The sequence below is a fragment of the Acinetobacter variabilis genome, assembly GCF_000369625.1.
Lineage (GTDB): Bacteria > Pseudomonadota > Gammaproteobacteria > Pseudomonadales > Moraxellaceae > Acinetobacter > Acinetobacter variabilis.
The window spans coordinates 280,326-337,996 of record NZ_KB850112.1; the positions used below are offsets into that span (position 1 = coordinate 280,326).

At 44.5% G+C, this 57,671-nt stretch carries 52 protein-coding genes (1 of these 52 only partly in view); 30 read left to right on the forward strand and 22 right to left on the reverse strand.

The features are described from left to right. Positions 1 to 235: 235 nt before the first annotated feature. From F897_RS03870 to F897_RS03880, 3 genes are all read left to right on the forward strand, one after another. Positions 236 to 1,450, forward strand: a complete 1,215-nt coding sequence (locus tag F897_RS03870) for an MFS transporter (protein WP_005233431.1) — start codon at positions 236 to 238, stop codon at positions 1,448 to 1,450. 143 nt (positions 1,451 to 1,593) lie between these two features. Continuing rightward, entirely contained in the window at positions 1,594 to 3,984 is a 2,391-nt protein-coding gene (locus tag F897_RS03875) for a YgiQ family radical SAM protein (protein ID WP_034169815.1), read from the forward strand. A gap of 399 nt (positions 3,985 to 4,383) precedes the next feature. Continuing rightward, positions 4,384 to 4,932 (forward strand): DUF2726 domain-containing protein, encoded by a 549-nt coding sequence (locus F897_RS03880; protein WP_005233434.1) that lies wholly within the window; start codon positions 4,384 to 4,386, stop codon positions 4,930 to 4,932. A gap of 80 nt (positions 4,933 to 5,012) precedes the next feature. On the opposite strand, the gene F897_RS03885 is transcribed toward F897_RS03880, so the two are convergent. The 5 genes from F897_RS03885 to mdtD form a co-directional block, all read right to left on the reverse strand. Next, a complete protein-coding gene (locus tag F897_RS03885; protein ID WP_005233436.1) occupies positions 5,013 to 5,369 on the reverse strand; it encodes a RidA family protein in 357 nt (118 codons plus the stop codon). A gap of 4 nt (positions 5,370 to 5,373) precedes the next feature. After that, the gene (gene shiA, locus F897_RS03890) at positions 5,374 to 6,669 is read right to left on the reverse strand and encodes a shikimate transporter (RefSeq protein ID WP_005233437.1); all 1,296 of its coding nucleotides are present in this window, start codon (positions 6,667 to 6,669) and stop codon (positions 5,374 to 5,376) included. Between the two features lie 222 nt (positions 6,670 to 6,891). Beyond that, positions 6,892 to 7,947, reverse strand: a complete 1,056-nt coding sequence (dinB, locus tag F897_RS03895; protein WP_004787388.1) for a DNA polymerase IV — start codon at positions 7,945 to 7,947, stop codon at positions 6,892 to 6,894. Positions 7,948 to 8,114: 167 nt separating this feature from the next. Further along, complete coding sequence (locus F897_RS03900) at positions 8,115 to 8,876, reverse strand: glycoside hydrolase family 25 protein (RefSeq protein WP_005233438.1); 762 nt, start codon at positions 8,874 to 8,876, stop codon at positions 8,115 to 8,117. A gap of 51 nt (positions 8,877 to 8,927) precedes the next feature. Then, a complete protein-coding gene (gene mdtD, locus F897_RS03905; RefSeq protein WP_005233439.1) occupies positions 8,928 to 10,319 on the reverse strand; it encodes a multidrug transporter subunit MdtD in 1,392 nt (463 codons plus the stop codon). Between the two features lie 351 nt (positions 10,320 to 10,670). Between mdtD and F897_RS03910 the strand changes: the two genes are divergently transcribed. Continuing rightward, positions 10,671 to 11,636, forward strand: coding sequence for a hypothetical protein (locus F897_RS03910; RefSeq protein ID WP_005233440.1), 966 nt, complete (start codon positions 10,671 to 10,673; stop codon positions 11,634 to 11,636). An 87-nt stretch (positions 11,637 to 11,723) separates the two neighbouring features. Here F897_RS03910 and F897_RS03915 read toward each other — a convergent pair whose 3' ends face one another. Further along, a complete protein-coding gene (locus F897_RS03915; protein WP_004787380.1) occupies positions 11,724 to 12,344 on the reverse strand; it encodes an LOG family protein in 621 nt (206 codons plus the stop codon). A 323-nt stretch (positions 12,345 to 12,667) separates the two neighbouring features. Between F897_RS03915 and F897_RS03920 the strand changes: the two genes are divergently transcribed. From F897_RS03920 to F897_RS03945, 6 genes are all read left to right on the forward strand, one after another. Beyond that, entirely contained in the window at positions 12,668 to 14,248 is a 1,581-nt protein-coding gene (locus F897_RS03920; protein WP_005233441.1) for a TerC family protein, read from the forward strand. Positions 14,249 to 14,323: 75 nt separating this feature from the next. Continuing rightward, positions 14,324 to 14,788 (forward strand): YchJ family protein, encoded by a 465-nt coding sequence (locus tag F897_RS03925; RefSeq protein WP_005233442.1) that lies wholly within the window; start codon positions 14,324 to 14,326, stop codon positions 14,786 to 14,788. A 61-nt stretch (positions 14,789 to 14,849) separates the two neighbouring features. Beyond that, positions 14,850 to 15,494, forward strand: a complete 645-nt coding sequence (locus tag F897_RS03930; RefSeq protein ID WP_005233443.1) for a trimeric intracellular cation channel family protein — start codon at positions 14,850 to 14,852, stop codon at positions 15,492 to 15,494. 131 nt (positions 15,495 to 15,625) lie between these two features. Further along, the gene (gene niaP / locus F897_RS03935; protein ID WP_005233444.1) at positions 15,626 to 16,945 is read left to right on the forward strand and encodes a niacin transporter NiaP; all 1,320 of its coding nucleotides are present in this window, start codon (positions 15,626 to 15,628) and stop codon (positions 16,943 to 16,945) included. Between the two features lie 163 nt (positions 16,946 to 17,108). Beyond that, complete coding sequence (gene parC, locus F897_RS03940) at positions 17,109 to 19,328, forward strand: DNA topoisomerase IV subunit A (protein ID WP_005233445.1); 2,220 nt, start codon at positions 17,109 to 17,111, stop codon at positions 19,326 to 19,328. A 150-nt stretch (positions 19,329 to 19,478) separates the two neighbouring features. Continuing rightward, entirely contained in the window at positions 19,479 to 21,155 is a 1,677-nt protein-coding gene (locus F897_RS03945; protein ID WP_005233446.1) for a long-chain-fatty-acid--CoA ligase, read from the forward strand. 43 nt (positions 21,156 to 21,198) lie between these two features. Here the strand turns inward: F897_RS03945 and F897_RS03950 are convergent, their stop codons facing one another. Continuing rightward, on the reverse strand, positions 21,199 to 21,579 hold the full coding sequence (locus tag F897_RS03950; RefSeq protein WP_005233447.1) for a hypothetical protein: 381 nt from the start codon (positions 21,577 to 21,579) through the stop codon (positions 21,199 to 21,201). Positions 21,580 to 21,679: 100 nt separating this feature from the next. Here F897_RS03950 and F897_RS03955 point away from each other — a divergent pair, with 100 nt between their 5' ends. Further along, positions 21,680 to 22,078, forward strand: a complete 399-nt coding sequence (locus F897_RS03955; protein ID WP_004787362.1) for an MAPEG family protein — start codon at positions 21,680 to 21,682, stop codon at positions 22,076 to 22,078. Between the two features lie 121 nt (positions 22,079 to 22,199). Further along, positions 22,200 to 22,736, forward strand: coding sequence for an inorganic diphosphatase (gene ppa / locus F897_RS03960; RefSeq protein WP_005233448.1), 537 nt, complete (start codon positions 22,200 to 22,202; stop codon positions 22,734 to 22,736). Between the two features lie 100 nt (positions 22,737 to 22,836). Here the strand turns inward: ppa and F897_RS03965 are convergent, their stop codons facing one another. Beyond that, positions 22,837 to 24,183, reverse strand: coding sequence for an OprD family outer membrane porin (locus F897_RS03965; protein WP_005233450.1), 1,347 nt, complete (start codon positions 24,181 to 24,183; stop codon positions 22,837 to 22,839). A gap of 861 nt (positions 24,184 to 25,044) precedes the next feature. On the opposite strand from F897_RS03965, the gene F897_RS03970 reads away from it, so the two are divergent. Continuing rightward, positions 25,045 to 25,779, forward strand: a complete 735-nt coding sequence (locus tag F897_RS03970; protein ID WP_005233452.1) for a TorF family putative porin — start codon at positions 25,045 to 25,047, stop codon at positions 25,777 to 25,779. A gap of 47 nt (positions 25,780 to 25,826) precedes the next feature. Here F897_RS03970 and F897_RS03975 read toward each other — a convergent pair whose 3' ends face one another. Together F897_RS03975 and F897_RS03980 are read right to left on the reverse strand one after the other, a co-directional pair. After that, entirely contained in the window at positions 25,827 to 27,314 is a 1,488-nt protein-coding gene (locus F897_RS03975) for a YifB family Mg chelatase-like AAA ATPase (RefSeq protein ID WP_005233453.1), read from the reverse strand. 65 nt (positions 27,315 to 27,379) lie between these two features. Continuing rightward, positions 27,380 to 27,607 carry an accessory factor UbiK family protein gene (locus tag F897_RS03980; protein WP_034169813.1) on the reverse strand — a complete coding sequence of 76 codons (228 nt, stop codon included), beginning with the start codon at positions 27,605 to 27,607 and terminating at the stop codon, positions 27,380 to 27,382. Positions 27,608 to 27,885: 278 nt separating this feature from the next. On the opposite strand from F897_RS03980, the gene glnK reads away from it, so the two are divergent. From glnK to F897_RS04015, 7 genes are all read left to right on the forward strand, one after another. Next, on the forward strand, positions 27,886 to 28,224 hold the full coding sequence (gene glnK / locus F897_RS03985) for a P-II family nitrogen regulator (protein WP_004650081.1): 339 nt from the start codon (positions 27,886 to 27,888) through the stop codon (positions 28,222 to 28,224). A gap of 60 nt (positions 28,225 to 28,284) precedes the next feature. Then, positions 28,285 to 29,700 (forward strand): ammonium transporter, encoded by a 1,416-nt coding sequence (locus tag F897_RS03990; protein ID WP_005233457.1) that lies wholly within the window; start codon positions 28,285 to 28,287, stop codon positions 29,698 to 29,700. Between the two features lie 139 nt (positions 29,701 to 29,839). Then, positions 29,840 to 30,307: a transcriptional regulator NrdR gene (gene nrdR / locus F897_RS03995; protein WP_004787309.1), complete on the forward strand. Its 468-nt coding sequence runs from the start codon at positions 29,840 to 29,842 to the stop codon at positions 30,305 to 30,307. 2 nt (positions 30,308 to 30,309) lie between these two features. Then, entirely contained in the window at positions 30,310 to 31,398 is a 1,089-nt protein-coding gene (gene ribD, locus F897_RS04000) for a bifunctional diaminohydroxyphosphoribosylaminopyrimidine deaminase/5-amino-6-(5-phosphoribosylamino)uracil reductase RibD (protein ID WP_005233459.1), read from the forward strand. Continuing rightward, on the forward strand, positions 31,395 to 32,687 hold the full coding sequence (locus tag F897_RS04005) for a DNA adenine methylase (protein ID WP_004787305.1): 1,293 nt from the start codon (positions 31,395 to 31,397) through the stop codon (positions 32,685 to 32,687). Before ribD ends, F897_RS04005 begins: the two co-directional genes overlap by 4 nt. A gap of 23 nt (positions 32,688 to 32,710) precedes the next feature. Next, the gene (locus F897_RS04010; protein ID WP_005233461.1) at positions 32,711 to 33,370 is read left to right on the forward strand and encodes a riboflavin synthase; all 660 of its coding nucleotides are present in this window, start codon (positions 32,711 to 32,713) and stop codon (positions 33,368 to 33,370) included. A gap of 109 nt (positions 33,371 to 33,479) precedes the next feature. Next, positions 33,480 to 34,025 carry a VTT domain-containing protein gene (locus tag F897_RS04015; protein WP_005233462.1) on the forward strand — a complete coding sequence of 182 codons (546 nt, stop codon included), beginning with the start codon at positions 33,480 to 33,482 and terminating at the stop codon, positions 34,023 to 34,025. 102 nt (positions 34,026 to 34,127) lie between these two features. Here the strand turns inward: F897_RS04015 and blhA are convergent, their stop codons facing one another. Genes blhA through F897_RS04030 form a run of 3 tightly spaced genes read right to left on the reverse strand, consistent with a single transcriptional unit; the run spans position 34,128 to position 36,617 of the window. Then, a complete protein-coding gene (gene blhA / locus F897_RS04020; RefSeq protein WP_005233464.1) occupies positions 34,128 to 34,742 on the reverse strand; it encodes a cell division protein BlhA in 615 nt (204 codons plus the stop codon). 26 nt (positions 34,743 to 34,768) lie between these two features. Continuing rightward, positions 34,769 to 35,176 (reverse strand): DNA polymerase III subunit chi, encoded by a 408-nt coding sequence (locus tag F897_RS04025; protein ID WP_005233465.1) that lies wholly within the window; start codon positions 35,174 to 35,176, stop codon positions 34,769 to 34,771. Then, positions 35,169 to 36,617: a leucyl aminopeptidase gene (locus F897_RS04030; RefSeq protein ID WP_005233466.1), complete on the reverse strand. Its 1,449-nt coding sequence runs from the start codon at positions 36,615 to 36,617 to the stop codon at positions 35,169 to 35,171. The genes F897_RS04025 and F897_RS04030 overlap by 8 nt, the downstream gene beginning before the upstream one ends. A gap of 156 nt (positions 36,618 to 36,773) precedes the next feature. Between F897_RS04030 and lptF the strand changes: the two genes are divergently transcribed. From lptF to F897_RS04050, 4 genes are all read left to right on the forward strand, one after another. Continuing rightward, positions 36,774 to 37,874: an LPS export ABC transporter permease LptF gene (gene lptF / locus F897_RS04035; RefSeq protein ID WP_005233467.1), complete on the forward strand. Its 1,101-nt coding sequence runs from the start codon at positions 36,774 to 36,776 to the stop codon at positions 37,872 to 37,874. Positions 37,875 to 37,876: 2 nt separating this feature from the next. After that, positions 37,877 to 38,947 (forward strand): LPS export ABC transporter permease LptG, encoded by a 1,071-nt coding sequence (gene lptG / locus F897_RS04040; RefSeq protein WP_005233468.1) that lies wholly within the window; start codon positions 37,877 to 37,879, stop codon positions 38,945 to 38,947. A gap of 124 nt (positions 38,948 to 39,071) precedes the next feature. Continuing rightward, positions 39,072 to 40,619, forward strand: a complete 1,548-nt coding sequence (gene gpmI, locus F897_RS04045) for a 2,3-bisphosphoglycerate-independent phosphoglycerate mutase (RefSeq protein WP_005233469.1) — start codon at positions 39,072 to 39,074, stop codon at positions 40,617 to 40,619. A gap of 23 nt (positions 40,620 to 40,642) precedes the next feature. Then, on the forward strand, positions 40,643 to 41,815 hold the full coding sequence (locus F897_RS04050) for a S41 family peptidase (protein WP_005233470.1): 1,173 nt from the start codon (positions 40,643 to 40,645) through the stop codon (positions 41,813 to 41,815). Here the strand turns inward: F897_RS04050 and F897_RS04055 are convergent, their stop codons facing one another. Genes F897_RS04055 through gacA form a run of 3 tightly spaced genes read right to left on the reverse strand, consistent with a single transcriptional unit; the run spans position 41,816 to position 45,483 of the window. After that, positions 41,816 to 43,237: a sigma-54-dependent transcriptional regulator gene (locus F897_RS04055; protein WP_414632198.1), complete on the reverse strand. Its 1,422-nt coding sequence runs from the start codon at positions 43,235 to 43,237 to the stop codon at positions 41,816 to 41,818. It abuts the gene before it with no gap. Between the two features lie 17 nt (positions 43,238 to 43,254). Beyond that, positions 43,255 to 44,820, reverse strand: a complete 1,566-nt coding sequence (locus tag F897_RS04060) for a sensor histidine kinase (RefSeq protein ID WP_005233472.1) — start codon at positions 44,818 to 44,820, stop codon at positions 43,255 to 43,257. A 27-nt stretch (positions 44,821 to 44,847) separates the two neighbouring features. Further along, the gene (gene gacA / locus F897_RS04065; protein ID WP_005233474.1) at positions 44,848 to 45,483 is read right to left on the reverse strand and encodes a response regulator transcription factor GacA; all 636 of its coding nucleotides are present in this window, start codon (positions 45,481 to 45,483) and stop codon (positions 44,848 to 44,850) included. A 216-nt stretch (positions 45,484 to 45,699) separates the two neighbouring features. Between gacA and F897_RS04070 the strand changes: the two genes are divergently transcribed. Then, positions 45,700 to 46,752, forward strand: a complete 1,053-nt coding sequence (locus F897_RS04070; RefSeq protein ID WP_005233476.1) for a serine hydrolase — start codon at positions 45,700 to 45,702, stop codon at positions 46,750 to 46,752. A gap of 58 nt (positions 46,753 to 46,810) precedes the next feature. Here the strand turns inward: F897_RS04070 and thrC are convergent, their stop codons facing one another. From thrC to xerD, 4 genes are all read right to left on the reverse strand, one after another. Further along, complete coding sequence (gene thrC / locus F897_RS04075) at positions 46,811 to 47,950, reverse strand: threonine synthase (protein WP_005233478.1); 1,140 nt, start codon at positions 47,948 to 47,950, stop codon at positions 46,811 to 46,813. Between the two features lie 57 nt (positions 47,951 to 48,007). Further along, positions 48,008 to 49,312: a homoserine dehydrogenase gene (locus F897_RS04080; RefSeq protein WP_005233480.1), complete on the reverse strand. Its 1,305-nt coding sequence runs from the start codon at positions 49,310 to 49,312 to the stop codon at positions 48,008 to 48,010. 127 nt (positions 49,313 to 49,439) lie between these two features. Continuing rightward, positions 49,440 to 50,252 carry a DsbC family protein gene (locus tag F897_RS04085; RefSeq protein ID WP_005233482.1) on the reverse strand — a complete coding sequence of 271 codons (813 nt, stop codon included), beginning with the start codon at positions 50,250 to 50,252 and terminating at the stop codon, positions 49,440 to 49,442. A gap of 98 nt (positions 50,253 to 50,350) precedes the next feature. Then, the gene (gene xerD / locus F897_RS04090; protein ID WP_005233484.1) at positions 50,351 to 51,268 is read right to left on the reverse strand and encodes a site-specific tyrosine recombinase XerD; all 918 of its coding nucleotides are present in this window, start codon (positions 51,266 to 51,268) and stop codon (positions 50,351 to 50,353) included. A 176-nt stretch (positions 51,269 to 51,444) separates the two neighbouring features. Here xerD and F897_RS04095 point away from each other — a divergent pair, with 176 nt between their 5' ends. The 5 genes from F897_RS04095 (at position 51,445) to ftsW (ending at position 56,811) form a co-directional block, all read left to right on the forward strand. Further along, positions 51,445 to 51,705: a FeoA family protein gene (locus F897_RS04095; RefSeq protein ID WP_005233486.1), complete on the forward strand. Its 261-nt coding sequence runs from the start codon at positions 51,445 to 51,447 to the stop codon at positions 51,703 to 51,705. Next, positions 51,702 to 53,558, forward strand: a complete 1,857-nt coding sequence (gene feoB, locus F897_RS04100) for a ferrous iron transporter B (RefSeq protein ID WP_005233487.1) — start codon at positions 51,702 to 51,704, stop codon at positions 53,556 to 53,558. Before F897_RS04095 ends, feoB begins: the two co-directional genes overlap by 4 nt. A 57-nt stretch (positions 53,559 to 53,615) precedes the next feature. Next, entirely contained in the window at positions 53,616 to 53,867 is a 252-nt protein-coding gene (locus F897_RS04105; RefSeq protein WP_005233488.1) for a DUF6587 family protein, read from the forward strand. A 380-nt stretch (positions 53,868 to 54,247) separates the two neighbouring features. Next, entirely contained in the window at positions 54,248 to 55,594 is a 1,347-nt protein-coding gene (gene murD, locus F897_RS04110; RefSeq protein ID WP_005233489.1) for a UDP-N-acetylmuramoyl-L-alanine--D-glutamate ligase, read from the forward strand. 20 nt (positions 55,595 to 55,614) lie between these two features. Beyond that, a complete protein-coding gene (gene ftsW / locus F897_RS04115; RefSeq protein ID WP_004787257.1) occupies positions 55,615 to 56,811 on the forward strand; it encodes a putative lipid II flippase FtsW in 1,197 nt (398 codons plus the stop codon). On the opposite strand, the gene F897_RS04120 is transcribed toward ftsW, so the two are convergent. Both F897_RS04120 and gluQRS read right to left on the reverse strand, forming a co-directional pair. After that, positions 56,800 to 57,060 carry a zinc ribbon domain-containing protein gene (locus F897_RS04120; RefSeq protein ID WP_005233491.1) on the reverse strand — a complete coding sequence of 87 codons (261 nt, stop codon included), beginning with the start codon at positions 57,058 to 57,060 and terminating at the stop codon, positions 56,800 to 56,802. The genes ftsW and F897_RS04120 overlap by 12 nt on opposite strands. Positions 57,061 to 57,116: 56 nt before the next feature. Next, positions 57,117 to 57,671, reverse strand: partial view of a tRNA glutamyl-Q(34) synthetase GluQRS gene (gene gluQRS / locus F897_RS04125; RefSeq protein ID WP_005233493.1) — the 3' portion only. 366 nt of this gene lie beyond the right edge of the window; the window shows 555 of its 921 coding nt (coding positions 367-921); its start codon lies beyond the right edge, outside the window; the stop codon is at positions 57,117 to 57,119.

A 57,671-nucleotide genomic window follows, 5' to 3' on the forward strand; every position in this document is an offset into this window, starting at 1 on the left:
TGATCCCTTCCCGAACTCAGAAGTGAAACCTCTTAGCGCTGATGGTAGTGTGGGGTCTCCCATGTGAGAGTAAGTCATCGCCAGCTCATTATTCCAAAAGCCCTCTGCTTACGCAGAGGGCTTTTTTTATGGGAAGGATTTAGTCAAATAAATGTTATTTATGTGCTATTTCGACTAAAATATCACATAAAAATAAACTTGGGAGGCTTATACTGAACCGGTCTAAGGAGCGGATATGTCCTCAAATTCATCTTCAAGCCATATCGAATATGGTTCATCTGCTTTTAAAGCTATTTTATTCTCCTTATTTCTGGCGGGTTTTGCGATTTTCTCATCGCTGTATTGTGTCCAGCCAATGATGCCGATTCTGGCGGATTATTTTCATATCTCTCCAACACAAAGTAGTTTTCCACTTTCCTTCTCTACCATTGCCTTAGCTATTGGCCTGATTTTTACAGGACTTATTTCAGACCGTTTTGGCCGTAAACCAATTATGGTTTGGTCTTTATTCTCTGTATCAGTCTTATTATTACTCAGTGCTTTATTACCTATCTGGTCTATATTTTTAACAACACGAGTGTTAATAGGTCTCACGGTCAGTGGCGTGGCAGCCGTGGCGATGACTTATATCGGAGAGGAAGTGGCGGAGCAGGATGTGGGCTTTGCCATGGGACTGTATATTTCCGGGACTGCGATTGGTGGTATGAGTGGTCGATTGATTGCTGGAACATTGGTCGATTTTATTTCCTGGCAATCCGCGACTTTGATTATTGGATTGCTGAATCTATGTATCGCGACAACTTTTTATTTTCTATTACCGAAGTCCAGGCATTTTAAAGCTTATCCAATACAATTCAGTCGTTTTATCAGAGCATTTCAGCAGAATCTGAGTGATCCTAAATTAAGAATTCTGTTTTTACAGGGCTTTATCCTGATGGGGGGCTTTGTGTCGGTATTTAACTATTTAAGTTATCGTTTGATTCAACCACCATTTGAACTGTCTCATGTCTGGATAGGGTTGATTTCGATTACTTATCTGGCCGGAATTTATAGCTCTCCACGAGCCGCAGCTTGGAGCAGAAAGTTTGGACGTTATAAGGTGCTTGCCGCCATGCTTTGTACCATGCTGTTCGGCTTAGCCTTAATGTTGATTGATAACTTGGCTTTGGTTTTTATTGGTTTGCTGATTTTTACCTTTTCCTTTTTTGCGGCTCATTCAACTGCTAGTAGCTGGGTATCGGTGCAATCCTTACAGTATCGTGCGGTAGGTTCGTCCCTTTATTTGTTCTGTTACTACCTCGGTTCAAGCTTACTTGGAAGTTCGAGTGGACTAGTCTGGGAAAATGCCGGATGGTTAGGACTAAGTGTATTTATCGCTATTATTTTAGGATTAGGCTTGCTGATGGCACAGCGTTTAAAACCTATAAATGATTCTTCAAAATCAGGATAAGTATATATTCCTAATAAAGGTCTTAAAGCTGTTTTCGTATAAATTATAATCAAGCAACCTAAGCTGAATTCATGCTAAAATACTCGGCTTTCATCTTTGATCACTTTCCTGATCTTCCATCTGCCAGCCGAGAATTGCTAGCCATGTCTACTGCTTATACCGCTCAGACTGCGCCTAAAGCGTTGTTTGATTACGACAAATATTGGGCGTCATGTTTTGAACCCGCGCCTTTTTTGCCGATGTCACGCGAGGAAATGGACCAACTCGGTTGGGACAGCTGTGACTTTATTTTTGTCTGCGGTGATGCGTATATTGACCACCCGTCATTTGTGACAGGCATTATTGGACGTGTGCTCGAAGCACAAGGTTTCCGCGTCGGGATTATTGCCCAACCTGACTGGACCAATGTAGAAGCCTTCCGTGTACTTGGTAAGCCAAATATTGCCTGGGGTGTGTCTGCCGGTAATATGGACTCGATGATTAACCGTTATACGGCGGATCGTAAGATCCGTTCAGATGATGCCTATTCTCCAGATAACCAGCCGAATAAACGTCCAGACCGCGCAGCAACCGTCTATTGCCAACGTTGTCGTGAAGCTTTCCCGGATGTGCCGGTATTGCTTGGAGGGATTGAAGGTTCATTGCGTCGTATCGCGCATTATGACTATTGGTCAGATAAAGTTCGTCGTTCGATTCTGATGGATTCTAAAGCGGATCTGTTGATGTACGGTAATGGCGAACGCTCGATCATTGAAATTATGCATCGTCTGGCCAAGGGTGAAAAGATTCATCAGATTACCGATGTTCGTGGTACCGCATTTATTATTAATAAACATAATCGTGCAGCAAAAGCCCAGTTTGTCGAAATCGCATCCAATGATGTCGATACCATTGGCCGTGTCGATCCGATCATCAACCCGTATGTAATGAGCGAAGATATTGATGGTTGTGAAATCGAAAAAGATAAAGGCAACAGCTTAAGCCAATATCAGAATTTCCAGAAAGAAATCGTAGCGAATCCAATCGTGCGTGAAGGGGATAACCTGGACCCAGATACGCAAATCGTGCAGCTACAACCGGCATCTAAAGCGATTAAACATAAATTACCACCACGTGAATTAGCAGTGATTCGTTTGCCTTCTTTTGAAGAAGTCGCGAATGATCCTGTGCTGTATGCGCATGCGAACCGTATTCTGCATCTGGAAACTAACCCAGGGAATGCGCGTGCCTTAGTCCAAAAACATGGTGAGCGCGATGTGTGGTTAAACCCACCGCCAATTCCGTTAACCACGGAAGAAATGGACTATGTGTTTGACCTGCCATATGCACGTCTACCGCATCCATCATACGGTAATGCACGTTTCCCAGCCTTTGACATGATCAAGTTCTCGGTGAACATCATGCGTGGCTGTTTCGGTGGTTGTACTTTCTGTTCAATCACAGAGCATGAAGGTCGTATTATTCAGAACCGTTCGGAAGAATCGATTCTGCGTGAAGTGGAAAAAATTCGTGATACCGCACCGGGCTTCACAGGGATTATTTCTGACTTAGGTGGTCCAACAGCCAATATGTACCGTTTGGCATGTAAGGACCCTGAGATTGAAAAGAACTGTCGTAAGCCGTCTTGTGTGTTCCCGGGTGTGTGTCAAAATCTGCATACCGACCATGCACCGTTGACTCAGTTGTATCGTAAGGCACGTGCTTTACCGGGTATTAAAAAGATTCTGATCGGTTCTGGTCTGCGTTATGACCTTGCTGTATTGAATCCGGAATATGTTAGAGAGCTGGTCACCCATCACGTGGGTGGTTATCTGAAGATTGCACCGGAGCATACCGAGAAAGGTCCATTATCCAAGATGATGAAACCGGGGATCGGGACGTATGACCGCTTCAAGCAGATGTTTGACCGTTTCAGTAAGGAAGCCGGTAAGGAACAGTATCTGATTCCTTACTTCATCGCGGCGCATCCGGGAACTACGGATTACGACATGATGAATTTGGCGATCTGGTTGAAAAAGAATGGTTTCCGTGCCGATCAGGTACAGACTTTCTATCCGTCACCGATGGCGACTGCAACCACCATGTACTACACCGGTAAAAACCCGCTGGCGAAAGTCGCGCGTTATACTGAAGATGTGGACATCGTGAAAGGTGAAAAGCGTCGTCGCCTGCATAAAGCTTTCTTGCGTTACCATGATCCAAACAACTGGCCTTTATTGCGTGAAGCCTTGAAGGAAATGGGGCGTCAGGACTTGATTGGTAACTCGAAGCAGCATCTGATTCCAACCTATCAACCTGCAGGTACAGATGGGCAATACCAGTCTGCACGTAAGAAGAACTCGACGGTTGCGGGCGATTCACAGAAACGTACCGGTAATCCAGGTAATAGAGGCCAAGCTCAGAATAATCGTCCGAAAAAAGGCCAGATTCTGACCCAGCATACCGGTCTGCCACCGCGTGAAACCGGTGATGCGAAAAAGCCATTCGGTGGCCCTAAACCGAAAGGAAAATCAAAGCCAAAATCACGTGCTTGATTAAGCTGATAAAAAAGACACTTCGGTGTCTTTTTTTATGTTCAGACTTTATTGATGCAGCTTTTGGGTTCTCAATTAAAGTGTAAAATATTTTATTTTTAGTCGATTTAAATTTTTGAAAAATGATATAAAAATAACACTTAGTCGGAATTGTCTTACAGTTCAACCGATTTATATTGCGATCTATCAGGAGACTATTTTACAGTCGCGTATAAGGATTTAACCCTAATTTCTATTGAAATAGCAAAAAGCGGTTTTTAAGTAACCGGCAATCAAGTTTTGCTACGAATTGTATTGGTCTCTACACAGAATGGTAGCAGGGCAATTTTAAAAATAGTATGGGTTTATACTGGATAACAATAAAAGCAAGAATGATTATAAGAATGCAAGGATTGAGTCATGACCACCTATATGATTATAGGGAGTTTCTTGGTGTTCTGTGTCGTGCTCATGGCATGGAAGCAGCTAAGGAATAGCCCAAAACCACAAGACAGTGCCTTAAAACAGCGCGCTATTTTTAATCCAAATGAACAACTGACGTTTACACGCCTTAAAGAAGTGTTGCCAAATTACATTGTACTGGCACATGTTTCTTATGATGCACTACTTACCACCAAATTTGGTCGTACCCGGCACAAGTATCGTGATCTGATTGCAGATTTTGTGATTCTGGATCAGCAATACCAGATTGTTGCCATTGTAGCCGTCGATGATCCGGTGATTTTAAAACGTCCACAGCAGGCACAATTTCAGGATGCTTTGTTGACTATGGCCGGTTATCGGGTCATTCGCTATGAAGATGTACCGGAATATTATCAGTTACGAGGAGATTTCCTGCGTGAGCAGGAGCATTCCAGTAAAGACAAGAGATTTACTGCTGTGAATGATCTCAAAAAATATCATCTCTATTCAGATTTGGAACGACGTAAAGTCAAAGCATTAAGCTGATAGAACCTAAATGAAAAAAGTATGCCAAGTGCATACTTTTTTCTATTTTAGATGAGTAGCAATTAGGCCTGAATAGAAGTCTATTCAGGTTTGACGGCTACGACAGTCAGTTCCACTAACACGCGTGGATCATACAGTTTAGCTTCGACACAGGTGCGGGGCAGGGCTTGAATATCCGATACCCAGGCATCCCAGACTTCATTAAACGCTGCATAATCTTTTTCAATATCTTTGAGATAAATCGTCACAGACATGATCTGGCTTTTATCGGTACCGGCATCCGCCAGGAACTGATCGATAATATCCAGTGTCTGCTGGGTTTGACCTTTGATATCTAGATCCAGATCTGTCGCCAGCTGGCCGGCAAGATGAACCAGATTGCCGGCAATGGCGATCTCAGAAAAGCGTTGTGAAACATGCAAACGTTGAACAGACATCAGCTTAATCCTTGGTTTTTGGCATCAAGGCTGCGACTAATGCAGTCAATAGGCAGCCTATCGCAAGATAGATGGCTACATAATGCCATGAACCATCACCCCAAATCACTAAGGAGGCTGCAATCATTGGGGTAAAACCACCGCCAATAATACTGGCGACCTGATAACCGACTCCGGCACCGCTATAGCGGTATTCCGTACCAAATAGCGAGGTAAAAATCGGTTGATGCACGCTGACCACCATGTCATGCGCGACATTGGCCAGTAGAATGGCACCGACAATAATCATCCAGGTATTTTGTGCATCCAGTGCCATAAAGAACGGAAAGGCAGACAGTGCACCGATCAGGCCACCCCAAACACACATAGTTTTATGCTGAATTTTATCGGATAGCCAAGCAAAGAAAGGAATACTGAAACAGCTAATCGCACCAACCATCAGGGTGATATTAAGGAAGAACTGTTTGTCCATGCCCAGGTTGTTGGTGGAATAGTTCAGGGCAAAGTTGGTGACCAGATACATGGTCAGCAGTTCGGTCAAACGTAAGGCAATAATATAGAAAAAGGCTTTCGGATGTTTGCTGATGGCTTGCAAAATCGGCAGTTTTTCTGGATGATGATCTGCCTTAATCACTTTCTCTACGAATTCTTGGGATTCATCCTGATCACGGCGAATCCACATCGCAATTCCGATCAGTACGATACTGGCAATAAATGGAATCCGCCAAGCCCATTCAGCAAAAGCCTCTTCACCCAGTGTAGCAATAATGATCGATACTGCACCCGTTGCCAGTACCAGACCTACGCCATAGCCGACCTGAACGCCACTGCTATAAAAGGCTTTTTTGCCTTTAGGGGCATTTTCCACCGCCATCAGGGCAGCACCACCCCATTCACCGCCGACTGCAAAGCCTTGAATGGCACGCAGTGTCACCAGTAAAACCGGTGCCCACCAGCCAATAGCTTCGAAATTAGGTAAAAAACCAATCCCGACGGTAGAAATCCCCATCAGGACCACAGTCAGAACTAGCATTTTCTTGCGGCCGAGCTTGTCGCCGAAATGACCAAATACCACACCGCCTAGAGGGCGAAACAGAAAGCCAACACCAAAGGTCGCTAGTGCCGCTAAGGTGCCCATATTGGCACCAATGCTGGGGAAAAACTGGTCTTTAAAAATTAAGGCTGCAACAATGCCGTAAAGGAGAAAATCATACCAGTCGACAACAGCACCAACAAAGCTGGATAACGCCGCTTTACGCGCGCGTCGTTCTTGAATAACAGAAGAATTTACAGAGGACATGCAGGGAGGGATTCCATGAGATACATCAGAGTTGCCCTGTAATATTCGGATTTGATCGTCACGCCAATCACAGGACAGTATGCTGAAAGTAAAGGTGATTTTCAGCATCTCAGCACATACATGGATAATGCATTGCGCAGATAGAGTACTCCAAAAATTCAAAATGTAAAAACAAAGTTGCCGTATTTTTAAACTAACGTCTAATACTTGTACAAAATAGGCCTAAAGCAGCAGCAATTGTGTTTCTGTTTCACGTGCAGCGAGCTGATAAACGCCAAGCCCAATCAGCCGAAATTGCAGTTGAGGAGTAATATGCATCTCTTGAAGCAGTAAGTGTAAAGCCTGCTCCAGTTCTTGCGGGCTACGCAGCAACTGGCTGAAGCTTTTACTATGCTGCATGGTCTGAAAATTTTTCATTCTCAGTTTCACAGTAACCCCGCGGGCAGAGAGCTGCTTTTTTTCCAGGCTCTGCCAGAGCTGGGCAATTAATGGCTGCCAGTAAGGTTGGCATTGCGGTAAATACAGATCATCATCGAAAGTCGTTTCCTTGGAAATCTGCTGGCGTTCCCGTTCAGCTTCGACTGGCCGATCATCAATGCCTTGAGCATAAAGAAAAAGACGCCGTCCATATTTGCCAAAATGCTGAATCAGGATTGCTTCTTCAATCTGCTGTAAATCTCCCAAGGTTTCCAGATTCAAACTTTTTAGTTTTTCTTGAGTGACTTTGCCTACACCGGGAATTTTCTTCAGAGGAAGATCCTGAATAAAACGCTGTATTTGTGAAGGTTTGATAACACAGATTCCATTCGGTTTATGCCAGTCGGAGGCGATTTTAGCGAGAAATTTATTCGGGGCCACGCCGGCAGAAGCGGTTAGTCCAGTAGTTTGAAAAATATCTTCACGAATGCACATTGCTACTTCAGTGGCACTCGGAATCTGCTGTAAATTTTCGGTGACATCCAGATAAGCTTCATCTAGTGAAAGCGGTTCGATGACCTTAGTATAAATTTGAAAAATTTGGTGAATCTGCGCAGAGACCTGACGGTATTTGGCAAAATCCGGTTCAATCACAATGACCTGAGGGCAGAGCTTACGTGCTTGAGTCATCGGCATGGCAGAACGTAGTCCGAACTCGCGGGCCGGATAGGAGGCAGCCGCCACTACTGCCCGGGGATGATGTGAGGCAATCACCACAGGCAAAGTTTTCAGCTCCGGACGTTCACGCAGCTCGACCGAGGCGTAGAAAGCATCCATATCGATATGAATAATTTTGCGCATATCCAATATCTTAAGTGGCTTTAGCTGGATTGGGAAGAGACCAGATTAATAAGTAAACAAGCTAAAGCATTATTCAATATGAAGCATATCCTGCCTAAAGGATTCAATATCCATTTTATGGTTGAATCAGGGAGAAATAGGGTTTATTTCTTGGCCGGAGGCTTGGGCTAATCTTGGGTGGGAATACTGTTCTGCTGTAAAAATTTGATCCAGTCCTGCTCCGAGCCATAAAACACATTCAGATCCACAGTACGGGCAATGCCGGGAATTTCGCCCTGACTGGTATGCTGCCAGAAGGTCCATTTAGGCTGATCCTTTAAATCTGGCAAACCTTGGTACTCACGTACCCAGAGCGGTACGTCAGCAAATTCTCCCGCCAGCACAATGTTATAAAAAGATTTTGACACATAGAAGATCGGCTGCTTGCCATAATGGTGTTTTAAGGCATCATACATAATCCGGATTTCCTTGAGCAGCTGCTCTTTGGAGTAGTGATTGATGCATTTGCTGTCATATTCCAGATCCATGACAGGGGGCAGGGCATCCATTTTACGCGGAACCGACTCTATAAAATTCTGAGCCTGAATATTGCCATCGCGGCAAAGCCGATAAAAATGATAAGCACCGACCAGAAAGCCCTGTTCTCGGGCCTGCAGCCAGTATTCCTGAAACTTGGTATCTTTAAAATCACCGCCTTCTGTAGATTTTAAATAGACAAATTTATATTTCTGTTTCGGGATTTTCTTCCAGTCTATTTCTTTCTGATGATGGGAAACATCGAAACCATGAATCGGATAATCTGCTGCATGCGCTGATGGCTGTTTGAAAACCAGTAGATAAAGTACAGTCGTCACCACAAGCGTAATCAGCAGCCCGACTGCAATCACTGAGTATTTTTTCCAGTTGCTAGAGGTGGGAGCTGCTTTCATTGTGAGTGGTGGCCTGATTTACGGATATTCATATCGAGTATATATTCTGCCCTAGACTGGCGTGTTTTTGGGGATATGCCAGAAAATATAGGCAGCAATAATGTTAATACAGCCCAGACAGAGCAGTGAAACGTGGAAGGCATTATCCAGCTGCTCAGGGCCGAAGTAGGCACTAAACATATTCACTAGCGTACCTGCCAGTGCCACCCCGATACTCATCGACAGCATCATGATCATCGACAGGAAACTGTTGCCGCTGCTGGCATCCTGCTGGCTTAAATCTTTTAAAGTCAGCGTATTCATTGAGACAAATTGCAGCGAATTCAGAATTCCGAACACAAAGAAATGAATGGCTCTTAGCCAGATTGGGGTTTCCGCCGTAGTTAAGGCGAAACTGGCGATACACAAACCGACCAGCAAAGTATTGATCAACAAGACTTTGCGATAACCAAAACGCTGAATGATTTTACGAATAATCGGTTTAGATGCTAAAGAACCGAGTACGGTTGGAATCATCAGTAAACCGGTAATAAAAGGTTCAAAACCAAAAGCGACCTGCAACATTAAAGGCAGCAAAAACGGAATCGAGTTACCGCCGAGCCGGGCAAAGAAATTACCCAAAATGCCAATCGAATAGATCTTATTTTTAAATAATTTACTACGAAAAAGCGCGTTCAGATGAGTATGTGAATGATAGGCATAGATGAGTGAGGCAATCAGACCACTTCCGACCAGACTTAAGCTCCACCACAGGGGGTATTGTGGATTGGCAAAGTTTTCAATCCCCAGACACAAACCAATCATCGCAATGACCAGCAGAATAAAACCGCCAAAATCAAAACGCTGTACCGTCGGTTCAGTGATATTCGGCATAGCTTTAAAGGTAATCAATGCACCCAGCAGACCAATCGGCAGATTGATCAGGAAAATCCAGTGCCAGGACAGGTACTCCACCATCCAGCCACCTAAGGTCGGGCCGATCAGAGGGCCCATCAATCCAGCCAGACTCATCAGGCTCATGGCAGACAGAAACTGGGTACGAGGAATAATTTTCAGCATGGCCAGTCGTCCGACTGGGAGCAGCAAAGCACCGCCAATACCCTGAAATACCCGATAAACCAGCAGTTCATTCAGATTCTCAGACCAGGCACAGCCGAGTGAGGCCAGAGCAAAAATAATGATCGCTGCAAAATAGATATTCCGAACTCCAAAGCGATCTGCCAGCCAGCCACTCAAGGGAATACAGGCCGCCACAGAGAGCACATAGACCACCACCACACTATGCATCCGTAGCGGATCTTCCTGCAGATTCCTGGCAATCGCAGGTAAGGCCGTATTGATAATCGTGGTATCGAGGCCCTGCATGAAAAAGCCAATCGATACCAGCAAGACCAGCAGTCTGAATTCAGGTTGTAGGGATTGATGCGTAGGCGTGACATTCATGGATTTAAAAAATCATATATTTTGAATAGTTTAAAGAAATCTATGCAGCAGTGTGACTGAAATAAAAACGATTGTGAATAGGAGTCGTGTAGACAAAATGCTAATGAATTCACAGCCTGATTTCAGTTATTGAAGAGAAAGGGTAAAAGATATATTTCTATACTGTGAACATCTCAAACTTATACGGATTGATAAATAGGTCATTTTTGGAACACTTCAAGCTTCTTTGTAAGGAGCAGGCTACAAAAAATATGACAGAAATGTCATGAAAATGAAATAAAACCGTCATAATCTGGGGCAAACTTCCAGAGCTGCTGTACTGGGAACTGTCTAGTAAAAGGTTTTGTACTTATGACCATCGAGATTCTGATGGTAGTTGGCTTCTGTTTGGCCGCCTATTCCATCGTGGGGAATGATGTTCCGCAAACATTAGGAACATTTATTTCATCGAACTCACATCGCCCATGGTGGGTACTCTGGATTTACATCAGTACTATTCTGGTTGTGGTGTTAATTTATGGCTGGTTTGCCTCTGGAGTAGGGGATGCTTCTTATGGACGTCTGGAAACCATTCCTTTCCCTGAAGATGGGGTCACCTGGCTATATGTGGTACCACCCCTTTTACTGATCATTTTGACTAAATATGGTATTCCGGTGAGTACTACTTTCTTGGTGCTCACGATCTTCTCCCCGAACAGTCTGGGTTCCATGCTGACCAAGTCAATGATGGGTTACGCCGTCGCTTTCTTTGTGGCGATTATTATCTATCGTCTGGTCATGAAAAAACTCGCGGTCTATTTCAGTGAAACCCGCGATCAGCAACATTCTCCGATGTGGATGGCCTTGCAATGGTTATCTACGGCATTTCTGTGGAGCCAGTGGCTGATCCAGGATTTGGCCAATATCTTTGTTTATGTGCCGCGTCAGGTGCCGTTTGAGTTCCTGATCTTTGCCATTTCTGTATTTGTCATCCTGCTAGGCATGATTCTTTACCAGCGTGGTGGAGCTATCCAGAATATTGTCGATACCAAGACCGGAGTGACCGATGTCCGTTCTGCTACGATTATCGACTTCATTTATGCGCTGATTCTGCTGGTGTTCAAAGAGTGGAGTAACATCCCGATGAGTACCACTTGGGTATTCTTGGGGTTACTGGCTGGTCGTGAATTTGCGATTTCGATGCTGGTGACCGAAGTCAATAAACACCGTACTTCACGGAATGTCAGCAAAGATGCCATGAAACTGATGTTTGGCCTAGCCATTAGTGTATTCCTGGCGACGACTTTGCCTTGGTTCTATCACACGATTTCCGGTTAATATCTTTGTATATAAATGAAAAAAGCGAGCATCAAGCTCGCTTTTTTATGGCTTTAAATCATTGCTATCTAAAGCAGACGAGAAAATTTAAACCACAAAACGTTGCGGAGCATCCAGATTCAGCAAGGTGGTATAAATCTGATCTGCATGTTCACAGACAATCAGTTTAGCCCGATGCTGGGGTGGTAAGAAGCCTTCCTGCACGGCAAGATCAAGCTGGGCAATCAGTGGATTATAAAAACCATTGACGTTATACAGCATCATCGGTTTTTGATGCTGATTTAGCTGACCCCAGGTCGCAATTTCCAGAATTTCTTCAAATGTTCCCAATCCACCCGGCAAGGCGACAAAGGCACAGGCTCGGTCTGCCATCATGGCCTTACGTTGATGCATGCTGGTGACAATATGCAGTTCTGTGAGTTGAGGATGAGCAATCTCATAATCCAGCATAAATTCCGGAATCACCCCCACCGCTTCACCACCATGCTGAATCATGGTGTCTGCCACCTGACCCATCAGACCAATACTGGCGCCGCCATAGACCAGACCAAAACCATGTTCGGCCAGACCTTGAGAAAGTTGAATCGCTTTTTCCAGATAAATCGGTTTGTTGCCGGCACGAGAGCCACAGTATAAAGCCACTAGCGGGCGTGTTGTTTTTGGGGAGTTATCATTAAAATAATCGGTCATTTTCATTACACTTTGCATTTATTTTTTTCACCTTATCATTTTTTTATCTACTTACTATAACTTAGTTAACAAATATGACAATTCCATGAGCTGACCTCATTTTAGGACAAAATCTTTCATTCAAATTCATCCATAATCCCGGATGAAAACAGGTGAATTTCATGGTGTTCTTGATATACTGAAAGTCTGTCTTACTACAATAGAACTCACATGGGTAGTCGAAGTTGGCGCTTTAATTTAATAAAACGTCACATTATCAAGTCTTTAATTCAAGTCGGGTATCAACCTGTATCTCATCATGCAAATACTTGCCTTTCTCCTCGGTTAGAGGAGCAGATGCGATGATTTTTGAATGGATGTCAGATCCCTCTGCCTGGATTGGCTTACTCACACTGATTGTTCTTGAAATTGTACTCGGGATCGATAACCTGGTCTTTATTGCAATTCTGGCTGAAAAACTTCCACCCGAACAGCGTAATGCGGCGCGTATTACCGGTCTGGGTTTAGCGCTGTTAATGCGACTGGTGTTACTGGCATCGATTGCCTGGGTCGTAACGCTTACCGAACCGCTATTCCATATCTTTGAGCATCCATTTTCAGGACGCGACCTGATCTTATTATTCGGTGGTGTATTCCTGCTGTTTAAAGGCACCATGGAATTGCATGAGCGTCTGGAAGCTAAACCTGTAACCAAGGAAGAAAATCCGGTTCAGGCGGTGTTCTGGATGGTGATTGTGCAGATCGTGGTACTGGACGCCGTGTTCTCGCTCGACAGTGTGATTACTGCAGTTGGCATGGTTAAAGACCTGTCTGTGATGATGATCGCGGTGATTATCGCAGTCGGTATCATGTTGTGGGCCTCTAAAGCGCTGATGGATTTCGTCAACAAGCACCCGACAGTAGTGATTCTCTGTCTGGGCTTCCTGATGATGATTGGCTTCTCGCTGGTGGTTGAAGGCTTCGGTTTCCATATTCCAAAAGGCTATCTATATGCCGCGATTGGTTTCTCGGTAATTGTCGAGTTCATTAACCAGACCATGAAACGCAATCAGGAAAAAATGGTCACCACGACTGATATGCGTTACCGTACTGCGTCTGCCGTAATGCGTATGCTGGGGGGGAAACCGGCTCAGGACAATGATTCTTCTGAACCGGAAGATGTACTGGCGACTCGTGCCTTTGCTGATGAAGTCTTTGATGATAATGAAAGTGGGGTCTACCATAGCGTTATGGTGCAGGGCGTACTTGGCTTGTCAGAACGCCCAGTGAAGTCGGTGATGACACCACGTCCTGAACTGGAATGGATTGATCTGGAAGATGATCATGCCAGTATCAAAGAGCAGTTATTGCATATGAGCCATTCACGCCTGATTGTGGCGCGTGGTGAACTGGACAATATTGCCGGTGTGGTATTGACCCATAAAGTCCTGAATGAATACATCGAAACAGGTATTTTGGACTTCGAAAAACATCTGCGTGAACCAGTAATTGTGCATGAAAATGCTCAGGTCTTAATGGTGATGGATCAGTTGCGTCAGGCACCGCTACAAATGGCACTGGTATTGAATGAATATGGTTCCATTGAAGGGGTAGCGACACCGATTGATGTGCTGGAAGCAATTGCCGGTGAATTCCCGGATGAAGACCAACTAGAAGCAGCCGTAGAAAGCCTGGAAGATGGCAGCCTGATTCTGGATGGTTCAACCGATATTCGCCATGTGTCACTGCTTCTGGATCGTGATCTGGTCAATGAAACTGAAGAATACTCGACATTGTCGGGTTATATCCTGTTCCATCTGGGGCGCTTGCCGGAAAATGGTGAAAAACTCGAATCAGATGACTATATCTTTGAGGTGGTTACTATGGACGGCCACAAGATTGATAAGGTGCATATTATTGCCCCAGCGAACCGGAAAGACTAATTCAACGCCCGAAGGGCAAAGCTAAAATTTTGCTAAAATAGCCCGCATTGTCGGGCTATTTTTTATGGAATCAATATGTCAGAAGCATGTCCATGTGGACGAGGTGAATACGCAAGCTGTTGCCAGCCACTGCATCAGGGGCAGCAATTTGCCCAAAGCGCCGAGCAATTAATGCGCTCGCGTTATAGTGCCTTTGCCAAGCATGAAATTGATTATATCCAGCAGACTACTGCCCGTGGACAGCAGAAGGCTTTGGACATGCCAGCCATTGCTGAATGGAGCCGAAGTAATCAATGGCTGAAGCTGGAAATCGTGCAGGCGAATGAAAAACTGGACAAGACCCATGCGCTGGTCGAGTTCAAAGCACATTATCACGATGGCAAGCAGGCCCAGATTCATCATGAAATTTCACATTTTGTGAAGTTCGAGAATCGCTGGTACTTTCTGGATCCAACGACAGATCAACAGCTTACAATGAAACAGCCGTGCATCTGTGGCTCCGGGAAAAAATTTAAGCAATGTTGTGCGCATTTTTTATAATTTTCATATAGATTTAGCTTAGAATAGCCGCCATCTCAAAGCCTCAGGTGGAAGCAGGGCGATGTTACTGACCGTCATCTATATTATTGCAATTACCGCTGAAGCCATGACCGGAGCCTTGTCTGCCGGTCGGCGTAGTATGGACTGGTTCGGGGTCATGATTATTGCCTGTGTCACGGCGCTCGGTGGTGGCTCGGTACGTGATGTACTGCTTGGCCACTATCCCTTGACCTGGGTCAAACACCCGGAATATCTGGTGCTGACCTGTTGTGCCGCCTTTATCACCATCCTGATTGCCAAATGGATGCGTCATTTACGCAATATCTTCCTGGTACTGGATGCTTTGGGCCTCATCGGCTTTACCATCATTGGCTGTCAGATTGCACTGGAAATGGGGCATGGCTTTGTAGTCAGTGCGGTCGCCGGGGTTCTGACCGGAGTATCGGGCGGTATTTTACGTGACATTTTATGTAATGATGTGCCCTTGGTCTTCCGTCGTGAACTGTATGCCAGTATTTCCTTTGTGGCGGTCATTTTCTACTGGCTCTGCAGCAATTTCGGTCTGTCACTCGAACTGACCATTATTTCCACCCTGATTTTTGGCTTTAGTTTGCGTCTGATTGCAATCTATTTCGGTCTGGAAATGCCGAAGTTTATCTATAAGGATGATGACGAACAGTCTGCTTCATCCAAAGACGAATCTTGATATGAATTATGGTAACTGCGGGAGGGAAAACTTCCCGCAGGTGTACGCATTCGTAGTATAAAAAAATAAAAAATCAAACCTCCTGTTGGGACAGCAGCACCTCCCGTTTCACCTGATCAGAGATTTTTGTTATGGATTTAGTTTCTCGGATACAGCGCTTGCCGATCGGCAAGTTCCACTACACTCTTTTATGGGTGATTGGTCTTGGCTGGATGTTTGATGCCATGGATACGGGATTGATTTCCTTTATTCTGGCGAAAATGGCTGAAGACTGGCAGATGACCGCTGACCAGAAAAGCTGGGTAGTTTCGATCGGTTTTATCGGTATGGCGATTGGGGCGATTTTCTCAGGTGGACTGGCGGATCGCTGGGGACGTAAAACGGTATTTGCCAGTACGCTGGTGGTGTATAGTCTGGCGACTGCTGCTTGTGCCTTTGCGCCAAATCTGACCTGGTTACTGGTATTCCGTTTTATTGTCGGTCTGGGATTGGGTGGTCAGTTGCCGGTTGCGGTGACACTGGTCAGTGAATATATTCCGGCACGGGTACGTGGCCGTTTCATTGTGCTGCTGGAAAGTTTCTGGGGCTTGGGCTGGCTGGTGGCTGCACTAGTGTCACGTTTTGTGATTCCTGATTTTGGCTGGCAAGCTGCATTCATGATTGGCGGGATACCGGCACTGTATGCCATCGTAATCTGGAAACTGGTGCCTGAGTCGGTGCCGTATCTGATCAATCGTGGCCGGGTAGATGAAGCCCAGGCTCTGGTTAAAAAGATTGAGCGCAAATGCGGCGTCGAAGTTATGGAAATCTTTGAAGTTAAACCTGTGGCTGCCAAGCAGAATATCTCGTTTACCCAGCTCTGGAGTGGTATTTTTGCCCGCCGCACCTTGATGCTGTGGCTAATCTGGTTTGGGATCGTTTTCTCCTATTATGGTATTTTTACCTGGTTACCAAGCCTTCTGGTCAAGGAAGGCTATACCATCGTGCAGTCTTTTGAATACGTCCTAGTTATGATTCTGGCGCAATTGCCAGGTTATATTGCGGCAGCATGGCTAGTCGAAAAACTCGGTCGTAAGGCAACTTTAGCTGGCTTTATTGGCATGTGTGCCATCTCTGCTTATTTCTTTGGCCAGTCCGGTAGTGTCACCGAGATCGTGATCTGGGGTTGTCTGATGTCCTTCTTTAATCTGGGAGCATGGGGCGTTCTTTATACCTATACACCAGAACAGTATCCAACCAATATCCGTGCTTTCGGCTCAGGCTGGGCGGGTGCAATTGGTCGTATTGGCGGGATTGCTGCACCCTTTGCCGTAACCCATTTGATGGGGATGCCAAATGGTTTCAGTTACGTCTTTACCATGTTTACTGCAGTATTAATCGCAGTAGCTGTGGTCATTTTAGTCCTGGGTGAAGAGACCAAGGGCAAGACGCTAGAATCTATGGGTTTATAAGGTTGGTGATTTTTTAGTTGCTCAGCTGCTATAAAGTGGATATTTTTAGCCCATAAGACACGATTTGTCGCGCTGTGTAGTTTACTGCCCTTGTGCAGCACACAGCCGCGACTTAGCATAAGAAACATTGATACAAAAACGAATTTTAGGATTATAGGTTGTTATGACAAGCCTTGCGCATCATGCGACAGAAAACCGTTCCGTAGCCGAATTTACCGAACAAGCTTATTTAAATTATGCCATGTACGTGATTATGGATCGTGCATTGCCACATATCAGTGACGGTTTGAAACCGGTACAGCGCCGTATTGTCTATGCCATGAGTGAACTGGGCCTGAAATGGACCAGCAAACCGAAAAAATCGGCACGTACTGTCGGGGATGTACTGGGTAAATATCATCCGCATGGTGACTCGGCCTGTTATGAAGCCATGGTCTTAATGGCGCAGCCATTCAGTTATCGCTATCCGTTTATTGAAGGACAGGGCAACTGGGGTTCACCGGATGATCCTAAATCCTTTGCAGCGATGCGTTATACTGAAGCCAAGCTATCGCAATATAGTGAACTGCTTTTATCCGAACTAGGACAGGGTACCTGTGACTGGCAGGATAACTTTGATGGTTCGATGAAAGAACCGATCAACTTGCCGGCACGTGTTCCGAATATCCTGTTAAATGGTACTACCGGGATTGCTGTGGGGATGGCGACCGATATTCCACCGCACAACTTGCGCGAAGTGGTGAAAGGTACTATCGCCCTGATCCGTAATCCGAACCTGACCGATGCCAAAATGGCAGAATACATTCCGGGACCGGATTTACCGACCAAAGCGGAAATTATTACGCCACCCTCCGAACTGCTTAAACTTCAGACGACAGGTCGTGGCAGTTACCGCATGCGTGCGGTATATATCATTGATAAAAATGAAATCGTGATTACCGAATTGCCGTATCAGGTATCCGGTTCAAAAATCATCAGCCAGATTGCAGATCAAATGCAGGCGAAAAAACTGCCATTGGTCACTGATGTTCGTGATGAATCGGATCATGAGAATCCAACACGTTTAGTGGTGGTACTGCGTTCGAACCGTATTGATGCGGAAGCAGTAATGAGCCACCTGTTTGCGACCACTGATCTCGAATCCAGCTATCGCGTCAATATGAACATGATTGGCGCGGATGGCCGTCCACAGGTGAAATCGATTCGTCGTATTCTGCTGGAATGGATTGAAATCCGAAAAACCACCGTCACTCGCCGTCTGCAATACCATCTGAATAAGATCGAAAAACGCTTGCATATTCTCGGCGGTTTGATCATTGCTTACCTAAATATTGATGAAGTGATTCGGATTATTCGTGAGGAAGATCAGCCTAAACCGGTGTTGATGGAACGGTTCGGTATTGATGAGATTCAGGCCGAAGCTATTCTGGAACTTAAACTGCGTCATCTGGCCAAGCTTGAAGAAATAGAATTGCGCCGTGAACAGGAGGAGCTGGAAGCTAAAGCTGCCGTGATTCGTGAACAGCTGGCTAATCCAGAATCTTTAAAAACCTTGATCATCAATGAATTAAAAGAAGATGCCAAGAAGTTTGGGGATGATCGCTGTTCTCCAATCGTACAACGTGCCGAAGCCGCTGCAATTGATGAAACTGAAATGCTGCCAGCGGATCCTGTAACGGTCGTATTGTCTGAAGCGGGCTGGATTCGCTGTGCCAAAGGGCATGAGGTGGATGCTGAAAATCTGAATTTCCGTGCGGGCGATCAATACCTTAGTCATGCCCAAGGTAAGTCTAATCAGCGCGTCTATGTATTAGATGATAGTGGCCGTAGCTATGGCTTGCCAATCAATAGCCTGCCATCGGCACGAGGACTTGGTGAACCATTGAGTTCAAAACTGTCTCCGGCAAGTGGGGTAGGCTTCAAGCAGGTGTTGGTCGCTGAAGATGATGCGGAAATCCTGGCAGTCAGCAGTAAAGGCTATGGATTTAAAACCCAGGCCAAGCAGCTGGATACCAATGCCAAAGCAGGTAAGGCTTTCTTGAATCTATCTGAAGGTGCACAGGTCATGGACCTGCAACCGCTGGAAGACGCAACTCATGTTGCACTACTCAGTTCAGCTGGCCGTCTACTGGTTGTTGATCTGTCGGAATTACCTGTACTCAATAAAGGTAAAGGTAATAAATTGATACAACTTGAAGATAAAGATCAAATTTTATCCATGACAATATTGAAACTTGATGAAACAATTCAAGTGCTTGCAGGACAGCAACAATTAAAACTTAAAGGTGATGACCTGCAAAAATATATTGGGAAACGAGGCTCTAAAGGAACCCTGTTACCACGTGGATATCAAAAAGCAAATAAACTGTTGATTCAAAGATAATACTAGCATCCATGAATCGAAATACGTTATATATGAGTAACGATTCGACAAATGGATGCAATGTTGCACATATACAAGTCTAAAAAATGACGTGCAGCATTGAAAAAAACAGTTGAACTACTAAGGATTATGATTGGAGAGATTGGCATTATGGAAAAAATTTGGTTCGCTGAATACCAAAAAACAGGGATTCCAGAAACTGTAGAATTACCAGCAGAAAATACATCTCTGGTTGATATTTTTGAACGCAATTTCCAAAAATTTGGCTCACGTGATGCCTTTATCTTTATGGATAAGACTTTAACGTTCAATGAGTTGGAAGAAGCTAGTCGTAAATTCGCAGCATATTTACAAAGTTTGGGTCTGGCAAAAGGCACACGTGTTGCCGTAATGATGCCAAACGTTCTTCAGTATCCGGTCGTAGCATTGGGGGTGTTCCGCGCTGGTTTAGTACTGGTGAATGTAAATCCACTGTATACATCACGTGAGCTTGAGCATCAGTTAAAAGATTCTGGCGCTGAAGTTCTGGTCATTATTGAGAACTTTGCAAGCGTTTATCAGTCAATTATTGGCAAAACACCTGTGAAGCACGTTGTTGTTGCTTCTGTGGGTGACATGCTGGGTGCTTTAAAAGGTACTTTGGTGAACTTTGTATTACGTTCAGTACGTAAGCAGATTCCGGCATGGGATATTCCAGGTCACATCAAGTTCAATGCAGCCCTGAATAAAGTTAACCCAAGCAACTATAAACGCCCTGAATTGACTTTGAGTGATACTGCTGTACTTCAATACACAGGTGGTACTACTGGTGTTTCTAAAGGTGCTGAACTGACCCATCGTAACCTGGTTGCTAACCTGTTGCAGTGTGACGGTATCTTCCAGAGCAAATTCGGTGCGCAAGATGGCCAGCCAGATGACCGTATTTTCTGTGCTTTACCGCTTTATCACATCTTTGCTTTCATGGTCTGTGCACTTTACGGCATGTATAAAGGTCAGGCGAACGTTCTGATTCCTAACCCGCGTGATCTGCCTGCGGTGATGAAAGAATTACGTAAATACCAGCCAACATTCTTCCCTGCTGTGAACACGCTGTTTAATGCGCTTGTAAACAACGAAGAGTTCAAGCAACTGGATCATAGCCGTTTAAAAATGGCGATGGGCGGTGGTATGGCTGTTCTGCCTTCTACTGCAGAAGCTTGGAAGAAAATTACTGGCACTAACATCATTGAAGGTTATGGCCTGTCTGAAACTTCTCCAGTAGCAACTGCGAACCCACCAGCATCTGAAGCATTTAGCGGTACGATTGGTATTCCGTTACCTTTGACTGAAGTTGCAATTCTGGATGATGACGGTAATGAGGTTGCACTCGGTGAGCAGGGTGAAATCTCAATCCGTGGTCCTCAAGTGATGAAAGGCTATTGGAACCGTCCGGATGAAACCGATAAAGTGATGGTAAATGGCTTCTTCCGTACCGGTGATATCGGTGTTATGGATTCACGTGGTTATATCAAAATCGTTGACCGTAAAAAAGACATGATTCTGGTCTCTGGCTTCAACGTTTATCCTTCTGAAATTGAAGAAGTCGTTGCAAAACATCCAAAAGTACTGGAAGTGGCTGCAATTGGTGTACCAGATGAAAAATCAGGTGAAGTGCCAAAACTGTTCGTTGTGAAGAAAGATCCTTCATTGACGACTGAAGAAGTTCTGGCATTTGCGAAAGAAAACCTGACCGGTTATAAACGCCCACGTTATGTTGAATTTATGGACGAGTTACCGAAATCTAACGTAGGCAAAATCCTGCGTAAAGATCTACGTAAGTCTGCATAAATCCTGCAATTAAAAAAAGCGCCTAAGGGCGCTTTTTTTAATTCTATTTTTTCATTAGCCAGCGGTCGAAGTAAGGACGACCTACCCCGATCACACCCAAGAAAATAAACATGGTACCAAACTGGCGGTTAAATCCTCTCAAATTAAAACTGCCATAACTGAGAATATTATCTATCAGGCAATAAATGATGATCGCGACTAACCAATGCCAGATCGGCATACGTTTGATGCCCACGGCATAGAAGGCAATCCATAAGATGGCAAAGGTGAAGAGGGGAGACCAGATATTCATATTGGCACAAATGACGGCCATCAGAAATGCAACAATCGGTAATACGATTTTTAATACGCGATCCACTTGACGTTGATGCTGGCGCTGTTTCTCGAGGACATCGAACATTTCATTTTGATCAGGGCTGACCATAGTGAATCCTTAATCATTTATAAAAACACTCTATTTAACAAAATTTATTCACGAAACGCCATGCTATGATAGACATAAAAATTCTCAAGAGAAAAATCAGATGCATAGCATTAGTGGGGTTATCTATCTCATTTTGGCAGCTTGTCTTTTACCTTATGTTTTTACCTTGATTGCGAAAAAATCGGCAGGGTTTCGTGCAAAAGACAATCAGAATCCACGGGCATTTTTAGAAAAGTCTACAGGCCTGGCCAGTCGCGCCAATGCTGCTCAGCAGAACAGCTTTGAAAGCTTACCACTCTTCATCGCCTCGATTCTGATGGCAGAATATATGGTCGTTTCACAAAGTCTGGTGATGACCTTTGGGATTGCCTATCTGGTTTTTCGGGTCATCTATGGGATCTGTTATCTGGCGAACTGGTCGACCTTACGTTCAATTGTCTGGCTGTTATCCTTATTATGTCCAATAACCTTACTGCTGTTAATTATCAAAATCTCTTAAGCCAAAAATAAAGGCAGGCCGAGATATTTACAGTTCGGTATTTTAAAATCAAAAAAAATCTGTAAAAACCGTTATAATTGTCGCGGTTTTTAAAAGATATAACTTGTTAAAGAGTGATGCTATGAGCTACAGCAATATCCCAGCGGGTAAAGATGCGCCAAACGACATCTATGTCATTATCGAAATTCCTGCAAATGCAGCACCAATCAAATATGAAATCGATAAAGATTCTGATGCATTATTTGTAGACCGTTTCATGGGTACAGCAATGTTCTACCCAGCAAACTATGGTTATGTACCAAATACACTTTCTCTAGATGGCGACCCTCTAGACGTATTGGTGGTAACTCCACATCCAGTAGAGCCAGGTTCTGTAATTCGTTGCCGTCCTGTCGGTAAACTGAACATGGAAGATGACGGTGGTGTTGATGCGAAACTGGTTGCAGTTCCACATGACAAACTGACTCCGATCTACAAAGATGTTCAAGAATATACTGATCTTCCTCCATTACTGATCAGCCAAATCGAACACTTCTTCCAGCACTACAAAGACTTGGAACCAGGTAAATGGGTTAAGTTAAGTGGTTGGGAAGGTGCTGATGTTGCAAAACAGGAAGTACTCAGCTCAATTGCAGCTTATGCAGAAGCAAATAAATAATTCATTTGCTTTTCAGTTTGAGTCTTTAACTTTTTAAAGCTCAAACAAAAAAACCTGCACAATGTGCAGGTTTTTTATTATGGCTTGAAATTCGGGTGAATTAGAATAATTTCACAGGAATGTCTAACCAGATACGCCATTCGTTGGTGTCACCAATGTACTTAGATTGGTAATCATTGCTTGCACGGTAGTAAGAGTGACGTAAACGCAAGCTTGCATCTTTAGCAAAACCAGATTGAACAGTGTATTTCACCTGGTTAAAGAATTCACGTTCTTGTGCATCATTAGTAACTAACTGAGAACGATCTGGACTACCTGCTACATCAATATCCCAACCATATACAAATGCTGAAGTCCAAGATAGACCAGGAACATTTACAGCACCGAAGTCAAATGTGTATTGAAGTTGTGCTGATTTTTCATTATTACCAATGAAGTCAGACAGGTATGAGTTTGGTAGATAAATCGTTTGATGGCCATCACCTACACCGCGACCCAAACCATAGTCATAGCCTGTGTTACCAGTATTTTGTTGGTAAGCCACCATGACATTGTGCGGACCAGTATTGTAAGTGGTAGAAATAGCCCAAATATTGTTGCTTAAGTTACTTAAGTCATTTGTGGTATGAGAATAAGTATATGCACCACCGTCAGCTTTTTTATCCCACTCGGTATGATAGCCACTGAAATCGTGAGTTAAAGTGCCGCCATTGGCTACTGCATAGCTATAGTTCGCATTCACATAATGACGGTCTAAACGGTCTTTAATATCTGTACCATAGTAAGAAGCATTTAAAGCATCACTAAATTTATATTTCGCACCCCAAACAACAGCACGATCCAGCTCGTTACCATCAGAGTTGATTTGGTCTGAATATTGGTTTTTAGTAAATTTACCAGCTGTTAATGACAGGTTGTCAATTTCATTACTCGTCACTAATACGCCTTCAAAGTATTCAGGAACGAGACGTGCAGTATTTGATGCCAATACAGGAAGATCTAAAACTTGGGCACCATATACAGCAGTGGTATTAGATACACGAGCTTTCACATAAGCGCCGCCACGAGCCCAATGATCATAAGTATCGCCAGCACCTTTAACGTATTCACCTTTAGCATTGAAACCATTTTCACGAGGAATCATGCCATTACCGGCATTTTTGTTGTTTCCTAGTTTGAAAGAAGCATCACCGATGATCCCGGCACCAAAACCGACTGCACCTTGAGTAAAGCCAGAATCCAGCTTCACGATTGCAGTTTGTGCGGCTGAACTTGTATCTGCTACGCCATTTTTCTTATCACGAGATAAATAACCAGTACGGAAAAGTACAGATCCTTCTGCATCTTCTACAAAACCTTTAGACTCACTTTGCTCGCTAGCAAAAGCGGTTGAGATCAATGCAGCCTGAATCAAAACTGCCAATGTTAATTTTTTTGTGTTTTGCATTGGGAGAGAGCCTTATACAAATTGATGGAAATTTTTAGGAATTGTATAAGATTCGCTGAATAAATGTCATTTTTATTTACGATACTCCACTAAAGTCGAGGGATTTTTTTAATCTAAAGTGAATAATGGTAAGAGATTTAACAGTCTAAATCCTGACCATATAGTAAAAACACAAATAAAAACAAAGATATTTTTTAAATCTAAATTCTCTGAAGGGTATGACTCATGAGTGCATCAATAATATTTAAAATTAAAATTCTTAGAAAGTTGAGTGTTCAAAATCTTCATTTTCTGTATCAGACTATTCATTAATAATTTCTTAAAAGTGAGAATTGATTATAAATTATTGAATTTTAATTTATAAATATTTAATTTAAATATTTGTAAATCCAAAAATGCTGATAGATTTCCGAATAATAAAAAGTCATTCTATGAGAGTCACTTTTTGTTGCTTAGCACTATTTTGAACTTTTTAATCCAGAAATTTCTGAGTTCGGGTAAGAATCAAAAAATCGAATAAAGCAATTTGCTTCTTTACCTTTTATCTCTGCACCCTTTTTTAGCACAAAATTTAATCAAAGCGAAAATAGTTTCAAAATGGCGCAACTTGTAAATGATTATGTATAAGGGCGAAAAAAGAAAATAAATCTTTGAAAAAGGGCTAATGTTAAAAAGGATCTATCAAAGTACTTTTTTTAAAAATTTAAATATAATTTAAAAACAAATACCTAGTGATTTATTTTATTTTTATTCATCAGATTTCCGTTGTTTTATTCCAGATTGGCATAGCTCTTGCAAATTTCGAACTTGAGTTTAATCAATATCATAAAAACGTCTCAGACGATCTGGGGGAGTCATACAATGAAATCAACATTTAAAGTATTATCTTTTGCTTTACTAGGTGCTGCATCTTCTTTCACTTTCGCGGATGAACCAGCTGCTGAACATTCAGTTTCTGGGAATATCAGTGTACTTTCAAGCTATAACCTGCGTGGGATTACCAACACACCTGAAAATAGCGGAGCTACTTTACAAGGTGGGCTTGACTATAATCATTCCTCTGGCTTTTATGCTGGTTGGTGGGGTTCTACCTTAGATTATTCTTTGGTTGAAGAAGGCCGTGATGCTTTTGAAAATAATTTCTATGCAGGCTACAGCCATTCGGTAAATGATGATTTGGGTTTAACGATCGGTACGACTTACTACTATTATTATGAATCTGATGAAGAAACGAATGGATTTGAGCTGTTATTAGGTCTGAACTATAAAGATTTAGGTATTACAGCACAAACTCTTCTTGAAGATACGACTTGGGGGAATGCAGGGGATACTTATATCAAAGGTACCTACAGCTATGCACTGCCGAATGACTTTAGCTTAGACACCGCTTTAGGTTTATATGCTTATGAAAAGTCAGGTGACTATGTAGAAGAGACCAGTGAAAGCTTTGGTTTCCGTCATTTTGATATCGGTTTAAGTAAACCTCTTGCAGATACTGGCGTGACTGCAAGCATCAATTACATTATTGGTGGTTATGATCGTATGGATGTGAAACAAAAGAACAAAGTAGTATTCGGATTAGGTTATAGCTTCTAATTTTCTCTAAATAAAAAAAGGCGACTCTAAGTCGCCTTTTTTATTATTTAAATGTGCTGCCCGCGATAAGACAGGGCTTCCGATAAATGTCCAGTCTGAATATTTGGACTTTGGTTAAGATCGGCAATGGTTCTGGCAACACGCAAAATCCGATGATAGCCTCGTGCTGATAAATTCAGTTTCTGTTGAGCCAGTTCAATCATTTTCTGAGCTGGTGGATCAAGAGGGGCATATTGTTCCAGTTGTTTCGGACTAAGACTCATGTTTAAGACATTTTGCCGTTCGATCTGAATATTATAGGCGCTGATCACACGCTGTCTGACCGTTTCAGAGTTTTCGACAGGTTTATTGTCCTGTAACTCCTGTGCTTGTAAAGGTGGTACATCAATATGCAGGTCAATCCGGTCTAGCAGTGGACCAGAAATCCGGTTCTGATAACGCTTGATGGTTTCAGGTGAACATTGACAGCGGCTGTCCTGATTAAATGCATAACCGCATGGACAAGGATTCATGGCTGCCACCAGCTGAAAATTGGCTGGAAAAGTAATTTGCCGGGAAGCACGCGAAATCACAATTTCTTTGGACTCAAGCGGCTGACGTAACACTTCTAAAACCTTGCGGTCAAACTCAGGCAATTCGTCCAGAAATAACACCCCCAAATGCGCCAGTGTGATCTCTCCGGGTTTAGGATGTGAGCCACCGCCGACCAACGCAATGGCAGAAGCAGTATGATGCGGTGCCCGAAATGGCCGCTGGCCAAAGGGATGATTGGCATTGGCAATTGAATAGATACTGGCAACTTCCAGATTTTCCTGAGTATTTAAGGGCGGTAAAATACTGGCGAGGCGCGATGCTAACAAGGTTTTACCTGTACCAGGTGGACCGCGGAACAGCAGGGAATGGCCACCTGCAGCTGCAATTTCTAAGGCACGTCGTGGTCGCAATTGTCCTTTCACATCCACCAGATCAAATTTATAAAAAGAGTGCTGATCTAATGGACTGGTCTTAAACGGGGTCAAGGTTTCTGCTTGAGCCAGATGTGCACAGACTTCCTGCAAATGATTGGCAGCAAATACCTGAAAATCCGGGAGCTGAGAGGCTTCCTGAGCATTCGGACTAGGCAAGATCAGCTGGTGATGTGCCTGCTGGCAGGCGATTGCAATGCTCAGGATTCCTGTTACAGGCCGCAATTGACCATCTAGGGCCAGCTCCCCAATAAACTCAAGATTATCAGTACAATTTTCTGGAAGCTGCCCTGAGGCCAGTAAAATTCCTAGCGCAATCGGCAAGTCTAAACGTGAGCCATCTTTAGGTAGATCGGCAGGTGCCAGATTAATCGTCAGGCGTTTAGTCGGAAACTGAAAGCCACTATTCAGAATGGCAGAGCGAACCCGATCCTTACTTTCTCTGACTGCGGCTTCAGGAAGCCCCACAATGGTGAGGGAAGGCATGCCAGAACTGACATGGACTTCGACTTCAATTAAAGGTGCATGCAGGCCTAACAGGCCTCGCGTATAAATTTTGGCAAAAGACATATTGTTGTTCCAATATAGTGCATTATTTTTATTGTTCTCGTGTCTTTTGTGCACTGTAGTTGTGCTTATTTTTTAATCGAGATTTTTTCTTCTAGCTCTTCGACTTGTTTTAGTAAATCATTTAAACGCTGATTGGCATTATTTAGGGCAGTGCGTTGGCGTTCAAGCTCTTCTTTAGACACTAAATCCATCTTGCTAACGGCTTCATTGAGCAGGGCACGCAGATTGTGTTCCAGATCCTTTTTAGGTTGTTCAACTTGCTGCAAAATTGCTTGTAACAGGGTTTCAATCATAATCCGATCCATCGCCATATAAATGCGCGGACAGTGTAGCATTGCTGCAAGAGTGACTGACAGTATTTCAGATAAAATATAGGCTGCTTCGATTAGTAATATTGTAAAAATCCACATAAAAAATATCCAATTTGTGCAGATTCCAATACGTTATAAGTATAAAATAAAGGAGCAAGAAACATCGTGCCGGGCTTTCTAATTTCCCCCGACCTTAGGAATCTTGGCATGAAATTTGAACATAAAACCTTACTGGTGAAATAAGCCGAAGGAAAACAAACATGAAGCTCGTAACTGCAATTGTAAAACCTTTCAAATTGGATGATGTGCGTGAAGCATTATCTGAAATTGGTGTTCAAGGCATCACTGTGACTGAAGTCAAAGGCTTTGGTCGTCAAAAAGGCCATACTGAACTTTATCGTGGTGCTGAATACGTTGTAGATTTCCTACCGAAAGTCAAAATTGAAATCGCAATCAGCGACGAAATGGTTGATTCGGTAATTGAATCAATTACTCGTGTTGCAAGCACTGGCAAAATCGGTGACGGAAAAATTTTCGTAACTAACTTAGAACAAGTCATCCGTATTCGTACCGGTGAAACAGGTGCAGACGCTGTTTAATTTGGCACGAAGTTTGCTGAGTTCCTAATAACTCACAAAAAACATGGTTGGGGGATACGAATGAAAAAAATGCTAATGGCGTTCGGCTTGTCCAGCGCTCTTTTAGGTGGTTCTGTTGCGTGGGCTGAAGAGGCCGTAACAGCACCAACACCTACTGAAGAAGTCGCACTTGTTGCAGAGACTGGTGATACTTCACTTACAACAACAGACACAACTACAGCAGAGATTGCTGAAGTGGCGCCAGCTGAACCAGCAGCGCCTGCAGAAGAAGAAGCTACTCTCGATACTGGCGATACAGCTTGGATTCTCACTTCAACAGCCCTTGTATTACTGATGACCATTCCAGGTTTAGCCCTGTTCTATGGCGGTATGGTCCGTAAGAAAAATGTGCTGGCAACAATGGCACACAGCTTTGTTGCTGCAGCCGTAGTCAGTATTGCTTGGGTCGTGATTGGCTATACCTTGGCCTTTGGTGAAGGAAATGCCTTTATCGGCAGTCTGGACAAGCTCATGCTGGCTGGAATAACCACCGATGCGCTATCCGGCACAATTCCTGAAATCCTGTTCGTGATCTTCCAAATGACCTTTGCCATCATTACGGTTGCCATCATCAGCGGTTCGATTGCAGAGCGTATGAAGTTTGGTGCTTTTGTGGCATTCATTGCACTCTGGGTGATTCTGGTTTATGCACCAATTACTCACTGGGTATGGGGTGGCGGCTGGTTAGGCAACGACGGTGCGCTTGACTTTGCTGGTGGTACAGTCGTTCACATCAACTCAGGTGTAGCAGGTCTGGTTGCAGCCTACATGCTTGGTAAACGTATGGGCCTTGGCCGTGAATCAATGGCGCCACATAACCTGACTTTAACTGTAGTCGGTGCAAGCTTACTTTGGGTAGGCTGGTTCGGCTTCAACGGTGGTTCAGCATTGGGTGCAAATGGTTCTGCAGGTTATGCGCTGATCGTAACTCAAGTTGCAGCAGCGGCAGCAGCGATCTCTTGGTTAATTACTGAAAAAGTAGTACGTGGCAAAGCCTCTGTATTAGGTGGGGCTTCTGGTGCGGTAGCAGGTCTGGTGGTGATTACTCCAGCAGCTGGTTTCGTCACTGTCGGTGGTGCACTGGCAATGGGTCTGATCGGTGGTGTGGTATGTTTCTGGGGTATTACTGCCTTGAAACGTGTACTGAAAGCCGACGATTCTCTAGATGCCTTTGGTCTGCATGGCGTCGGTGGTATCGTTGGTGCGATTCTGACAGCATTCTTTGCAAGCGAATTCATCATGGGTGATGCTGCTCCAGCAAATGTAATGAGCCAACTTTGGGTTCAAGTTGAAGGTGTACTTGCAACCATCGCTTACTCTGCAGTATTAACTTTTGTGATTCTTAAAGTGATCGATCTGATCATCGGTATCCGTGTTTCTTCTGATGATGAACGTATGGGTCTGGACTTGAGTCAACATGGCGAACGCGTAGAATAATCTGCTAAAACAATAATCAATATGTTGTGTAAAACAGCCCATATGGGCTGTTTTTTTTCTATATGTTGCGTAAAACTCTACAAAGTTTGGAATTTTTGCTACACTCGGAAATCATCAGGATTTGTTCAATTAAACCGCTATGCATTGCCCATTTTGCAATACACCAGACAGTAAAGTGATTGATTCACGCCTGGCCGCTGAAGGTTGCCAGATTCGCCGCCGTCGTGAATGCGTCAGTTGTAATGAACGCTTTACCACCTTTGAAAGTTATGAAGTGGTGATGCCGCGTGTCATTAAATCTGATGGCAAGAATGAACCCTTTGATGAAGCCAAATTACGCCGTTCACTGATGCATGCCTTGCAGAAACGTCCTGTGACGCAAGAACAGATTGAAACGGTGCTCAGTGATATTCAATTACAGATTCGCCGTTTGGGTGAACGTGATGTGAAATCACGCACGATTGGTGAAATTGTCATGCAATCGCTATTTGCACTTGATCATGTCGCTTATGTCCGTTTTGCTTCGGTGTATCAGGATTTCCAGGATGTCGAAGCCTTTCGTCGTCAGATTGAACAGATGCAGCAACGCGGTGAGTTTCAAGAATAAGCATGGCTGAACTCACTCAAGATCAAATCTGGATGCGCCGTGCCATCGAACTGGCACGTCAGGGACAGTACTCCACTAAACCGAATCCGAATGTTGGCTGTGTCATTGTCAAAGATGGCATAATCGTAGGTGAAGGTTTTCACCCTAAAGCAGGTCAACCGCATGCGGAAGTTTTTGCCATGCGTCAGGCGGGTGAACAGGCACGTGGAGCAACGGCTTATGTCACTCTGGAGCCGTGCGCACATTATGGCCGTACACCGCCGTGTGCCAAAGGTCTGGTTGAAGCAGGCTTAGCCAAAGTGATTGTGGCTTGTCCTGATCCGAATCCACTGGTCGCTGGAAAAGGTGTGCAGATCCTGAAAGAGGCCGGTATCGAAGTGGAAGTTGGCATCTGTGAAGATGAAGCGCATCTACTAAATGATGGCTTCCTGAAAGCCATGGCAACCGGTATGCCTTATGTGCGTCTAAAAATTGCATCCAGTCTGGATGGCCGTACGGCAATGGCATCGGGTGAATCAAAATGGATTACTGGTGTAGAGGCTCGACAGGATGTACAACATTGGCGTGCGATTTCCGGTGCAGTAATTACCGGGATTGATACGGTATTAGCAGATGACTGCCAGCTCAATGTTCGTAGTCTGAAAGAAGTTGATGACATCAGCACAATCGTTCAGCCAAAACGGATTATTCTGGATCGTCAGGGGCGTTTGCCACTGACTGCCAAAATTTTAGAAAATCCAGAAACGGTAATGGTGATGGGGCCTTATCGTCAGGAGCTGGCTGAGTTGGGTGTGATCCAACTCGAAATTCAGCCTTTAAAAGAATTATTACAGCAACTGGTTCAGCTGCATCAGATTTATGATGTGCTGGTTGAGTCAGGCGCAACCTTATCTACCGCATTTTTACAGGCAGGACTGGTGGATGAACTCATCAGTTATGTTGCACCGACCTTATTGGGGCAAACTGCGCGTAGTATGTTCAATGCAGAATTTAGCCGAATGGCAGAACAACTTCGATTCAAGCTACAGGATGTCACTCGCGTGGGTGATGACGTGCGCTTCAGGTTAATTCCTTCTCAAGAGACACTATGAATTCAGAGTCTACGGTTTATCACAAACGCCGCCATGCGGCACGTACTACCGATGAATATCTTTTCCATCAGTTGGTTCCTTATTTGGGGAACAAGCGCCGTTTACTACATTTAATTCTGGAAGCACTTGAGAGCACGGGAACCTTAAAACGTGAAGATGGTCGTGCGCCTATTTTTGCCGATTTCTTTGCTGGTTCTGGTGTGGTGTCGCGTTTAGCACGTCAAAATGGCTATCGTGTGATTGCCAATGACTGGGAACCGTATAGCCATGCGCTGAATCATGCAGTTCTGGCTTGTACTGATGCACCTGCATTTAAAGAACTGGGTGGCTATCAGAAAGCAATTGATTATCTGAACCGTCTGCCTGAAGTGAAGGGTTGGGTGACGCATAACCTGTGTCCGCGTAATGATGAAATCTATGATCCGACCCGGGACCGGTTGTTCTTCAAACGCCGTAACGGGATGCGTATCGATGCGATCCGTCAGCAGATTGCCACTTGGCAAGCGCAAGGTGCGATTGATGACGTGGAAATGAGTGCCTTGCTGGCACCATTACTTTATTCAGCCAGTTTTGTCAGCAATACTTCAGGTGTATTTAAAAGTTTCCATCATGGTTGGGGCGGTAAGACCCAAACTGCACTAGAACGTATTGAATCACTACTTTGGTTAACGCCAAGCCGTTTTTGTGAAGATGCCAAGCATCAAGGACCTGCCGCAGAAATGTGGTGTGTGGATGCCCAACACTTAGCCAATCAAATGAGTGGTTTTGAAGTCGATGTAGCTTATCTGGATCCACCCTATAACCAGCACGCCTATAGCAGTAACTACCATGTACTGAATGCTTTAACACTCTGGGATCAGGTGGATCTGCCTACGCCAGACACTAAAGGCTTTAAGAGCGGGATTGACCGTGCTTGGCGTAAAGAACGTCCAAGTCAGTACAACTCATCCAAGCATGCCAAAGAGGCCTATGAAACTTTGTTAGCGACCATTAATGCGCGTTTTATCCTGACCAGTTATTCGACCGATGGTAATATCAGTGCCACAGATTTGTTGCAGGCTAACCTGAAACGTGGTCGTGTAACCTTGCTCACTCAGGATGTGCCACGTTATCGTGTCAGCAAACAGCGCCAGTCTGAACGTGCACGCGTACTAGAATTTATTGTAATTACCGACACGCATGCCAAGTCAGGTCCACCAATTCGTCAGTTACTGAGCCAGTTGCATCATTATGCCGAGCTGGGCGGTGTGGATACGACCGGGGTGAGTACCCAATTGGCCTTGTGGTAAGCGCAGAGAAAAAGGAAATAAAGATGTTTACAGGTATTATTGAAAGTCTGGGCAAGGTCGAGAGCCTGCAAAGCGTTGGTGGTGATGTGCGTTTACGCATCCAGACGGATCTGGATATGTCCGATGTACATCTAGGTGATTCGATTGCCACCAATGGCATCTGTCTGACCGTAATTGACTGGGGTGAGAACTGGTATGCTGCAGACGTATCACGTGAAAGTCTGGACCGGACTACACTGGCTAACTGGAAAGTCGGCCAACCTGTAAATGTCGAAAAGGCGATGCTGCCAACTACACGCTTTGGTGGACATATTGTTTCTGGTCATGTCGATGCTGTGGGTGAAATTACGGTGGTACGCTCCGATGCCCGTTCCATCTACTTTGAAGTGACTGCACCGAAAGAAATTGCCAAATATCTGGCAGAGAAGGGCTCTATAACAGTAGATGGCATCAGCCTGACCATCAATCACTTACGTGGAAATATCCTTAGTCTGAATCTGATCCCGCATACAGCCGAACGTACCAATATTAGTACCTGGAAGCTAGGCACTAAAGTCAATCTGGAAGTGGATATACTGGCGCGTTATATCGAGCGTTTATTGCTTGGTGACAAGGCCGCAGAAACTACAGAACAGTCTAAAATCAGCATGGAATTCTTAGCCGAAAATGGCTTTTTGAAATAAATTAGCTGCACAATTACCAGACAATCTAATTGAAAAATTAGACTGTTTTTTTATTTTTCGGGATAATACGTGGCTCAACTCGCGATTTTAGCCCCAGTGGACAGGTCGAATGCTCGATTTTTTACTTCATCTTGAACAGTCTTTACCTCTATTGCTGGAGCAGTATGGGGTATGGATCTATGCAATTTTGTTCCTGGTGATTTTTGCGGAAACAGGTTCGCCGTTTTTCTTCTTTTTGCCAGGTGACAGTTTGTTGATTGCTGTCGGTGCGCTGTGTTCTAGCTCTGACCTGATTACCTTGCACTCCATGGGATTATTGCTGCTGATTGCTTCGATTCTGGGTTATACCGTGAATTATTATTCGGGCAGGGTGCTCGGATTAAAGTATTTCAATGAACATTCACGGTTTTTCAAACCTGAATATATGGTCAAAACCAATCATTATTTTATGAAACATGGTGGCAAGACGATCTTAATTGCGCGTTTTATTCCCTTTGTACGTTCCTTCGGTCCTTTTGCGGCAGGTTCTGGCCATATGAGCTTTGCGACTTTCAGTTTTTATAATGTAACTGGGGGAATTCTCTGGATCAGCACTTTGCTAGGGGTGGGCTATCTGCTTGGTAATACCGCATTTTTACTGGCTGACTTGTTTTAATTTTAAAGTAGATTTTAGCTAGATAGAATAAGTTTAAACAAGGCAAGCAAGGAGTTAAGGCTGAAAAATAAAAAGACTATTTCAGCCAAATGACTATCAACTTTACTCAGCCAGATCAGAATTTTTCAGAATATAGTCAATTTCTTCTTTGGCTGCAGCGCGTAATTTCTCACGCAGTGCATTGATGGTTTGTTCAATCACAGTTTCTGCTTCGAGTTCCAGACGTAACCGTAAGCTTTCCAGCTCAGACAAAATCTGGGTATCATCGATATTTAAGTGACCTTTGGCAAAGTCGAGGACCTGATCCGGATTTTTCTGATAGCGTGCGGCATAATCCTGAACTTCAGTATCCAGTATATGACGCATTTCAGCCAGCTTCTGGGTTTGCTCGGCAAATTTTCGCTCTTCATCACGGCGTAGCTGTTCGGCATAAGCCTGTTCTTCAGCACGTTTTTCGGCTAAGGCCTTTTCGAGTGCCCGTTGTCTGCGAATGCGTGCTTCTTCAATCAGTTCGGCCTTGCGCTGTGCATACGCTGCTTCAATTTTACGCTCAGACTCTTTCTGTAACTGCTGGTCGCGGACCAGCCATTCTTCTACAGCGGTTTCAGGCTTAAGTACTTCACAGATGCGCGAGAGGTCATCGATAAAGGTCTGACGTACAGCCTCAGGCGTGTTTAACCAGCGCTGTTTAAAATCTGGACCTACATTTAATGCCACTTGCATCTCCTTGTTCACGTGATTACTTAGAGCTTAAAGGTATTTGGCTGAATGCCAAAGCGACGATATTGTTTATATTTTTCACGTCCCAGCTGTTTGGCCGGTTCATTGTTTTCAATAATCTCAATAATGTGACTAAATTTCGCATCAGGTTCAAGTGCTTCCGGATTAAAATTAAAAATAATCCAGCCCGACTGCTCTGGTAATTGAGCCGAGATACAAACGGTTGCATCTGGCTGATCGATTCCATGCGGAATAAAGCTGGCAGGATCAAAGTTCCACAGCTTTTCATTCAGTTCCTGCTGTAAGGCAGGATCAGCACACAGCAGCCAGATGCGCTCTGGCTGACGCAAAATTTTACGGCATAAACGGCAAGTGCTGTCCACTTGTCGTTCAGGACTTTTTTCAAATAAATAAAAGCTGACCTTAGCCATGCTTTTGAACGCGATTAGCCAGGAATTGCATTAATAAAGGTACTGGACGGCCAGTTGCGCCTTTATTTGGACCTGAATTCCATGCAGTACCTGCAATATCCAAGTGAGCCCAGCGATAGTCACGTGTAAAACGTTGCAGGAAGCATGCAGCTGTTACAGAACCAGCTTTAGGACCACCAATATTGGCAATATCCGCAAATGGAGAGTCCAGTTGTTCCTGATAGTCGTCCAGTACCGGCATGCGCCATACACGGTCAAATGCGTTTTGGCCGGCGGTTTCAAGTTCTGCAGCCAGCTCATTGTCTGGCGTAAACATACCGGTCAAGACTGAACCTAACGCCACTACACAAGCACCGGTTAGAGTTGCAATATCAATCACCAGAGCAGGATTAAAGCGTTTCACATAAGTTAATGCATCGCAGAGTACCAGACGGCCTTCAGCATCAGTATTTAAAATTTCAACGGTTTGACCACTCATGGTGGTGACGATGTCACCTGGACGTGTTGCTTTGCCAGACGGCATATTTTCCGCTGCAGCAATCGCACCTACAACGTGAATTGGTAAACGAGATTCACATAGTGCACGAAGCGTGCCCAGAACTGAAGCTGCACCGCACATATCGTATTTCATTTCGTCCATGCCAGCGCCTGGCTTTAATGAAATACCACCGGTATCAAAAGTAATGCCTTTACCCAGTAATACCACTGGTGCTTCTTCACGATGCGCCAGATATTCAATCGTAATAATACGGCCTGGACGGTCTGAACCTTTGCTGACTGCAAGGAAGGCCCCCATGCCAAGGTCAGCCATTTGCTGTTCATTGAGTACAGTTACTTTAAGCAGGTCCGGATATTGAGCCGCTAGCGCTTGGGCCTGTTCTGCCAGATATTCCGGGAAACAAATATTGCCAGGACGGTTACCCAGATCACGCGCCAGATTCTGACCAGTCTGTACGGCCTGAATCAATTGCAACTGTTCAGCTGTTAGCGGAGTTTCGGCAGCGATGAAATCAATCTGCTGCAGAATAAATTCATTCTTTTTCGACTTGTATTCGTCATAGCCGTAGCTGGCCTGAGTTAAAGCCAATGCAAACAGATAGTGCAATTCTTGTGGAAGTTGTGTCAGATCAACAGAAATCTGTTTGAATTTTTTTTGAGAGGCTTTAATAATGGCCTGGGCAATTTTCGCCAGTTTTCCCGCTTGTAATTCGGCAGTCTTGCCGAGGCCGATAAGGGCCGCATGCTGAGACTGGCTGACCTGTCCAATCAGGCTTAAACTTTCTGCTAGACCGGCCTTGAATTGGGAGGCTTCAATTAATGTGTCTAGGTTGTTGATTTTATATGTTGATACAGCGCTCTGAATTTGCTCTGAGTCGACTAAAATCAACAAAGATTGACTTGATCCATTCTGTGGGAATGACGTATTAATTGTAAGGTTCATATCTTGTTTTCACGCCTGTTTAGATTTGCAAATCATTCAAGCATTGAAACATTTATCCGATTAGATTTTCAATGGGCAGAGCCACCTAGGTTTTATATTTTTGCTATTCGGGTAAACTAGCACTCGTTTTATGGAGCTCATTTTGGAAGAACTAATTTGATTATTCGGCGTTATCTGGTCAAGCAAGTGGTATCGACCTCTTTGGTGGTGATTGCCTTACTGACCCTTATCATGATGGGCGGTCGTTTGATCAAGTATTTTGGTGTGGCCGCACAGGGGCGTCTGGATGCTGGAATCCTGTTCAGCATCATTGGTTATCGTTTGCCTGAATTCCTGACCCTGATTCTTCCACTTGGGTTCTTTATTGGCTTAATGCTGGTCTTTGGTCGTCTCTATGTTGATCATGAGATGGCGGTCTTAAATGGTAGCGGAATTAGCCGGCATCAGCTGGCACGTCTTTTGATTCCGATGACTTTGGTCTATCTCCTTGCACAAGGCTTTCTCATGTTGTGGGCTTCACCGTGGGGGATTCGACAGTTCGAAGCCTTGACCAGTGAGCAGGCAGTACGAACCGGCTTTGATCTGGTTCGGCCCAAAGAATTTATCTCTTCCGGACCTTATACCATTTATGCCGGAGATCTATCCGAAGATCGCAAAAACCTGAAAGATATCTTCTTCTATCAGCGTGCGGAAAAAGAAGGCAAGCCAGATGTGATGATTCTGGCGCAGGAAGCGACCCGGATTGAAATGCCGAATGATGCAGCTAATGTGGTCGACCTAGTCAATGGTCGCCGCTATGAAATTTATCCAGGCACGCCGCAATATACCCAGGCTGAATTTGAAAGCTATCGTTTACGAATCGAAAATGATAAAGAAGCAGAACTGGCCAGTGATGAAGTTGAAGCCTTGCCGACCGGACAGCTTTGGAAAAACCGTCAGGATCCTGTCGTAGCCAGTGAGCTTGGCTGGCGTGTCTTTGTGCCATTTGCCATTGTGATTGCCCTGATTTTGTCTGTAGCCCTGTCTGAAGTGAGCCCACGTCAAGGTCGCTACCTCAAATTATTCCCAGCACTGATGATCTTTGCCAGCCTGATCGTCGCCCTGATGGCGATCAAAACCCGGGTCAGTAAGGCGGAAATGGGCATTTGGGCTTATCCATTAGTCCTGATCATTTATGCTATAGCCGGTGCATTGTTCTCACGTAAACAGAATTTGGCGCCAAAAATTAAAAAACGGATTCAGCGAGTGAGGTCTTAACAATGTTAGCACGTCGTATAGTTGCCAAACATGTGACCGGAACCACTGCGCTGGCGATGCTTGGGGCAACAGCTGTTCTTTCAGGTCTGCAGGTCTTATTTACGTATTTAGGTGAATTGGGTTCCCTGAAAGAAGGCTATGGTGCCTGGGATGCCTTGAAATATGTACTCTGGGGCGCACCCAATTATTTGTATGAAATCCTGCCAATTTCGGCACTGATTGGTGCGGTACTCGGTTTGGGTACATTAGCTTCCAATAGTGAGCTGATCGTAATGCGTTCAGTCGGCGTTAGCCTGTGGCGTATTGTCGGCTGGGTCATCCGTTCAGCATTGCTATTAGTCGTATTGTCGTTTGCCCTGAGCGAGTGGGTGATTCCCTATACCAATGAACAGGCCAAAGCTGTCAAAAGCTATAACAAGCCGGTCAAAATTGGTGAGGTGAAAGGCTATTGGACGCGTGAGGGTAATCGCTTTATCTATATTGATTATGCCAATGCCAAAGGCCAGCTGAAAAATGTGCAGATGCTGGACTTTGATGACAATTACCGTCTGCGGGGTACTCTGGATGCCAAACAGGGTGAGTTTGTCAAAGATGGGGCCTGGAAATTAGATAGCACAGAACAGTTTGATATTTTACAAAACGGTAATGCGACACTGGTACAGCATGATGAGCAGCCACTGGCTTTGGCCTTGCAGCCGAAATATGTGCATATGGTCACGATTGATCCGGAAGATTTATCGCCAAGCCAGCTGGTGAGCTTTATGAGCTATATGCATGAATATAGTCAGGTACCTAAAACCTATCAGCTGGCCTTCTGGCAGAAAGTCGGTTCGCCATTTGCCCTAATTGCGCTGGTAGTGATTGCCTGTTCATTTATTTTCGGACCATTGCGTCAGCAATCCATGGGTTTCCGTTTGGTGATTGCATTATTCGCAGGTTTAGGCTTCTTCTACCTGCAGGATTTTCTTGGCTATGCCAGTCTGGTCTATGCGCCGTCACCGGCATGGTTCGTATTTATTCCTATTTTGCTGATGTTTGCTATTGGCGGCTACTTGCTCCATCGGGCCCGCTAAGCTACAGGAAAATAGAAGAAATCAATCGCAACAAGAGGCTTAAACCATCGTCTGGTCATGGCCTCTTTTTGCAAAATTCGGTAAACTAGAGCGATTAATTCGTAGACGAAAAGAGTATTTCATTATGACGGATGCAACTGCTGGCAAAATCCCTCACGTTTTGGTGATTATGGATGGTGTGGGTCATCGCGAAGCGGTCGAAGACAATGCGTTTTTAGCGGCTAAACGACCAAATTTAACTGCTATGCAGGAAAAGCATCCGCATGGTTTGATCTCAGGTTCAGGTGAAGATGTCGGCCTGCCTGATGGTCAGATGGGGAACTCTGAAGTCGGTCACATGAATCTTGGTGCTGGCCGTGTGCTGTATCAGGACTTTACTCGTATTACCAAAGATATCCGTACTGGGGCTTTCTTCGAACATGAAGTGCTGGTAGATGCGGTTGAGAAAGCCAAAGCAGCAAATGGTGCAGTCCACATTATGGGTCTGCTGTCTGAAGGCGGTGTGCACTCACACGAAGATCATATCGTGGCGATGGCTGAACTGGCTTTAAAACGCGGTGCTCAGGTTTATCTGCATGCGTTCCTCGATGGCCGTGATACACCACCAAAAAGTGCGCAACCCTCTTTAGAAAAACTGGATGCATTATTTGCTCAATATCCGGGCCAGGGTCGTATTGTCAGCATGATCGGTCGTTATTTTGCCATGGACCGTGACAACCGTTGGGATCGTGTAGAGCAAGCGTATCGTCTGCTGACTGAAGGTGAAGCAGTGCGTACTGCAGCTAGTGCAGTTGAAGGGCTGGAACAGGCTTATGCTGCAGAGGAATCAGATGAATTTGTAAAAGCGACTCGCATTGGCGACACTGTGAAGATTCAGGATGGCGACAGCGTCGTATTCATGAACTTCCGTGCTGACCGTGCCCGTGAATTGACTCGTGCCTTTGTTGAAAAAGATTTTGCTGGTTTTGAACGTAAGGTTGTACCGAATCTGGCGAAATTCGTAATGTTGACCCGTTATCAGGCGACCATTGATGCACCTGTGGCATATATGCCAGAAGCGCTGGTAAATTCTTTAGGTGAATATCTGTCGAACCTGGGTAAAACTCAGCTACGTATTGCAGAAACCGAGAAATATGCGCATGTAACGTTCTTCTTTAGCGGTGGCCGTGAAGATGAGTATCCAGGTGAAAAACGTATCCTGATCCCATCTCCAAATGTTGCGACTTATGACCTGAAACCGGAAATGAGTGCCTATGAAGTCACTGATGAACTGGTGGCAGCGATCAATTCAGGCGAGTTTGACCTACTGGTTGTGAACTATGCTAACGGTGATATGGTCGGTCATACAGGTGTGTTTGATGCAGCAGTGAAAGCCGTTGAAGCCGTGGATACTTGCTTAGGCCGTGTTTATGAAGCTGTGATGGCGAAAAAAGGTCATATGATTATTACTGCCGACCATGGTAATGTGGAGCAAATGCAGGATTATCAGAGTGGTCAGGTGCATACCCAGCATACCACTGAACTGGTTCCATTTATCTATGTGGGTCCAAGTTCTGCAACAATCGCAGAAGGTGGTGTATTGGCTGATGTCGCACCAACCCTGCTGAACTTGATGCAAATTCCGGTACCAACTGAAATGCAAGGTCGCAATCTTATTGAGCTGCACGCTTAATCTTTTATAAAACAGGTATAAGAATGATAAAAACACATGGCAAGTCTGTAGTCTTATCCTGCTTACTGATGTGTTTGAGTCATTCGGCATGGAGTGCTGTTTCAACCGAGATGGCACTCGATGAACTGGAAATGGACGAACAGGTCTATAATGAAATTCCTGTTACATCCATCCAGGAATTTGTTCAGATTTATGGCATCGTCAAAGATAATTATATCCAAGACAAAAATGACGATGTGCTTTTCCAGCAGGCCATTCAAGGTTTGGTGAGCGGCTTGGACCGCTATTCCCGCTATTTATCTCCTGAAGACTATAAGCAGCTGCGTGAATATACCGAAGGTGAACTGGCCAGTATTGATTTTGATCTGCATTTTAATCCACAGCTAAAACAATGGATGGTACAAGGCTTAAGTCCAGATGCTGACTCTGCCAAGCAAGGCCTTCGTAATGGTGTAACAGTTTATAAGATTGATGATCAGGTCTTGAGTGCGCTGAAACGTGAGCAGGTGCGAGATTTATTGACTGGTGCTATTGGCTCTACTTTAACGCTACAGCTTTCTGCGCAAAGTGTACCGATTACACTGGTCCGCAATACCAAAGTGGATACCGAGATTAAATCGACCCTACACAGCAATCAGGTTCTAGTGCTGCAGGTCAAAGTCTTCCAGCAGGATACCGCTAATGAAATCAAACGGATTATTGAAAGTTATTCAACTAATCGCCTGAAAGCGGTGCTGTTTGACCTGCGTAATAATCCGGGTGGTTTATTATCTGCAGCTGTTGAATCAGCAGATTTGTTCCTGAATCAGGGTATTATTGTCTCGACCAAGAGCCGTTCTGAAGGCAATCAGCAATTTCAGGCACTACCAGGAATTGAGTTTCAGAGCCTGAAAGTCGGTATTCTCATCAATAACCGTTCAGCTTCCGCTGCAGAAGTATTCACGGCAGCTTTGAAAGAACATAATCGTGCGTGGGTGGTAGGGGAAAAGAGCTATGGTAAAGGGGTGGTACAGAAATTATTTCCTTTGAGCAATGGCTCCGCTTTACAGATGACGGTGTCGCAATACTTTAGCCCGAGCGGCAATATGATCGAAGGACATGGGATTCAACCACATTTCACCTATCCCCTAGGTCAGGATGCGCGTGAGGAGAGCTATCTGGATCACGTCACAGACTTGCTGCTCCTGCAAAAATAATTATTCCTCTTCTTCGGTATCCAGTCCGAATTTTTTCAGACGGTAACGTAAAGACCGAAATGACATCCCCAGTTTCTTCGCGGCCAATGTACGGTTCCAGTGTGTCAGATTCAAAGCATTCAACAGAATTTCTTTTTCAATCTTTTCTAAATACAGTTCCAGACCTTCTTCGGGGAGTTTCTTGGGAATAATGATCTGATCCGAAGATGAAGTCGGCTCTGCCAGATTGGCAGTTTCTGATAAGACAGGTGCCATATGACGTAGTGGAGCAGTTTGCAGATGCTGAAGATCAATCTTGTCTTCATCACTCAAAATAATTGCGCGTTCAATAATGTTGCGCAGTTCGCGTACATTGCCCGGATAATATTGCTCGAGTAAAAATTCTTTACTCCGTTCCGTCAACTTTTTCGCAGGAATTTCCCATTCTTGGCAGATCTTTTGAATAAAATGCTCAGCGAGGAGCAGAATATCCTGGCCGCGCTCACGCAGGGGTGGTAAGACCAGATCCATCACATGAATACGGAAGAACAAGTCCTGACGGAATTTGCCTTGTTGTACCAGCGCATCGAGATCCTGATGGCTGGCACTGATGACACGGAAATCGACATCAATTTCAGTATCGGAACCGACTGGACGAATGCGTTTTTCCTGAACAGCACGTAACAGTTTGACCTGCATAGATAACGGTAATTCAGCAATCTCATCTAAGAACAAACTACCTCCATGGGCAGACTGAATTAGTCCCTGCTTGTCCTGTGTCGCGCCAGTAAAGCTGCCTTTCTTATGGCCAAACAGTTCACTTTCCATCAGTTCAGTCGGGATTGCACCGCAGTTAATTGCGATAAAAGGTCCTTCATTGCGATTGCTGAGACGATGAACCAGATTGGCGACAACTTCTTTCCCGGTACCTGATTCGCCAGTAATAAACACGGGTGCCTGGGAACGGGCAATTTTTTTCAAGGTGACACGCAATTGCTGAATAGGCAGAGATTGTCCAATCAGCAGCTTATGTTCTAGTGAATCATTGGAATTATTCTGATAATAGTCTACTGGTTTATTTAGTGCTTTTTGCAGCAGTTGCTCCAGATGCTTTTGATTGATCGGTTTGCTAACAAAGTCAAATGCACCTGCCTTGAGTGCAGCAATAGCAATATCCATATTACCATAGGCCGTTAGAACAGCTACCGGAAGGTAAGGGGAATGCTGGTTAATCCAGTCCAGTAATTGCAGACCATTGCCATCAGGAAGATTTAGATCCGTCAGACAGGCATCATATTGATGATCTGTCAGAAATTTTTTTGCATCTTCCAGACGATGGGCAATATGTGTACGGATTCCCATGCGCATCAATGACATTTGCATGAGGGTACATAGATCTTCCTCATCATCCACCAATAAAACCAGTGGTTGTTGTTCCACAATATTTCCCCTTATTCCTTTTATGCTGTTACACGTTGACAACTAATCCGAAAGCATGCGCCCTGTTCTTGTGAAATGTAGTTGAGTTGTGCCTGATTGGCTTCACAAAAACTGTGTGATAAATATAGTCCGAGTCCCGTTCCATGGATAGACGTGCTGAAAAAAGGTTTAAATAATAATTCCTGATCATGGGTGGCAACACCAGAGCCAAAATCCCGAACATCTATCCATACCTTATGTTCATATGGGTGAATATTCAATTGAATATGAGATGAATCTGGAGAATTGTGACGGATAGCATTACGAATCAGGTTAATTAGAATCTGACGTAACTGGGCTTCATCGAACTGAATAGCCAGTGGTACATCAATATTAAATTGAATCTGGTCGGCCACATCTGCTAAATCTTCCTGAATAAATAGTGGTATAAATTCATTCAGCTGAATTACGACCGGATGGGTTTCTTTATTCTTCACCATATTCAGGGTGTCCTGAATAATCCGGTCAATACGGGTAGCCTGTCGGCTGATCATCTGATGCAGGACCTGTTGCTGTTCAGGTTCAGAATCGAGATAAAGATCATTGGCCTGTACAATGGCAGCCAGAGGATTGCGAATTTCATGGGCAATACTGGCGGAAAGCTGGCCTAGAGCAGCAAGCTTTAACTGTTGCACCTGCTGATTAAGTTTGCGGGCATCTTGCAGCACGAGGAGAGTCAGAGTCTGGTGCGGCACAATCAGCTTTTGTACCTGCACATGAATATTATAACGACTCTGCTGGGATTCAAATTGAAACCGCTCGCCATTTTCCAGATTTTCAAAACGGATCAGTTCAAATAAGTCATTTTGAGATTGGTATAACGAAAATCTTTCATGGGCATACATTGGCTCAATGCCGAGCAGATGACAGGCAGCCGGATTACTGAGCACCACATGGTAATTCTCATCTAAGACCAGATAACCAGTTTCAATCTGTTCCAGAATATAGCGGTTAATATTCTGTAAGCGATATAGTTCTAGCGATTGAGAAAAATTCAGGTTTTCCAGAATCTGAAAGCGCCGTACTGCAATTTGCCCCGAGCCATAAACGACAAAAAACAGAAAGGCCAGCAGGGCACTGTTGCCGATATTGGTAAGCGAGGAAAAAGCAAAAATACTGCCGATAAAATGCTGGTAGATAATACTAATCACCGCAATTAGAGTGACGATCAGGGCTTTCTTGGCATCAAGCAATAATGAGGCTGAAAAAATGGTAATAACAAAAATCAGTCCGAGATGGACATTTGGACCCTGACTGGCCAAGGTCAATAAACTGAGAAAAAAGACATCGCTGGCAAAAATCAGAATGAACTGTGGCTGAATCAGGTGCTTTACCCATCTTAGTGTAAACAGCTGCACAGTATTGACGGCGACGCCAATCATTAAGGCATAGTGATAGAGTTTAGGATACTGATAATCCGCAGTCATATCGGGATAAGTCAGCAGGAAAATCAGCAACAGACCCGTGCTGATAATCAGGCGGTATGCGCTATACCATAGGCCCAGATGATATTGATTCAGTTCAGAATAACTGGATGTTTGCGCCATAGAAACCGCATTAAGCAGAGGGTTAAATTAAGGTTTAATCAGGCCATAGCGCATTGCAAGATGGGTCAGTTTAACATCACTATCGATATTAAGTTTTTCGAAGATCCGGTAACGGTAAGTATTGACTGTTTTAACACTTACAAACAGCTTGTCGGCAATTTCCTGCGCGCTGATACAGTTCACTACCATCATCGCCACTTGCATTTCACGTTCAGACAGTGCGTCAAAAGGGGATTGCTGGGTATCAGACAGGTAGGAGCTGGCCAGCTGTTCTGCGATATCAGCACTGAAATATTTACCGCCCTGCATGACTTTATTGATGGCACGAACCATCTCTGATACAGGTGCACCCTTGGTGATATAACCTTTGGCACCTGCCTTAAGTAAAAGAGAAGGATAAGGTTCTTCAGCCAGACCACTCACCGCAAGAACTTTGGTTTCAGGAGCAGTCTGTAGCAAACGGCGTGTGGTTTCTACACCACCGATACCTGGCATGTTGACATCTAAGAGAACCACATTGGGATGATGCTGACGGACGAGGGTAATTGCTTCTTCACCAGATTCAGCCTGTCCAATCACCTGAACATCCGCATGGTCTTCCAGCATTCTGCAAATTCCAGTACGAACTAATTCATGGTCGTCGACAACTAAAACTGTGATCACCTAGACTCTCCCTCATTAAAAAATCATTTTTTTGTTACATAAAGCAAAATAAGCTTGCAATGAAACTACAAAATTAGCAATCCTATTCGCAGATTAAATCTGAAACTTATCACATAGTGTCAAGAACAAAAAATGTTCGGCATTGTGTTTAAATGTAAGGCATATTAGAGGTAATACGCAAATCAATCTTACCTCTGTTAGTTGAGTGAAGGAATAGTGAAGAAAATAAACAAGTCTTTAAGGCATCTACTCGGCCTGTCCGTGTTAATCAGCATGAGCACGACAAGTTTTGCTGAAATCATTATGAATTCTGGCACAACAGAGGGCGGATCTAGCATCAGCTGGTCTTCTGATGAAGTCAATCAGCTCATGAATGATAATTTGAGCGTATCTGCTGCAGAACCTTCACCACCAGGTTCTGCAACTGTTACGACGACGATTCGTCAGGGCGGTGCACCAGCACCAGTACCGACAAAACCTGTGCAGATTATTGATAATAGTCATTTTAGTAATCAACCTCCTGTAAGTGCGCGTGCAGCTTTAGTGATGGATTCACAGACGGGTGAAGTGTTATTCAGTAAAAATACCAATAATGCTTATCCGATTGCGTCGATTACCAAATTGATGACTGCAGTAGTGATTTCAGATGCGCGTTTGAATATGTCTGAAAAAATTACTCTGCAACAGGCTGATTTTTCCTGTGCAGGCTGTAAGAGCTCAAGTTCTACCTTAAGAGCCGGGGACAGCATGAATCGTGCTGAAGCCTTATTATTTGCTTTGATGAAATCTGAGAACCCGGCTGCAGCCGCATTGGCGCGTACCTATCCAGGCGGTCGTGCAGCCTTTATTGCGAAGATGAATGCCAAAGCTAAAGAGCTGGGCATGAATTCAACCCATTATATGGAATCTACTGGCCTGCATCCTGGCAATGTGTCTTCTGCACGTGATTTGGGGATTCTGGTGAATACTGCTTCACAGTATGGTCTGATCCGTCAGTTCTCTACCACTGCCAGCTATGATTTTAACCTTGGCTATCGTGTATTGAAATCGAACAACACCAATTCACTGGTGCGTAATGGTGGCTGGAATATCAACCTGTCTAAAACCGGTTATATCAATGAAGCAGGACGTTGTGTCGTCATGCACACGACCTTGAATAACCGTCCTGTGGTGGTCGTGGTATTAGGTGCGGATTCAACTGCTGCACGTACCAATGATGCGACTCGTCTCATGACCTGGGTGTCTAGCTTGCCTAAACAACGTGTTTAATCTTTTTTAAGCGCATATAAAAAGCCCTGCAATTGCAGGGCTTTTTTGATTCTGTATCTTACATATTTGAAAGAATTGATTCACGAACCTGTTCTAAAGTTGCGTCGATAGACAGCATTACAGCATCAGAACATTGTTTGATCGCAGTATCCGGATCTTTCAGACCGTTACCAGTTACAGTACACACGATCACAGAACCTTCAGCAATTTTACCTGCTTTAATGTCACGGATTGCGCCACCGATAGATGCTGCAGATGCAGGCTCTACGAATACGCCTTCATACATAGAAAGAAGACGTTGCGCTTCCAGAATCTCGGCATCAGTCAGTTCATCGAACCAACCTTTAGAATCACGAACAACCGCTTTCGCATGGTTCCAGCTTTGTGGATTACCGATACGGATTGCAGTTGCAACAGTCTCAGGGTTTTCAACAGGTGCACCACGAAGGAAAGGTGCAGCACCAGAAGCTTGGTAACCTACCATTGTTGGCAGACCTTCAGGTTTAGGGCCAGTGAAGGCATCAGTGGCAGCATCGTAAATCACTTGCTCAAACTCGCCAGCAGGTTGATTCGCAACAGCTTCGGTATAACCCATCCAGTGTGCAGTAATGTTACCCGCATTACCCACAGGCAGGCAGTGGTAGTCTGGTGCACGGCCCAATTCATCCACGATTTCGTAAGCAATGGTTTTTTGACCTTGCAGGCGGTACGGGTTGATTGAGTTAACAATCGTCACAGGTGCTTTATCAGCGATTTCTTTTACCAGATGCATACCGTCATCGAAGTTACCGCGGATTTGCATGGTGATTGCACCGTACATCATCGCTTGTGCCATTTTACCCATAGCAATTTTGCCTTCTGGGATTAAAACAAACGCCTTGATACCTGCACGCGCTGCATAAGCTGCAGCAGCAGCTGAAGTATTACCTGTAGAAGCACAGATAATAGCTTTAGAGCCTTCTTCAACCGCTTTTGTTACCGCCATGGTCATACCACGGTCTTTAAATGAACCAGTCGGGTTTAAGCCCTCGTACTTCACATAAATTTCAACATTTTTGCCAATAATGCGCGGAATATTCGCAAGCTTAATCAGTGGCGTGTTACCTTCACCCAGAGAAACGGCTTTAGTAGTTGCAGACACTGGTAAACGGTCGCGATAGCGGTCAACTAAACCAGTATAACGATTGGCATTCGACATGATGATGTTCCAATTGTGTGTAGAGCTTGGCAAGGGGAGAGTGTCCCCTCGACCCGATTAATTATCAAGCGATTCTAAACGAATTCGTACAATTTCGCCATGAATGACAGGAAGAGCTTGAATTTGTTTTAACGCTTCATCCATTTTCGCTTCCTTGACAGGATCAGTCAGGATCACGATAGGAATAAGATCTTTCAGACGTGACTGCTGCAGAATTGCATCAATACTGATGCCTTCGCGGCTTAGAATAGAGGTTACTTCAGCCAGTACTCCGGTTTGATCTTCAGCATTGATCCGGATATAGTATCCAGTCGTCATTTCTTCACGTGGCAAGATTGGCAGGTCACTTAAGCTTTCAAAAGCCAGTTGTGGAATTGTACCAGCACCGTCTTCAGTATAAGAAATATCACGTACGATATCCACGACATCTGCAACTACTGCAGAAGCTGTAGGGCCCGCGCCAGCACCCGCACCGTAATAAAGTGTAGGACCAACCGCATTGGCTTGAACTAGAACTGCATTTTTCACACCATTGACATTAGCGATCAATTGCTCTTCAGGAATCAGGGTAGGATGCACGCGGAGTTCGATACCGGTTTCAGCACGACGCGCAATACCGAGGTGTTTGATACGGAAGCCCAAGTCTTCAGCATATTTCACGTCTTGTGCAGTAATTTTGCTGATGCCTTCAGTAAAGACTTTATCAAACTGCAACGGAATACCAAAAGCAATAGAGGCCAGTAATGTCAGTTTATGTGCTGCATCGATGCCTTCTACATCGAAGGTTGGATCTGCTTCTGCATAACCCAGTTCTTGCGCTTCTTTCAGGACATCAGCAAAGGCACGGCCTTTATCTCGCATTTCAGTCAGAATGAAGTTGCCTGTACCGTTGATGATGCCAGCCAGCCAGTCAATCTTGTTGGCTGCCAGACCTTCACGCATCACTTTAATAATTGGAATGCCGCCAGCCACCGCTGCCTCGTAAGCAATTTGCACAGCGTTGTCATCGGCAAGTTTGAACAGTTCATTCCCATGTTCAGCCAATAAGGCCTTGTTGGCAGTCACGACCTGTTTACCATGCAGAATGGCTTCTTTAATCACTTCATAAGCAGGGTGAATACCGCCCATGACTTCAACCACTACATCTACATCAGGTTGACGTACGATGTCGAGCAGATCTGCACTTTGTTTGACTGATTCAGGTAGATCCAGATCAGGACGCGGACGACGCGTACCAACATGGGTAATTTGAATTTCACGACCGGTGCGACGTTTAATCTCAGCAGCATTTTCTTTTAATAGTTTAAGGGCACCACCACCCACAGTACCAAGACCGAGGATTGCCAGACGAACTGGTTTCACGTCACACTCCAAATATAAACAGTTTTTTACGAGAGCCTAGATCATAGCTAAAAAAGCGGCCTGACTCTAGGGTCATTTCAGAATATCTTCATCTATAAAATAAAGTTAAATAACTAATTAAAATGAGTTATTTAAGTCGATCCAATAATTCTGATGTGCTCATATAGCCACCGAGATAAAGTCCTTCAGAACTGTATACACCCGGGGTGCCATTCACACCAATATTAAGACCCATTTGATATTGATCTTTCACAGGATTTTTACAAGTAGTCGGCGTGATAGATCCACCGGCAATGGCTTGGTCGAAGGCTGCACGACGGTCGGAATTACACCAGATGGCTTCCATAGCAGGCATATGCTGCTCGCCACGTGGCCAGGCAATATAACGTACTTCGATACCTTTGCTGTTCATCTCATCCATCTGCTCATGGAATTTGTGACAATACGGACAGCTGACATCGGTAAAGACATAGATTACATGTTTGGTTTTACTTTTGGCTGGATAGATCAACAGGTCTTCCGCTTTAAGGTTTGCAAAGATTTTCTTGTTGACGTCAGATTGCAGGGTTTCGCTGACATTATGCAGCTCTTTGTCTCCAAGACGGATGACATCACCCTGAATCAGATATTTGCCATCATTTGTCACATAGACGGGTGCCATACCTTCCAGGCTGACCCAAGACATGTTTGGTACTTCTGTGGATTTAATACCAGTGATTTTTGCGTTAATCCCCGCTTTTTTGAAATGACCTTCGAGCGTTGAAATCAGGCGTTGCTGTGCATTGCGTTCGCTAAGGTTAGAGGCTTCACCCGTCGCTGGTGCACTTGCTGTAAGCGTATCTTGCTTTTTATCTGAATTATTGGAATTGGAACATGCGCTTAGTCCCAGACCGGTAGCAAGCAGACAAGCGATAAAAATTTTGGTGCGGGCAAATGTCATAATAACCCTTTTTTCTTGGACTAAAAACAGAGCATTAGCATAGCAAAAAAAGATAGAGCTACGTCAAACTTCTCAGTTTATTCTATTTGAATCAGCTCTTAAGCCCGTGGATGATGGGTTGCGTGCAGTTGCTGCATTCTGACTTGTGCCACATGGGTATAGATCTGTGTGGTGGATAAATCACTATGACCTAGCAACATTTGTACTACCCGTAAGTCAGCGCCATGATTAAGTAAATGCGTGGCGAAGGCATGACGCAAAGTATGCGGAGACAGTTCAGCCTGAATTCCGGCTTGTAGTGCATAGCGTTTAATGGCATACCAGAAATTCTGCCGGCTCATGATGCTGCCATGCTGGGTGAGGAACAGATAATCAGTCGCTGTTTTATACAGTTGCGGACGTGCCTCTTGCAGGTATTTTTCTACCCATTCACAGGCCATCTGTCCCATTGGTACCAGACGTTCTTTATTACCTTTACCGACAATACGCAAATAGCCTTGTTTTAAATTAATCAGATCGAGACGCAGGTTAATTAGTTCCGTCACCCGTAAACCACAGGCATAAAGCACTTCGAACATGGCACGATCACGTAAACCGAGGGCAGTATTGATATCGGGTACATGAATCAATGCTTCGACATCAGCTTCAGACAGGTCTTTGGGCAGGGCACGGCCCAGTTTTGGTGTTTTATGGGCAGCGACCGGATTGTCACTCCGCAGTTTTTGTTCCCGCAGGAATTTATAAAAAGAACGTAAGGCGGACAAACATCGTGCAATTGAACGTGGACTTTTTTGCTGTTTGGTCAGTTCAATCAGCACATCGGAAATATCATCATGGTCCCATTCCGGTAAAGGTTTAACCAGACATTCAGCACACTGAATCAGATCAGACAAATAGGCATTCCGGGTATGGGGACTCACTGTCTGGGCAATCAGATAATCACGAAAACCCTGTAAGTAACTGAAAGCTTCAGGAATCTGAACTGGACTAGGAATGCGAGGTTTTTTATTTAGCATGATGTTTAATGAAGATAATTTTTAAAAGCGAGAAGCCTGATTGCTATTCTCCACTCTAGTTTAATTTTACGAACATGTCGATGTGCTATATAGCCAAGAAGAAATGTAATTAATACTTATTTGTTAATTATTCTCATTTGTTTGTATACTGTACAAAAGTCTTAGGAATTTTCACGGTGCGTTTGTCTGATTTGAAAGTAAAACAAACTGCCATCATTCGAAAAGTTAATCGAACTACTGATGGTAAAGGCGCTTTCCACGATGTTGTGGCCAGTCGCTTGGAAACTTTAGGTTTTGTACCAGGGACTCAGGTACAAGTCATTACCAAAGGTATTTTTGGTGGGGATCCGATTCTTATTCAGGTGGGGTTTACGCGTTTTGCTTTACGAAAATCGGAAGCGGCCAAGATTGAAATTGAACAGGGAGCGGCGGCATGAGTGATACCTTACGTATTGCCCTTGTCGGTAACCCAAACTGCGGTAAAACTTCTTTATTCAACCATTTAACCGGATCTCGTCAAAAAGTCGGCAACTATGCCGGGGTTACGGTTGAACGTAAAGTCGGGAATTTTACACTGCCTTCAGGCAAACCGGTACGTGTACTGGATCTGCCAGGAACTTATAGTCTGGATGCGACCAGCCCGGACGAAGAAATTACCCGTAATGTGGTTCAGGGTAAAATTGCAGAAGAAGGCCAGCAAGATACTTTCTTGTGCGTGGTAGATGCAACAAATCTAAAACTGCATCTGGGACTGGTACTAGAAATGATTCAGCTGGGTCGTCCAATGCTGGTGGTGCTGAACATGATGGATGAAGCACGCCGTCGCGGGATGCAGATCAATACCCAGAAACTGTCTGAACGTCTGGGTGTACCTGTGGTTGAAACTGTTGCCGTGCGTACTTCAGGCGTTGAAAACCTGAAAAATGCTCTGGATAAAAACAAGTTTTCTGCTCCGCAAACTGAACTCAGCGGTTTGAGTGGCGATCACCATCATCAGATTGCCAGTATTCTGAAAGATGTGGTGAATTATGCCGATCAGGAAGATAAACGTACTGATTTCCTGGACAAGATATTCCTGCATCCGGTATTGGGCCTGCTTAGCCTAGCCATCATGATGTTTGTGGTGTTTCAGGCGGTCTTTGCCTGGGCTGCACCATTTATGGACGGAATTGAAACTTTCTTCGGCTGGCTGGGCGAGTACATGGGTGGACTGATCGCTCATCCTTTATTAAACAGCTTGGTGGTTGACGGGATTATTGCCGGTGCGGGTGGGGTCGTGGTCTTCCTGCCGCAGATTCTGATTCTGTTCTTCTTTATTCTGGTTTTGGAAGAGTCCGGGTATTTACCACGTGCCGCCTTCCTGCTAGATAAATTGATGTTTAAGGCAGGTCTTTCGGGTCGTGCTTTCATCCCTCTATTGTCCAGCTTTGCCTGTGCCGTGCCGGGGATTATGGCTTCAAGAACGATTAGTGATCCACGTGACCGTCTGACCACAATTTTTGTAGCACCACTGATGACCTGTTCTGCACGTCTGCCAGTATATGCGTTGCTGATTGCAGCCTTCATTCCTGAGCAAACCGTGTGGGGCTTCATGAACCTGCAAGGTCTGGTATTATTTGGTCTGTATATGGCCGGTATTCTAAGTGCACTGATTGTTTCCTTTATCCTGAAATTTTTCCATAAAGACAAGTCTCAGCACATGCTGTTGATGGAGCTGCCAAGTTACCGTTTCCCGGATGTTAAAAACGTCTGGATTGGTTTGCTTGATCGCGGCAAAATCTTCTTGAAGCGTGTCGGTGGCATCATCTTTGCGTTATCTATCCTGCTTTGGTTCTTGTGTACGTTCCCGCAGCCGCCAGAAGATGCAACTTTACCGGATATCGATTATTCCTTTGCCGGGATGCTCGGCCATGTGATGCAACCTATTTTTGCACCATTGGGCTTTAACTGGCAGATCTGTATTGCACTGATTCCGGCGATGGCAGCGCGTGAAGTTGTCGTGGCAGCATTGGGTACGGTTTATGCCTTGTCTGCAGTTGATGAAGATGCCATGTCTGAGGGTCTGGCGGCACTGATTAGTGGCGGCGGTGATTTGGGCTGGTCGATCGCGACCGGCTTGTCTCTACTGGTCTGGTTTATTTATGCACCACATTGTCTGGCGACCTTAGCCACTGTGAAGCGTGAAACCGGTTCATGGAAAACGGTCAGCTTTATGACCTTCTACCTGTTTGGTTTGGCATATTTCATGTCATTCCTGACTTATCAAATTGCATCACATTATTTGGGTTAAACTGGCTGAAGGGAAACCTTGGCTAGATCTGAATGATCATGTGAATGGGAGATTGAGATGATTGAAATTCTGATTGTAGCGGTACTGGTTGTCTGGAGTGCACTAGTGGTATTTAAAAAGGTATTTCCGAATACTTCACGCTCAGTCTTCCAGAAGTTGTCTGATGCCTGTGCAGTCAAGGGCTGGCATACGCTGGCGAAATGGTTAAAACCGGCTATGGCCAGTGGCTGTGGTGGTAACTGTGCCTGCCCGGCATCGGAACAAAGCTCAAATCCAAAACCTAAAGCTCAGGCAGTGAAATGGAAGTAAATTTTCATTCTGTTTGAGAATAAAAACTGAGCATGCAAATGAGTAGGGGGAGTTTAGAAATAAGCTCCCTCATTTTTTTATTTTTTAGAAACTTATTGATTTATCTGGGTGAGAAGAATCCACTATTTTTCTATATATGAATGGAAACGTTATCTGATTTTCCTTTCAAGTTATGGATAGCATGGTCTTAACTTTTATTCCCATAATGACGCCAATAAAAATTTATTAATTATTAAACCGATTAAAGATGAAGATTGAACGATATTTTTTTACGCCCTGACACAAAAAATGCCAGAGAAAGTCAAAACAGAAAAAGCATTCAAAACAGCAAAGTGCTACCATTTCGTCAGTTTTAAAATAGACCAGAAAATGGGGCGAAAATGTTAATACAACGTGGTGGATTAAAAGTCGTTGCAGGACTCGGAATTTCAGGTGTTGCAGCGGTCAACTTCTTACATGACCAGGGCTACCGCGTTGCAGTAACGGACTCAAGAGCTACCCCACCGGGACATGACCAGATTCCTGCGGAAGTACAGACCAGTTTTGGCAAGTTTGACCAGAATCTGTTGCTCTCTGCCGAAGAAATTATCATCAGTCCGGGACTCGATCCAAAACTGCCTGAGATTCAAGCAGCACTGGCACAAGGTATTCCTGTGGTAAGTGAAATCCAGATTTTACGTCGTGCGACGGATAAGCCGATTGTAGCCATTACCGGTTCAAATGCCAAAAGTACCGTAACGACTTTAATCGGTCTTATGGCAGCGAATGCGGGTAAAAAAGTGGCAGTTGGGGGGAATCTTGGTCGTCCAGCACTGGATCTGACCAAAGATGATCCTGAACTGTATATTTTGGAATTGTCGAGCTTCCAGTTAGAAACCACATCAAACTTGCAGGCTGAAGTGGCTGTTGTTCTGAATATGAGTGAAGACCATCTGGATCGTCATGGCGACATGATGGGTTATCACACCGCCAAACACCGTATTTTCCAAGGTGTAAAAAAAGTGGTGTTTAACCGTGATGATTCACTGACCCGTCCACTGGTTCCAGATGCAATACCGATGCAGAGCTTTGGTTTGAATTCACCGGACATCAACCAGTACGGTATTCTCAAAGATACAGACGGCACAATCTGGCTGGCACGTGGTCGTGAACGTCTGCTCAAAAGTTCTGACATGTATATTCAAGGTACCCATAATGTGGCAAATGCCTTGGCTTGCTTAGCTTTAGGTGAAGCGATTGGCCTACCAATGGACATTATGCTGGACACTTTAAAAACCTTTAAAGGTCTGGAACACCGCTGTGAATTCGTTAAAGAAGTCAATGGGGTACGTTATTATAATGACTCCAAAGGAACCAACATTGGTGCAACACTGGCAGCACTTGATGGTCTAGGCATGGCGATCGAAGCTCAAGGTGGCAAGGTTGCTATTATTCTTGGCGGTCAAGGTAAAGGCCAAGACTTTACTGCTTTACGTGACTCATTATCTAAGTATGCGAAAGTAGCCGTATTGATTGGTGTGGACCGCCCAATTGTTGAAGAAGCGATTGCGGGTACGACTGAATTGATTCATGCGGAAAGCCTGCAGGAAGCAGTAGAAATTTGCCAGAAGCGCACTCAGGCACATGATGTCGTGTTATTGTCTCCTGCATGTGCAAGTTTTGACATGTTCTCCGGTTATCCGGAACGTGGTCGCAAGTTTGTGGCCTATGTGAATGAACTCAATTAAGAATAACAAGGATTCGTGATATGGCTGAGTTTGCTCAGACTGCGATCAATAAAATTAATCAATTTTATCAGCAGTGGGTACCTAAGCTGCCCGCTGAAGTTAATCCGCGTAATGTGCTGATTTTTTGTGTACTGGCTTTGCTGTGCATCGGTTCGATCATGGTGGCATCGGCTTCGATGCCTTATGCGGAACGGATGCATGAAAATGCTTTCCACTATGTAACCCGACATGCGATCTCGATTCTGGTTGCGGCGGGTGCAGCCTTTCTAGCTTATAAAGTTCCATTAAAAGTCTGGTTCAATAACACCTTCTTTTTATGGATTATTACTATTGTTTTGCTGGTCGCCGTACTCTTTGTCGGGACTGAGGTAAACGGCTCCAAGCGCTGGATTCGGGTAGCCGGTTTTACCTTGCAGGCTTCGGAAGTCGCCAAGGTCATGATGGCGATTTTTACCGCTGACTACGTCGTGCGCCGTGCTGAAGAGGTTCGTAATAATATCAAGGGCTTGGTACGTTTAAGCGCCATCATGGGTGCAACGGTTGGTCTGATTATTCTTGAGCCTGACTTGGGTGCAACGGTGGTAATTACCCTGACCATGCTCGGTGTATTCTTTCTAGCAGGTGCTCCCTGGATTCAGTTCGGTGTCGCTTTTATTACTTTATTGGGTGCATTTGCTGCTGCGATTGCTCTGGAACCTTATCGTTTACAACGTTTACTGTCTTTCTCGAATCCTTGGGAAGATCCGCTTGGTACAGGTTATCAGCTTTCTAATGCCTTGATGGCGTTTGGTCGTGGTGAATGGACGGGAGTAGGGCTAGGCCACAGTATCCAGAAAATGTCATATCTTCCTGAAGCGCATACTGACTTTATGTTGGCGATCTTAGGGGAAGAATTTGGTTTCTTGGGTATTTCTACCATTCTGATTCTGTCCTTTACCGTGATGGTCTGCTGTATCCGGATTGGACATCGTGCCTTGCAGCATCAATACTTGCGCGCAGGTTATCTGGCTTATGGGATCAGTATCATTTTCCTGTTACAGATTCTGGTAAACGCTGGTATGAATATGGGCCTATTGCCAACCAAAGGTTTAACCCTGCCATTTATTAGTTATGGCGGTTCATCACTTATTGTTTGTGCAGTGATGATCAGTTTGATTCTGAAAATTGATTCGACGACCCAGCAGGTCAATCCAAGCCGGGAAGAATCAAGCTTCTAGATCAGACGAGCGCTGTGGATCAGGCTGAGCATGGTCAAGTACTGTGCTCGGCATGACAGTTCCACAATTCAGGCAACGCACAAAAGTACTTTTTGCCTTGGAAAGTGGAATCAGCGGAATAAAAAATAAAGAAAAATAATTACGCTGCTGTTTTAGTTCATACCCAGAACGGGTTCGGCAGACTGGACAAAGAAACTGACTTTTCTCAATGACCTTAGTTTTCGGTCCTACACCAAAAATAAAAAACATTGTTATGGTTCTCACTCGCCTTTGTTATTGCTTTTAGCTTAAGTGAAAACCCGTTTTTATAAATAGTGACCTTGTAGCTCAGTTGTATGCGGGATTCGGGAGATGTCCCATTGTGCGACGGCTTGTTTGAGCATACGAGCAGGGCGATCCAGTTCTACGGGCACCTGACATAGGGCTTGAAGTGCTTGTTGCAAGAGCAGGGGAGCCTGATCAAGATCCAGTGCTTGCGCCAAGTTTTGTTTGGACAGTTTCTGGCCCTGATCATTCATTGCCAGTGGTAAATGCATATAGCTTAAACGCGGATAATCTAACAATTGACCCAGATAAATCTGACGTTCGGTATTATCTAAAAGATCTGCACCGCGAACTACATGGGTCATGCCTTGCAGATAGTCATCGACTACGACTGCCAACTGATAATTGATGATGCCATCACGACGTTTCAGTACAAAGTCACCCAAGTCTTTTTTCAGCTTTGAACAGTGTTGACCTTGCAGGCGATCTTCAAAACAGATTTCAACATCTTCAACCTTGACCCGAATTGCTTGATGTTCAAAAGGCAAACCTAAGTCACGACAGGTGTCTTGGTAAATATGATTGGAGCCCAGCAT

Coding starts and splice junctions, on each gene's coding strand:
- F897_RS03870 (WP_005233431.1), top strand. CDS start 236: ATGTCCTCAAATTCATCTTCAAGCCATATCGAATATGGTTCATCTGCT.
- F897_RS03875 (WP_034169815.1), top strand. CDS start 1,594: ATGTCTACTGCTTATACCGCTCAGACTGCGCCTAAAGCGTTGTTTGAT.
- F897_RS03880 (WP_005233434.1), top strand. CDS start 4,384: ATGACCACCTATATGATTATAGGGAGTTTCTTGGTGTTCTGTGTCGTG.
- F897_RS03885 (WP_005233436.1), bottom strand. CDS start 5,369: ATGTCTGTTCAACGTTTGCATGTTTCACAACGCTTTTCTGAGATCGCC.
- shiA (WP_005233437.1), bottom strand. CDS start 6,669: ATGTCCTCTGTAAATTCTTCTGTTATTCAAGAACGACGCGCGCGTAAA.
- dinB (WP_004787388.1), bottom strand. CDS start 7,947: ATGCGCAAAATTATTCATATCGATATGGATGCTTTCTACGCCTCGGTC.
- F897_RS03900 (WP_005233438.1), bottom strand. CDS start 8,876: ATGAAAGCAGCTCCCACCTCTAGCAACTGGAAAAAATACTCAGTGATT.
- mdtD (WP_005233439.1), bottom strand. CDS start 10,319: ATGAATGTCACGCCTACGCATCAATCCCTACAACCTGAATTCAGACTG.
- F897_RS03910 (WP_005233440.1), top strand. CDS start 10,671: ATGACCATCGAGATTCTGATGGTAGTTGGCTTCTGTTTGGCCGCCTAT.
- F897_RS03915 (WP_004787380.1), bottom strand. CDS start 12,344: ATGCAAAGTGTAATGAAAATGACCGATTATTTTAATGATAACTCCCCA.
- F897_RS03920 (WP_005233441.1), top strand. CDS start 12,668: ATGATTTTTGAATGGATGTCAGATCCCTCTGCCTGGATTGGCTTACTC.
- F897_RS03925 (WP_005233442.1), top strand. CDS start 14,324: ATGTCAGAAGCATGTCCATGTGGACGAGGTGAATACGCAAGCTGTTGC.
- F897_RS03930 (WP_005233443.1), top strand. CDS start 14,850: ATGTTACTGACCGTCATCTATATTATTGCAATTACCGCTGAAGCCATG.
- niaP (WP_005233444.1), top strand. CDS start 15,626: ATGGATTTAGTTTCTCGGATACAGCGCTTGCCGATCGGCAAGTTCCAC.
- parC (WP_005233445.1), top strand. CDS start 17,109: ATGACAAGCCTTGCGCATCATGCGACAGAAAACCGTTCCGTAGCCGAA.
- F897_RS03945 (WP_005233446.1), top strand. CDS start 19,479: ATGGAAAAAATTTGGTTCGCTGAATACCAAAAAACAGGGATTCCAGAA.
- F897_RS03950 (WP_005233447.1), bottom strand. CDS start 21,579: ATGGTCAGCCCTGATCAAAATGAAATGTTCGATGTCCTCGAGAAACAG.
- F897_RS03955 (WP_004787362.1), top strand. CDS start 21,680: ATGCATAGCATTAGTGGGGTTATCTATCTCATTTTGGCAGCTTGTCTT.
- ppa (WP_005233448.1), top strand. CDS start 22,200: ATGAGCTACAGCAATATCCCAGCGGGTAAAGATGCGCCAAACGACATC.
- F897_RS03965 (WP_005233450.1), bottom strand. CDS start 24,183: ATGCAAAACACAAAAAAATTAACATTGGCAGTTTTGATTCAGGCTGCA.
- F897_RS03970 (WP_005233452.1), top strand. CDS start 25,045: ATGAAATCAACATTTAAAGTATTATCTTTTGCTTTACTAGGTGCTGCA.
- F897_RS03975 (WP_005233453.1), bottom strand. CDS start 27,314: ATGTCTTTTGCCAAAATTTATACGCGAGGCCTGTTAGGCCTGCATGCA.
- F897_RS03980 (WP_034169813.1), bottom strand. CDS start 27,607: ATGATTGAAACCCTGTTACAAGCAATTTTGCAGCAAGTTGAACAACCT.
- glnK (WP_004650081.1), top strand. CDS start 27,886: ATGAAGCTCGTAACTGCAATTGTAAAACCTTTCAAATTGGATGATGTG.
- F897_RS03990 (WP_005233457.1), top strand. CDS start 28,285: ATGAAAAAAATGCTAATGGCGTTCGGCTTGTCCAGCGCTCTTTTAGGT.
- nrdR (WP_004787309.1), top strand. CDS start 29,840: ATGCATTGCCCATTTTGCAATACACCAGACAGTAAAGTGATTGATTCA.
- ribD (WP_005233459.1), top strand. CDS start 30,310: ATGGCTGAACTCACTCAAGATCAAATCTGGATGCGCCGTGCCATCGAA.
- F897_RS04005 (WP_004787305.1), top strand. CDS start 31,395: ATGAATTCAGAGTCTACGGTTTATCACAAACGCCGCCATGCGGCACGT.
- F897_RS04010 (WP_005233461.1), top strand. CDS start 32,711: ATGTTTACAGGTATTATTGAAAGTCTGGGCAAGGTCGAGAGCCTGCAA.
- F897_RS04015 (WP_005233462.1), top strand. CDS start 33,480: ATGCTCGATTTTTTACTTCATCTTGAACAGTCTTTACCTCTATTGCTG.
- F897_RS04025 (WP_005233465.1), bottom strand. CDS start 35,176: ATGGCTAAGGTCAGCTTTTATTTATTTGAAAAAAGTCCTGAACGACAA.
- F897_RS04030 (WP_005233466.1), bottom strand. CDS start 36,617: ATGAACCTTACAATTAATACGTCATTCCCACAGAATGGATCAAGTCAA.
- lptG (WP_005233468.1), top strand. CDS start 37,877: ATGTTAGCACGTCGTATAGTTGCCAAACATGTGACCGGAACCACTGCG.
- gpmI (WP_005233469.1), top strand. CDS start 39,072: ATGACGGATGCAACTGCTGGCAAAATCCCTCACGTTTTGGTGATTATG.
- F897_RS04050 (WP_005233470.1), top strand. CDS start 40,643: ATGATAAAAACACATGGCAAGTCTGTAGTCTTATCCTGCTTACTGATG.
- F897_RS04060 (WP_005233472.1), bottom strand. CDS start 44,820: ATGGCGCAAACATCCAGTTATTCTGAACTGAATCAATATCATCTGGGC.
- thrC (WP_005233478.1), bottom strand. CDS start 47,950: ATGTCGAATGCCAATCGTTATACTGGTTTAGTTGACCGCTATCGCGAC.
- F897_RS04085 (WP_005233482.1), bottom strand. CDS start 50,252: ATGACATTTGCCCGCACCAAAATTTTTATCGCTTGTCTGCTTGCTACC.
- xerD (WP_005233484.1), bottom strand. CDS start 51,268: ATGCTAAATAAAAAACCTCGCATTCCTAGTCCAGTTCAGATTCCTGAA.
- feoB (WP_005233487.1), top strand. CDS start 51,702: ATGAGTGATACCTTACGTATTGCCCTTGTCGGTAACCCAAACTGCGGT.
- F897_RS04105 (WP_005233488.1), top strand. CDS start 53,616: ATGATTGAAATTCTGATTGTAGCGGTACTGGTTGTCTGGAGTGCACTA.
- murD (WP_005233489.1), top strand. CDS start 54,248: ATGTTAATACAACGTGGTGGATTAAAAGTCGTTGCAGGACTCGGAATT.
- ftsW (WP_004787257.1), top strand. CDS start 55,615: ATGGCTGAGTTTGCTCAGACTGCGATCAATAAAATTAATCAATTTTAT.
- F897_RS04120 (WP_005233491.1), bottom strand. CDS start 57,060: ATGTTTTTTATTTTTGGTGTAGGACCGAAAACTAAGGTCATTGAGAAA.